This is a genomic window from Bacillus haynesii, assembly GCF_001969855.1.
GTDB lineage: Bacteria > Bacillota > Bacilli > Bacillales > Bacillaceae > Bacillus > Bacillus haynesii.
In genome coordinates, this window is record NZ_MRBL01000003.1 from 344,151 (window position 1) to 401,821 (window position 57,671).

Here is a 57,671-nt window from a genome sequence, read left to right on the forward strand (position 1 = left end):
CAGAAGAGCCGCCGAAAATGATCGTCTTAAAATATCAGGGAAAAGAAACATGGGATGATGTCATCGGTTTAGTCGGCAAAGGGATCACGTTTGATACCGGCGGCTATTCGATTAAGACGAAGAGCGGGATTGTCGGCATGAAGTCCGATATGGGCGGAGCCGCCAGCGTTTTGGGAGCGATGGAAGCGATCGGCGAATTGAGACCGGAACAAAACGTGCTTGCCGTGATCCCGTCGACTGATAACATGATTTCGGGAAGCGCAATGAAGCCGGACGACGTCATCGTTTCCTTGAGCGGCAAGACGATTGAGATCTTGAATACAGACGCCGAAGGAAGATTGGCCCTCGCTGACGGACTGACATATGCGAAGCACCACGGAGCTTCCGTGTTGATCGATGTCGCGACACTGACCGGAGGTGTTGTCGTAGCTCTGGGAACGGAAACGACGGGAGCGATGACAAATCTTGATCCGCTTTATCAGCAGGTGAGACAGGCGGCTGAAGAAGCGGGAGAAGCGATTTGGCAGCTTCCGATTACAGAAAAAGATAAAAAAAGAGTGAAAAACAGCCAAATGGCCGATCTTAACAACTCGCCGGGCAGGGAAGGCCATGCGATTATGGCCGGAACGTTCCTCGGCGAATTCGCCGAGCAGACGCCATGGGTTCACCTTGACATCGCCGGAACGGCAACGACAGCTCAAAGCTCATGCTTTGGACCGAAAGGCGGAACGGGCGTGATGGTGAGAACGCTTGTCACGTTTGTCGAGCGGTTTTCGGGAAATTTGTAGGCTTTCATCCCCTTTGCTAGAAGGGGATTTTTTTATGGAGAAAACGCAGATGTTTCATTGACGCATTCACAAAACATGTGGTAATATACGTTCATTACTTTAATTATCTACTACATTAGCAAACTAAAGTGTTTGTTCGGAGGTTTCAAATATGAATGCAGTTGTGATTGCTGTTATTGTCATGCTTATATTAAGCCTGCTGCGGGTCAATGTTGTTCTTGCCTTGATTGTGGGCGCTCTTGCCGGCGGTCTGACGGGCGGGCTCGGTCTCGGCCAGACGGTCAACGTATTTACGGAAGGACTAGGAGGCAACGCAACCGTCGCCGTCAGCTACGCGCTCCTTGGTGCATTTGCGGTCGCTTTAACGAAAACGGGTCTTCCGGATGCCATGGTTGAAGCTGCTGTCAAGCTGATCGGCAAAGAAGGCGATACAAGGCGCAAAACCCTTTCAAAAGCGCTGATCGTCTTCGTGATTTTAATCATTTCTTGTATGTCTCAAAATGTCGTTCCGGTTCATATCGCATTTATTCCTGTTTTAATTCCGCCTTTATTGAAAATTTTGAATGAGCTGCAAGTGGATCGCCGTCTGATTGCGTGTGCGATGACATTCGGATTGACAGCTCCGTATGTTCTGCTTCCCGTCGGCTTCGGCCAGATTTTCCAGGGGATTTTGAAAGATAATATGAAAGACGCCGGTCTTTCGGTCACATTGGCTGATATTCCAATCGCCATGATCATCCCGATCGCGGGAATGATGGCCGGTTTGGCTGTTGCTGCTTTTGTGTACCGCAAACCGCGCACGTACGAAATGAAGGAAATCGCCGGTCAAAAATCGGCGGCCTATACGAAGAAAAGCCTTTCGATTGCCGTTTTGGCCATCGCTGTCTCATTAAGCGTACAGCTTTATTTGTCTCAGAGTTTGGATGTCGACGGAATGATCTTCGGCGCGCTCAGCGGTTTGGCGGTCTTGTTTTTAAGCGGAGCGATGAAACGCGGCGAAGCGGACGAATTGATCACGAACGGCATGAACATGATGGCGTTTATCGGATTTGTGATGCTGGCCGCAGCCGGTTTTGCCAATGTGCTTGAAAAAACGGGCGATGTCAAAGCGCTTGTTGAAGCGTCAACAGGTTTCATCAGCAATAATCAGGTGATCGGCGCATTGCTGATGCTGGTTGTCGGCTTATTGATCACAATGGGGATCGGTTCATCATTTGCGACGATTCCGATTATCGCAACGATATTTGTTCCGCTTTGCATGCAGCTTGGCTTCAGCCCGATGGCGACAATCGCCATTATCGGGACGGCGGCGGCTCTCGGAGACGCCGGTTCACCTGCGAGCGACAGTACGCTTGGCCCGACATCCGGCTTAAATGCAGACGGACAGCACCACCACATTTGGGACACCTGTGTTCCGACATTCATCTTCTATAATATTCCGCTGATTTTGTTCGGCTGGATCGCGGCGATTGTTCTTTAAAAAAATTCCCCTCGTTTTGAGGGGAATTTTTTTCTATGTTTGTTAAAATAAAAAGAGAACCGTACCACCTGCTCTCTTGATTAAAAAGTCGGGTTTCTTCTGAAGCCGGCGCCTTTTTGAACCGCCCGGAAAACCTTTGAGGCGAGCGCGGCGAGCAGAACGGAGAATGCCAAGTCTTTCACGAAGAACCAGGCCATCATCTTCCAAACGGCTGAATATGACAACGGTGTATTGAGCCAAGTGGAAAAAGCGAAATACGTATAGTTGACGCCGATCAGATAAATGATCAGCGTACCGATCAATGAAGCTGTGAAAAAGTGGCCTGTTTTCGGTTTTGATATTTTGTCCGTGATCCAGCCCGCGGCATAGGCGGCAGGAATATAGGATAGAATAAAGCCGGCGCTTCCTTTGAAAAGAACGGAAATACCGCCAGAAAAAGAAGCGAACACAGGAGCGCCTATAAAGCCGACTAACGCATAGACGATCATGGACAGCGCACCTAATTTGCGGCCGAGCAGAAGCCCGGCAAGCAGACAGAAGAAAGGCTGCATCGTAAGCGGAATACCGCCGATTTGCAGAAACGGGGCAAACGAAGTGATATTAGCGCCGATCCCCATCAGGGCGGCAAACATTCCGACAAGCGCCATATCAGCGGCGCGAAGTTTCTTTTTATTCATGAGCTTTGTTCCTCCTCGGTGATTCAACACAACTTTATCGTAAGAGATCACAAAATAGTTTGTCAACCACTTTTTAATAAAAGTTAACAAAGGGGGGTTCTTTCGTGTTTTTTGGAAAAACAAAAGCGCACAAGTCCGACAGAGTGCCTCCAAACCAAAATGTCACGACATCTTTTCCTGTTCTTCATGCAGGCGATGTTCCGGAATACGAAGACTTGTCAAAATGGAATTTGCAAATTTACGGACTTGTCGAACAGCCGCTCCTGCTGACATTGAATGATCTGCATGAAATGCCGCAAAGCGAAGTGTCCAATGACATTCATTGTGTAACAGGCTGGTCCAGGCTCGATAATGTCTGGGAAGGGATCAAGACAAGGGAGATCGCTGAAAGAGTAAAGCCGCTTCCTGAAGCCAAATTTGTCATCTTGCATGCAGAGAAAGGCTGGACGACGAATGTTCCGCTCGAAGACTTTTTGAAGGATTCGTCTCTTTTGGCCCATTCCCACAACGACGTCCCGCTCACGCCGGAGCACGGCTTTCCGCTCAGAGCGGTGATGCCTCATCTGTATTTTTGGAAAAGCGCCAAATGGCTGAGAGGCATCCAGTTTACAAAGGAAAACCATCCGGGCTTTTGGGAGAAAAACGGATACCATATGAGGGGAAACCCTTGGAAAGAAGAAAGGTACAGCTTTGATTAGCGGGGGAGGGTGAAATGTTTATCGTACAGCTGTTCATCTTTTTAATGCTGACCGTCTGTTTTTGGCTTCTCATTGCATCATTCAAGAAAAAGGCTTTTGCTGTTTTATTATTGCTGACGGCTGCGGCGGTTCTGTCGCTGTTTGCCGCAGCCGGCGATGTCTCAGACCGGACGCTGTGGGGAATTGTCCTGTTTGCGGCGATCCCTGTTTCTGCAATCGCGGCAAAGTTGTTTCAGGATCGGCGGAAAACGGAATCATAAAAAAAGACAGAGTCTCGGAGATATTTCCTGAGGCTCTGTCTTTTTGATGCTATGCGCCGGCGGCTGACGACGAATTTTCGATCGCAAGCTCTGCCGGAACGTAATCATAGTTTAAGTCTCTGGCTACGGCTTCATAAGTGATATGGCCGTTTGCTGTGTTTACGCCGGCTTTTAACGCATGGTTTTCAAGAATCGCTTTTTCCGCGCCCTTGTTTGCGATTTCAAGCGCGTACGGTACCGTGACATTCGTCAGTGCAACTGTAGATGTCCGCGGAACGGCGCCCGGCATGTTGGCAACGGCGTAATGGACGATTCCGTGTTTGACATAGGTCGGATTGTCGTGGGTTGTGATGTGATCCACCGTCTCGACGATGCCGCCTTGATCGATTGCGACGTCAACGATCACAGAGCCCGGTTTCATCTGTTTGACCATCTCTTCCGTCACTAAAGTCGGCGCTTTGGCACCCGGGATCAGAACCGCGCAGATGAGGAGATCGGCTTCAGCTACGGCATCGGCGATGTTGACCGGATTGGACATCAATGTTTTGATTTGGTTGCCGAATTGATCATCAAGCTGGCGCAGACGTTCTGCGCTTAAATCGATCATCGTCACGTCGGCTCCGAGGCCAGTCGCGATTTTTGCCGCATTTGTGCCGACAACGCCTCCGCCGATGATCGTCACTTTTCCGCGCGCGACTCCGGGTACACCGGCCAATAATATGCCTTTTCCGCCTTTCGGCTTCTCAAGGAACTGCGCGCCGATTTGGGCGGCCATCCGCCCGGCTACCTCTGACATCGGCGTCAGCAAAGGAAGAGAACGGCCGTCGCTGACCGTTTCATAGGCGATGGCTGTCACGCCTTTTTGCTTTAATGCCTCAGCCAAGGAAGGCTCTGCGGCCAGGTGCAGGTAGGTGAACAAGATGAGACCTTCTCTAAAATACGGATATTCTTCAGGGAGCGGCTCTTTGACTTTCATCACCATATCGGCCGCTTCCCAGACGGCTTTCGCCTGTTCTGAGATCTCCGCTCCCACTGAGACGTAATCCTCGTTTTCAAACCCGCTTCCAGTCCCCGCGTCTTTTTCCACGATGACGCGGTGTCCGTCCGCGATCAATTGAGAAGCTGCACCGGGAGTTAATGCTACACGGTTTTCATTGTTTTTGATTTCTTTCGGTACGCCGATGATCATCCCGTCATTCCTCCTTTTTCTGTAAAAATGCTATTGTTTTAGTTTATACTGACTTTTTAGAATTTTCTTTGTTTGAATCGAAAAATAAAAAAACATGCATTTGTGGAATTTCACAAATGCATGTTGCGAAGCTTGATTTCAAGATAAATCGTAAATTTTTCATTGATGTTTTTTAAATCGATTTCGGCGATTTTACTGATGCGCTTCAGCCTGTAGTTCAGCGTGTTGACGTGAATGTTCAGCTTTTTGGCGGCGGTGTTGACGTTGCTGTCGCATTCGATGAACTGTTCAAGCGTCTCGACAAGATTGGAGTGGTGCTCTTTATCATATGCTTCAAGCTGCATTAAAGAATAGTTTGGATAGCTTGCGTGTTTCCGTTTTTCGCTGAGCACGTCGAGATACTGATAGATGCCGAGCTCTGAAAAGCTGACGAGATGCCTTGTCTCATCGGGAAAACGCTCCTTGACCTTCAGCGCTGAGAGCGCTTCCTGATAGGACTGGTGTACAAGGGTGATCAAGCTGTACATTCCGCCGATCGCAATCGTGCAGTTATTCAGTTTATAGCGCTCTTCAAGCTGCTTTTGTATATTCGCGGCAAATTGCTTTAAATCATTGAACGGCTGCCCCTTTTGCCCCGTTTTTGGCGAAGCGAGGACAATCAGTTCATTATAGTCGATTGTAGCCAGAAGGATTTGCAACTGCTGCGTCGTCTCCAGCAAGTAATGGAGCTGTTTTTCGGTTTTTTCCTCGATTTCGTCTTTCAGCCGGATGATGATGACCGAATAAGTTGAAGGAACTCCGATACCAAGCTGATGAAAGCCGTCGGAGATCTCCTGATCTTCCGAAATATGCCCGGTTAAAAGCTTCCAGAAAAACTCCTGGCTGCGCTGTTCATTTTTTCTTTTTCGGACTTGATAAGGCAACAGCTTGTTTTTGACGGAATCCGCGGCCAGCTTCAAAAGGTGGAGCTCGTCTTCCGACAGCGTTTTTTGGCTTTCCAGCGCCCAGATAAAACCGATGACCTCACTGTTTTTCCAGATTGAAATCGCCACGCGGCTCGACAGGCCGACTTCATCGATTTGCTCGACCCTGATCGGTTCGTCGGTTTTCATCAAGGCGGGAATCGTTCCATCTTTCCAAAGCTTGTTGATGACCTTTTCCGGCACACGCCTTCCGATGATCGTTGACGTTCTCGCCGGGTCCGTGTAGTCGCTATGTGTGCTGTAAGCAAGGAGGCGGTGGTTGACGTCTTCTATCGTAATCGGACAGTCCAGCACCTCGCTGATATGATCTGCCACTTCTTCTAAACGGTCATATTGATATTTAAAAGGATTGTTTCGATTGTTCATAAAAAAACCCCTACTTTTATGTTTGCATGAAAAAATTTTGACATATACCCATCTTACTTTTATTATGAATATAGTTGTTTGTTAAAATCAACAAAAAAGTCGCTGGCGATTTATTATTTTTCATAAATACGGCGATGTATTACACCGAATTTAATTATTCTGAAATAAGAGGAGTAGGAAACATTGGCGATTCTAGAGAAAATCAACGGCTTTTTATGGGGAGTCCCGGGCATCATTCTGCTTGTGGGAACCGGTTTATTTCTGACGTTCATCCTCCGGGGGCTTCAATTTAAAAGATTGATATATGCATTCAAACTTGCATTCGGAAAAGAAAAAGAATCAGCCGGAGCAGACGGTGATGTCAGCAATTTCAAGGCGCTGATGACGACGCTTGCCGGAACGATCGGAAACGGGAATATTGCCGGTGTAGCCACGGCGATTACGGTTGGAGGTCCGGGGGCTTTGTTTTGGATGTGGCTCGTCGGTCTTTTAGGGATGGCTACGAAATACAGCGAAGCATTGCTCGCCACGAAATACCGCGTCAAAAATGAGCGGGGCGAATATTCGGGCGGGCCGATGTACTATGTCGAAAAAGGGCTCGGGAAGAAGTGGAAGCCGCTTGCCGTTTTATTTGCATTGTCAGGTGTGCTTGCCTCTTTTGGAATCGGGGATTCCGTCCAGTCCAACACGATTTCGGAAGTCGTCACACACAGCTTCGGGATTCCCGGCTGGATCATCGGCCTTGTGCTTGCGGTATTGACGGCTGCGATCATCTTTGGCGGTTTTCAGCGTGTCAGCACGGTTGCGAGCATTTTTGTGCCGGTCATGGCGATTCTTTATATCAGCGGATCACTGATCATTATTTTCCTTCATTATGATCAAATCATTCCGGCGTTCCAGCTGATTTTTTATCACGCCTTCAACCCGGTGTCAGCCGCGGGGGGCTTTACGGGTGTGGTTGTGTCTGAGGCAATCAGAAACGGAATGTCGAAAGGAATCTTTTCAAATGAAGCGGGTCTTGGTACCGCTGCTTTGATCGCAGGAAACGCGAAATCCGATCATCCCGTCAAGGCCGCTTTGGTTGCGATGACGGGAACTTTCATCGTCACATTGATCGTTTGTACAATGACGGGGCTCGTCCTTATTATCACGGGATTCTGGGATCCTTCCGGCGGTCTGCTTTCTGGTGTTGCCCACGATACATCGCTTGACGCCGGCGCGCTGACAAACGCCGCGTTTGCTTCTTCACTGGGAGCCGCGGGCAAATACATCGTGACGTTTTCGGTGATTTTCTTTGGCTACTCAACCATTGTCGGTTGGTATGTATATGGAGAAAAATGTCTGGAATATTTAGTTGGTTTAAAATGGGTGCCGGTTTACCGTGTCGTTTATGTCATTGCTGCATATTACGGTGCAGTCGCAAGCCTGAATACTGTATGGGCTTTTGCCGACATGGCGAACGCATTAATGATGATCCCGAACTTGATCGCTCTTGTGCTCTTATGGAAAGTCATTCGAGCGGAAACTGACGATTTCTTTTTGCACCACTATAATAAGGAAAAACAAAAATCAGCCGGCTTGAAAGCGGGCTGATCGAGACAAGCCTGCCTCTAAGAGAGGCGGGCTTTTTTGCGCTTGTGCAATCCTTCCTTTATCCTATGGAAACGCTTCAGCCTCGAATAGGCATATCAGACCACGCCTTTTGATGCAAATGTTACGAATGAAGAAAATTGAGATATTTTTACTAGATTTCTATAATTTTTGCTGGGTGGAAATAGAGGAATGATAAACCTTTAGACTCATTTTGTAAAATAACAACAGATTTGTTTGACTGTGCCTCAATCTTGTTTTTATAATAAAAACGTTCAAAAAAATAAGTTATTTAGCCCATATCTAGGGCGAATAGCGCAGGAGGTATAAGGAATATGTCAGGAATCATTCGTGTTACGCCGGCTGAACTGCGGCAAATGGCTGACAGATATCAAAAAGAAAGCGGAGATGTGACTGAGCAGGTCAATCAGCGCCTTGATCAAATGATCAACCAGCTTCAAGATATGTGGGAAGGTGAATCTAGCCGTGCGTTCGCAGAACAATATCAAGAGCTAAGACCTTCTTTTGTTAAAATGGCTGAACTTCTAAGCGACGTTTCTAAACAGCTTCATCAGACTGCTAACACTCTTGAAAGCACTGACCAAGACATCGCTAGCCAAATCCGCGGCTAATTTACAGATTAGAAGAATGAGAGAAGCGCCTAATTCAAAAGAAGATGACGGCGCTTTTTCTATTGAGAGGTGATGAACTGGTGTATGTTGACATTACCATCGATTTAAAACATTACGACGGCAGCGCCTTTGACCTCAGGCTGTCGGATTACCATTCTGTTAAAAAGGTAATCGACATCGCGTGGCAAGCCAAAAGCATACCGGTGCCTCCCCGGGAAGGCTACTGGGTAAGGGTGACAAATAAAGATGCCGTTTTTTCAGGCGAATATACATTATCGCAATGCGGAATTACGACAGGTGACCGCCTGGAAATATTATGAAAGGATCTGGATGAATGGCAGAGAAAAAGAAAACGTATCTCGAAGACCAATTAGAGGCCGTCATGACGAAAGAAGACGGTACATATATCTTTCGTTTTCAAAGAGAAAAGATCAATCTTGTGAACGGCTTGGAAGCAAACGTCATTAAAGAGGTCGATCCTTCCTTTAATAAAGAAACCGTCATGACCGATGATGAAGTCCAAATTTTGATTCAGCCTCCTTCCGAATATAAAGAATTTCGTTATATAAAAGGGAAAAATAAAAAAAGCAAATGGCTTTTCGCGTACCAGCTCGTGAAAGCCGTTGAAGAACATTCAATTAAAAGGCTGCACCTGATCGCTGCGCCTGAAAACATTGTTTTTGACAAAGGATTAACGCCTAAATTTTTACATTATGGAGTGCAAGAAAGCATTCCGCCATATGAACACGACGAAGAAAGACTTTTCAATGAAGTGAAAGCCGCCGCTGCGCTTGCTGTCGACGGGCAATTTACTTTTGAAGAGTATTTAAAATACAGCGAAACGATCAAGTTTTCAGATCAGGTAAAAGACATCATCACAAGCGGGACGTACGGCGATTTGAAAGCCGTCATTCAAAAGAGGATCGATGAACTGGATGCCGAAGAAAAAACGCTTGTCCATCTTCCGAAGAAGAAATGGAAGATTCAAAGGTACATAGGGTTAGGACTTATTTTATGCTTAATACCGGCTGTTTTATTTTCCTTCTACTCATTATTCTTCGCACAGCCGAAACAGCAGGCGTTTATCGAAAGCAACCGCTACTTCTTAAATAAACAGTACAGCAAAGTCATCAGTACGCTCGATAAATATGATGCCGGCGAGATGCCTGATTCTGTTCAATATCAGCTGGCTTATTCGTATATCATCGTTGACAATGTACTGAAGGAAGCAGATTTACAGGAAGATGCCATGAAGAGTCTGACGCTTCAAGTCGATCCGAATAACTTCCTTTACTGGATTCAGATCGGGCGCGGCGCCAATAAAGAAGCGCTTGAGACGGCTCGTAAGCTGGAAAACAATGCACAGATCATGTTGGCACTTATGAAATATACAGATGACATTAAAGCCGATGATAAATTGTCCAGTGATGAGAGGCAGAAACAGCTGGACCCGCTCGAAAAAGAACTTGAAGAATTGAAGCGGACAGCAGATGAACAGAAGGCTAAAACTGAAGAAAACCAGCAGGCGAACACCGAGCAAAACCAGGCGGACGCAGAGGCGGCAAAGGCTGAAACGGAGAAGGCCGAGCAAGAGCAGGCGAAAAAAGAAAATAAAGAAAAGGAAGACAAAAAGAAAAAAGATGATAAATAAAAGCGAAAACACCTGTTGTTGGCAGGAGGCGGAGAAATGAGTCTGTTATGGATTTTTTATCATAAAAACTATCAAAAAATAAAACTGGATGATCAGAACAGCCGCACGCTCACAATCGGGCCGGATTTGAAACATTCTGTCACGATCAAGCATTTTTCGTTTGAAAAAGGCCCGGTGATACTGGAAAAGCAGAAGGACTCAGACGCTTTCAACGTGCAGCTGGGAGGGGAGGCTGTCTCTTCTTTAAAGCTTGGCGGAAAGGCGTCCGTCCAAAGCGGCGCTGAACAGCTGACGCTCTTTTTAGCCGAAGAATCCGACAGCGTTCCCGCCTACTATTTGGGGGAGAGACAGGAAGTCGTCATTTCTTCCCTCGATCAAGAAGCGGATGTTAATTTCAATGAAACGGATTCATTCTTTGGAGAAAAAGGTACGTTCTCCTTCATCCGCCTCGACGGGCGATGGAATGTCCTGCCGAACGGCGCCAAAATTTATTTGAACGGAGAAGAAGTGTCCGACCCGGTCTCTGTGCAAAATGGAGACGAAATCGCATTTGGACTGAATATTCTTCGCATCGTTGAAGATGATCTCTTGGAAATCGAAGGGTTCGGGCAGTATGATACGTCTTTGGAGAACATTCTCAAGCCGAGCTCCGAGACAAAAAATAAATATCCGCAATACCGTAGGCCGCCGAGAATGATTTACGATCTGCCGGATGAAAAGATATCTTTCAGCTTCCCGGCACAGGAAAGCGACGGAGACAACAGAGGCTTATGGCTGATGATTCTGCCTCCGCTCGTCATGCTGCTCGTCATGGGGATCGTGGCGCTCATTCAGCCGCGGGGGATCTTTATCATCGTCTCCCTTGCGATGTTTATGATGACGCTGATTACGTCAACTGTGCAGTACTTCCGCGACAAAAATCAGCGTAAAAAAAGAGAAGAAAAAAGAGAGCGGGTCTACACCCTTTACCTTGAAAACAAAAAGAAAGAGCTGCATGAACTTGCGGAAAGACAAAAGTTCGTCCTTGATTTCCATTTTCCTACATTTGAGAGAATGAAATATTTAACAAAGGAGATCAGCGGACGAATTTGGGAAAAATCGATTGAAAGCGCCGATTTTCTGCAAATCCGCCTTGGAACGGGAAACGTTGCATCTTCGTACCAAATCAATTTGAACGGCGGAGATTTGGCCAACCGTGATACAGACCATCTCCTCGAACAGACGCAAAAAATGGAAGAGGTCTACAGAGAGCTGAAAAATGCGCCGATCACCGTGAATCTCGCCGAAGGCCCGATGGGCGTCGTCGGAAAATTGTCCGTCGTCAAAAATGAAATTCATCAGCTTGTCGGCCAGCTCGCATTTTTCCACAGCTATCATGATTTGCGCTTTGTCTTCATTTTTGACGAAGCCGAGTATCAAGAATGGGAATGGATGAAGTGGCTCCCGCATTTTCAAATGCCTCATATTTATGCGAAAGGGTTTATTTACAACGAACAGACGAGAGATCAGCTCCTTTCAAGCATATATGAAATTTTGAGAGAACGGGATTTAGATGAAAACAAAAAGAAAACATTGTATAAGCCGCACTTTGTGTTTATCATCACAAATCAGCAGCTCATCGCAGAACACGTCATTTTAGAATATTTGGAAGGCAAGCAGAAAAACCTCGGAGTGTCGACAATCGTGGCGGCAGAGACGAAAGAAAGCCTGTCCGAAAACATTCATACCCTTGTTCGTTATATTACTGAACAAGAAGGCGACATTCTGATCAAGCAAAAGAAAGCCGTCCAGATCCCGTTTGAGCTGGATCACCACAACAGGGAAGACAACGAACTGTTTTCCCGGACGCTGAGAACGCTTGACCATCAGACTGGCATGACGAATTCAATTCCTGATACTGTATCGTTTCTCGAACTGTTCCAAGTGAAGGAAGTCGATGACATCGGAATCGGTCAAAAATGGACGACAAGCGAATCAGCCAAATCTTTGGCCGTGCCGATCGGCTATAAAGGAAAAGACGACATCGTTTATTTAAATCTTCACGAAAAAGCGCACGGCCCCCACGGGCTGCTTGCCGGAACGACCGGTTCGGGTAAAAGTGAATTTTTGCAGACTTATATTTTGTCTTTGGCCGTTCACTTCCACCCGCATGAAGTCGCATTTTTGTTAATCGACTATAAAGGGGGCGGAATGGCGCAGCCGTTCCGGAACATTCCGCATTTGCTCGGAACGATTACTAACATTGAAGGCAGCAAGAACTTCAGCAACCGGGCGCTTGCGTCCATTAAGAGCGAGCTGAAGAAAAGGCAGCGGCTCTTTGATCAGTACAAAGTCAACCATATCAATGACTATACAAAGCTTTACAAACAGAAAAAAGCGAAAACGGCGATGCCGCACCTGTTCTTAATTTCAGACGAATTTGCCGAGCTGAAAAGCGAAGAACCGGAATTTATCCGCGAGCTTGTCAGCGCGGCAAGGATCGGCCGAAGCCTCGGGGTGCACTTAATCTTGGCGACGCAAAAACCGGGCGGCATCATCGATGACCAGATTTGGAGCAACTCCAGATTCAAGGTTGCCTTGAAGGTGCAGGATGCGAATGACAGTAAGGAAATCCTTAAAAACGGGGATGCGGCTACCATCACGGTAACGGGCCGCGGTTATTTGCAAGTCGGCAACAATGAGGTGTATGAACTGTTCCAGTCTGCATGGAGCGGCGCCCCTTACATGGAGGACGGCTACGGCACAGAGGATGAAGTGGCGATCGTCACAGACACCGGATTAATTCCTTTGTCAGACGTTGATGCCGATCATACTGCGAAAAAAGAGGCCGTGACGGAAATTTCCGCCGTCGTCGAACAAATTGAACGGATTCAAGCGGAAATGGGAATCGAGAAGCTTCCGAGCCCTTGGCTGCCGCCGCTTGAAGAGCGCATACCGAAAACGCGCTACCCGTCGGAGGAAGCGGATGCCTTTAACTTTGCCTATATCGACGAACCTGAAAAGCAAAGCCAGGAGCCGATCAGCTATCGCATGATGGAAGACGGCAATATCGGCATCGTCGGCTCGTCAGGCTACGGAAAATCCCTGACCGCCACGACGTTCATGATGAGCTTTGCCGAACAATATACGCCGGAAGAATTGCACTACTACATTTTCGACTTTGGCAACGGAACGCTGCTTCCGCTTGCAAGGCTTCCGCACACCGCGGATTATTTCCTGATGGACCAAACGAGAAAAATCGAGAAATTTATGGTCCGGATCAAGGCGGAAATCGAGCACCGGAAAAATCTCTTCCGTGCAAAAGAAATCAGCCATATCAAGATGTACAATGCGCTGGATGAGGAAAAGCTGCCGTTTATTTTCATAACGGTGGATAACTTTGACATCATTAAAGACGAAATGCATGAACTCGAAAGCGAATTTATCCAGTTTTCACGGGACGGCCAGTCGCTTGGAATTTATTTAATCCTGACCGCGACAAGGGTCAATGCGATCAGACAGTCGCTCCTGAACAACCTGAAAACGAGGGTTGTCCACTATCTGATGGATCAGTCTGAAGCATATTCGATTATCGGAAGGCCGGAATTCAGCCTTGAACCGATCCCTGGACGCGTCATTATCAATAAAGAAAACCAATACTTCGCACAAATGTTTATGCCTGTGGAAGCCGACAACGATATCGAGCTGTTTGAAGGGATCAAAGCCGACATTCAGGCGATCGCAGAACGCTCGGAAGGCATGAGAAAGCCGGCGCCTGTGCCGATGCTGCCGCTCGAGCTTTCCGTCACACAGTTTGTGAGAGATTATCCGCTTCAGCCTGAAAGAGGCCTTATTCCAATGGGGCTCGATGAAGAATCTGTCGAACCTGTATACTTTAACCTTGAGAAAAACAAGCACTGCCTCATCATGGGGCAGACACAGCGCGGAAAAACAAACGTCATCAAGATCATGCTCGAGCATCTGCTTGACCATGATACGAAAAAAATTGCCGTGTTTGATTCGATAGACAGAGGGCTTTCTCAGTATGCGACAGAGGATCAAATCAGCTATCTTGAAACAAAAGACGACATTATGCTCTGGCTGGCTGAGACGGAAGAAATTTGCCGGACAAGGGAAGCGATGTATTTGGAAGCCGTTAAACAAGGCGAAATCGCCAACCTTGATTTTTCACCGATGGTCTTTATCGTCGACGGACTTTCACGCTTCCAGCAGACGATCGACGCATCGATTCAAGACAAAATGGCGATGTTCATGAAGTCTTACGCTCATTTAGGTTTCCACTTTATACCTGCCGGCAACCACAGCGAGTTCACAAAAGGCTATGATTCGCTGACAAGCGAAGTCAAGCAGGTCAGACACGCGATGCTATTAATGAAAAAATCCGAGCAGAACTTGATTCAGCTCCCATATGAACGTCAGGAGCCGGAAATTCTGCCGGGCTTTGGCTATATCGTTGAAAACGGCAAAGAGAGGAAAATTCAAATTCCTTTATGTGCTGTAGAAAGGAAGAAAACGAAATGACGGAACAACAAAAAAGCACGCTGAAAATTATCAGCGCCATCGTCACGATCATCTTGCTGCCCGTCTTGTTCTTTCATTTCATCGGTGAGAACCCGACGAAAAAGGTATCGAACGCGACAAGGGAAATCGCCGTTGTCAATGAGGATACCGGGATTTTGAAAGATGACGGAACCATTGATCAAGAGGCGCTGCTGGGGAACGAAATCTCGGCTTCCCTAGTTGACCGTCCGGACTATAAATGGACGGTCGTCAACCGGAGCGCAGCAGAAAGCGGACTTTCGGAGAAGCAATACGATGCAATTGTCTACATTCCGTCGGACTTTTCGCAAAACATTTTAAGCTACAACCATGAGCGTCCGCAAAAAGCGGAGCTGGAATTTAAAATTCAGGACCAGCTTGACGCCGTCAACAAGGAAAAAGTCCAGCGCGAGCTTCAGGACGCGCAAAAAACGGTGAGCAAAAAAATGTCTTCCCTGTACTGGCGCTTTGTCAAACAGGGAGTCAAAAAGGTCAGAAAAGAGTTTGACAGCATCGTAAACAAAGAATCAGAGTTCCAAAACGCGATGTACAATTTCTACAAGCCGAGCTCCAACAATTTAGCGGGCGAAGTAGAGAGACAAAAAGAGATGATCGACAGACTGAAAGAGTCGATCAATGAAACAGAAGGCACATCAAAAGAGCGCAACGCAAGCGTCGAAGAATCCAAAAAACAACTGGACAGCTTCGTCGACAACGTCAATCAGTACAAACAGTATCAAGAGAAGCAGTCGGAACTGCTCCAGGCTGCACAAGCGGACAGTGAAGGCCAGATCCAAGACGGCCTTACGGTGATTAAGGAAAAGCAGTCCATCGCGACGAGCCGTTTCAACGAACAAATGAGCGGCATGGCCGCTTCGTTCAACGGTTTGCAAAATCAATTCAGCCTGACTGCGAACTCTTTTCAAAACCTGCAAACGACGCGGGAGGATCAGGTACCTTTACAATTTAATGGGATTGACAGGATTCAGAATGAGTTGATCGATGATTATCAGGCCCAAACGAGAAGCTATAATCTGAGCCAGCTGCAACCTATATTGATAGATAAACGTTCAAAATTAACCGTTACATCAGAAGATCCAGGCACTACAGATCCTGGTGATGATCAAGATAACGATGATGAAGATCAAAATGACGACGAAGAACAGCCGAAAGATTTAAAAATCGATCTTCAAGAACAGCAAGATGAATTGAAGAGCATTGCGGCTGATCTTAAAGAATTATCGGACGGGCTAAAGGATTCCTCAGGGAATGATGGCGACAATTCAGGAGATAAAGACCCATCTGCCGGAGAGCCGAATCAGGATCAAAATCAAGACCCATCTGCTGAAGAGCCGAATCCAGATCAGAGTCAAGGTGAAACCGGGGAAAACGGTCAGCAGGACGGTTCAACTTCTGCAGATGAGACAGGTGACCAGGTAACGGGCGAAGACGGTCAAACGGAGAATCCGGGAGATGAGCCTGAAGACGAAATTGCCAAGTTAAAAGCACAGCTCAATGAAGCCGCCGCTAGAATTGAAAAGGTGGAAGCAGATCTTCGTGAAAAACAGGAAACGCATAATGAAGAGCTGAAAAAACAGCTGGAAAAGTTTGATGATAAAGTCGCTGAATTAACGAATACGATTCAAGACTTAAATCAAAATGTCGACAAGCTGAACAAGAGGATTACAAAGCTTGAAGAGAGCCAGAATGAAGATTTTAAGACCATTTACAGTCAAATCGAAACGCTTGAAAACGAGATATTAAGCTACCCGATGGGTGCTGAGAGAAAAGAAAAATTAAAAGAGGCTTTTGCTTCTGAAATCAATACAAGAGATGTCCGAGATCTTCTCAGGTATCATAATACGTTGTCAGTATATAGAACAACGCTATACGGATCAGTAGATTATTCAATTAAGAGCAATGTCATCTCCGCGAAAAGAGACAGCGTGGATACCGTCCTTAAAATCGGTGAAACCGAAGCGGAAAAATGGAGCAATTTAAAAAATAACATGCTGTCTACAAACGAAGACATTGAAAATTACACAACAGACATGACCGATTTCGTCAAAAGCTACGGCGATTTCATTAATGAGAAGCAGACTGACGTGCTAAATGAGCTCAGCACGATTTCAGAACGAGCAAATGCCGTATCTGAACAGCTGCGCAATCCGGAAGGCGCCGGAACAGCGGTCATGCAAGGAGACGCGACTGATGGAACGATGGTTATCAGCATGCAGGATACGCTTGGAAATGACATTTTGCAGCTGTCTAACATGCTCGGTTCCTTGTCGGAAACGCAATCAGGCGTCATCGAGTACACAGGCAATATTCAGGAAAGTGTAAACGATGTTCAGAAAAAAGCGGATACCCTGAATTCAAACTGGGGCCAAAATGTCGCGACGACAAAGCTTATCCGCGGAGACGTGTACGGCATTCTCGGAAATGCGTTCGGTGGAAACGACGGATATGTATACGATCATCTGGCAAGTCCGGTGAAAATCAGCGGGGATGTTCCAGAGTCAAAAGCGCAGAACGTACCGCCGGTCGTCATTCTCGTAATTGTGATGCTTTCCAGCTTGCTGATCGGATATTTCAGCCACCATTATCAAAATGCTCCGCTCTTAGTCAGGGGCGCACTGTTCGGCATTTTGAATATCATTGTCGGACTGATGATCAGCCTGTTCGGTTTGAACATTTACTCACTCGCAGACGATCAAGCCGTCATGTGGTCGGTCTTTACGATCTTGCTGCTGGTCGCAAGTTCAGCCATTATCCGGACGGCGTTTATGCTGGGGTCGATCGCAGGCGGAATCGCAACAGCCGCTATGGTGCTGTTCTATGTAGCGCCGCTGCTTGACTTGGCGATGCCGAACTTCAGCTTTAACAATCCGGTATCAACCGTATATATGTCGATTCAGTACGGAACTGGAAGCCAGTTTGCACTCGGAATCGGAGCATTAATTTTAATCACGATCATCGCAATTGCTGTTCCTTTTATTGTCGATTTTGCAAAATCAAGAGCAGAAGAAAGCGAGACTGACCATGATGCTTAATGCGAAATGGGGAAAGAAGGGGATCATGGCAGTCATGCTCTCCTTCTTTCTTTTCACTCCAATCGTGAAGGCGGACGAAACTGATAAAGTCGATGTAAAGCCAAACGAGTATGAAAAGCAGGATATTAAAATCGAGACGGACTACCTACAGGAAGAAGAGACGGAATACAAAGAGGAAATATCAATTCCAGAAGAACTGAAGGAATTCTCATTTACAGATTCGAAAAAAGAAGATGCCATCGAAAAGCTGAAAAGCCTGTCCGGAAGCTTCACGAATGAAAGCAATTCCGTGGCGTCAAAGCTGAAACAGCTTGACCTGTCATTCTCGGCAAATCTGTCCTTATCGGGACGGGAAGATGACTCTGCGGAAAGCCGGCAATCCATCTTCCTGCCCATCTTGTACGGTCTGCTGATCCTCCTTTGCATCGCCGGTCTGTTCTTTTTGATTCCAAAAGTCAGCGGCCAGCAGAAGAAATAGGAGCGCTCAACAATGAAAAGTCCGCGGTTCTATAAGGTGCTGTCCGCATGGTTAGCTTTTGCATTGACGGTGATTTGGTTATTAATACTTGTAGCAGTACACGGGCTGCTCATATTAGAATCCATTTTCTATTACATTGTGGTCATCGGTACATTAGGCATCATTTTACTGATAAACCCATCGTTGAGGGAGGAACACGATCAGGCAATGGCGGACTTTGTCCACTACGGTTATGGCTTGCTAGGATCGGGTGTGGCACTCGCCATTATGATCTTTGCTTTGATTCGCGTTTTAAAAGGGAAATGCGGTCTATGGACGCAAGGTCTGCTTGTTTTGGGGGCCGCTCTTCAGCTTATTGTCTTCGAATGGTTCAGTTTACTGACGGCGATGTTTTACGTGCTCGCCGCGTTTCTTCCGGAACAGAAAACCGCAGCACTTGAGAAGCGGGCTGATGAATCAGTACAATAATGGATAAGGAGGGACGCCGTATGCATTTATCCATTGTTACCGGAGCGTCAAAAGGGCTTGGCGCCGCGATTGCCGAAGGGCTTTTGCAAAAAGGCTATATAGTTCATGCTGTCTCAAGGACCAAGTCTGAAGTCAGTCATGACAGGCTGATCCAGCATGAGGCTGATCTGACGCAGCTCGCCGAAACAGAAAAGTGGTTTCGGCAATTCACAGAATCTGTCCAAGCCCGCGATTTTGCTTCGATCACCTTGATCAACAATGCGGGAATGGTAACGCCGATCAAGCGCGCCGGTGAAGCTGAATTGGAAGAACTGAGGCTGCATTATGACTTGAATTTGTTAGCGCCGGTGATTCTCAGCCAGATGTTTACCAAATGGCTCAAGCCATACAAAGGCAAAAAATCGATTGTCAATATATCATCGGGGGCGGCCAAAAACCCTTATAAAGGATGGAGCGCCTACTGCAGTTCAAAAGCGGGGCTCGATATGTTCACGAAAACATTCGGCTTTGAACAGGAAGATGAGTCTGATCCGGTGAAGATGATTTCTTTCTCACCGGGGATCATGGATACCGGCATGCAAGAGGTTATCCGTTCATCATCGAAAAAAGACTTTCATGAAATTGAACGATTCAAAACTTATCAAACAGAAGGAAAGCTGAGAAGCACGCCTTATGTGGCCGGCGTTCTGCTCGACCTGCTTGAGACCGACTTTGAAAACGGCAGAGTGTATGATATTAAAGAGTTTTTGTGAAAAATAAAAAAAACAAGCACATCAAATCGATTGTGCTTGTTTTTATTTTATCATTGCGTCAGCTCATATAGCGGAATTTTGAATATGATGTGTCAGATCAATTGAGATTTGCATGAAAATATGTTAGGATTCTAAAAATATATAAAGGAGGGGTTTACATGAGAAACGTAACATTAGTGGATGTATTCACCCATCCAATCGCACAAAAATATTTAACACGTTCCGGTGTAGCTCATGCCGTAGCCTGCGCTTACCACGCATACCGCCTGGCGGTGCGAGCTGGAGTAGATCCCGATATTGCGACAAAAGCGGCTTTGCTGCACGATATCGGCCATTATGAATGGTATACCGACGGAGAATGGGATTATGAAAAATACAAGCAAAACGACATTCACGCGATAAAGGGAGCCGAGCGCGCCCACAAGCTTCTGATCCGTCTCGGCGAAGATCGGAAAGCGGCAAAAGAGATTGCTTTGGCGATTTTGCTTCATACGGATTCCTATTTGCCAGAAGGGGACCTCGATAAAAACAAGCTACAGCAAATCGTCAAAAAAGCGGATGAGCTGGACGAAGAGCCGGGCGGAAACCACCATTACCGCAAAATCGATCATAAGCTGGCGCTTGAGAAAATCAGGAAGCTTGACCGCATGGTCGATGAATTCTTATCTCCCATGAAAAGAACGGTTTAATCGGACAAAGGGCTGTTTTCAAACCTCTCCCCTTTGTCATTTACATAAATAGAGCGGATGATCGTCCTGTTAAACGGCGAGTTGTCTGCTGTTTTTCCTGAAAGGTCGATCGTCACCGAATACATGCCCGCTTTTTTGAATGACAGGCTGTTTTGCAGCGCATTGATGGAAGCAGGTTTCAGCGACTTTTTCTCGGTTTGTTTTCCGTTTTCATAGCGGATCGAGCGGACGGACGCCTTTACATTCGCAAGGTTTGACGATTCTCTGGTGACTGCGTTTTTAATTTGCTGGTTCAAAGAAGAATCGAACGTCACAATGAACAAAAACGCCTCTTTTTGTTTGACGGATGATGCGATCTTCCATGTGCCTGCTGCAGGATTTTTGATGGCAGCGGAATGGACGAATCCCCCTTCAAAAACATCTGCCGTCTTTGCCATTGAAAAATCTTTGACCGGCTTGCCGCGTGGATCTGTCAATTTGATATTTCCCGAGGAATGATTGCTCAGCCAGTGAACGGTGATTTCCTTGACGCCTTTTTCAACGGCGAACTCCTCTTCTCTCAACCCATGATTTTCTCCCCCTCTGATGAAAGGGTACGATAATTTTTCATTGATGGCCGCTGTTTCATTTGCATATGCCTGAACAGTCAATAAAGGCATAAATACAGGAAATGTGAGGTTTCCTTTAATAATCGAGAAGTGGTCCCACTTTCCTGTATCCAGGTTTGTGGCGTAAGGGAGTCTCGCATTTTTTTCGGTGACGGCTCCGTCATTTTCGCCAAACATGTTTAAATAGACGCCCCCAAAAAATAAAACGCTGCCGAACCCGCCGATTTTATTGCCTGCCAGGGTGAAATATTTGGTTTTCGATCGATTGGGATGATTGTCGGTCTGGTCGCGGAACGATTTCATAAACCCTGTCTGGAGTGAATAAACGGCGTCATTTTTCTGGCCTAAAATACCGGCGAGCCATCCTGCCCAGCTGCTGTAGGCAAGGTCTGCCAGCTGTGAGCCATGATGAGGGGTTCCGAGCGTAATTACGCGCTCGACATAATGGTATGCGTTGTGATGAATCAGCGCCGACTGACTGTCAATTCCGCCTTTGCTGTAGGAAACGAGAATCACCTTGCGGCCGAAATGCTGGTAGATTTCACGCAGTTTGGCGGCCAGCATCGCTCCATTATCCTGCATGTCTTTATCGGGGTGGAGATCGATAAAAGCCGCATTATATCCGTTTTTCCACGCCTGTTCAGCCATGTCATTTTCGTCAAACCACGCGCTTGAAGAGCCGTTTAATCCATGGACAAATACAATCGGCGGTTTTGCGGGATCGGGATGTTCAACAGGGTCTCCCACGAACCAGTAGCCCGGATCGCCTCCTCCTCCTTTAAATCCTCCAGCTTTCGATACATGCGGATACACGAGCAGCAAAACAAGCATGAGCAGCACCAGTTTTTTCATCGTTGTTCACCTCATGGTTTTGTTGTAAGCGTTTTCATCATATTTTCTTGAGGTGAACTTTATACCAATGGACTGAAAAAATTTAGAAAATCTTCATAAACGGGAGGAATATTTACAGTGAAGACCGAAACCGGTATTCAATATGAGGGTATATTCCAACCTTCGACATACCAATATCGAGCGACTGAACCGCCGCGTTTTTTCACGATTTTTAAAGGAAATGAAACTCTTTTCCCCGCCGTCCGTATTGATGATGTAAAAACAGTTGACAGACGATGGTGTCAATAGTAGTTTTTAGAGTAATGAAAACAACCGGGAGGAAACAAAGCTTGTTAAAATCAAAAACCCATTTTTGGACGCTGCAAATTTTATTGGTTCTTCTTATTATTTATGTGTCGACAAAAGTGTCTTTTCTTTTCGAACCGATCATTGTATTTGCATCGACTTTATTTACTCCGATTTTAATTGCGGGAATCTTGTATTTTATATTCAATCCGATCGTGCGGCTTCTTGAGAAAAAGCTGCCGCGAACGCTGTCCATTCTGCTGATCTATTTGGTGTTTGTGGCATTCATCGGGTTTGTATTGTCAGCTGTCGGTCCTGTATTTACAAAGCAGGTTACCGATCTGTTCAACAGCATCCCATCCTATGTGAAACAGATCCAGATTTTCATTAAGCAAATGTCGAATTCGCAGTGGTTCACTTGGATAATGAATCAGGACTTCGTATCGGTTGCCAAAATCGAAAGCTCAATCGGCGAATATTTGACGAGCCTGCCTGAGAATATTACAGGGAGCCTGACTTCTGTATTCGGCGTTGTGACCAACATTGCGCTCACGGCTGTTACCGTGCCGTTCATCCTGTTTTATATGCTGAAGGACGGCCACCGTTTCCCGAATTTGGCTGTCAAGATTCTGCCTGACAAGTACAAAAATGAAGGGCTGAAGATTTTTAAGGATTTGTACGAGACGCTGGCGGCTTACATTCAAGGACAGCTCATCGTTTGTCTGTTCGTCGGAACGGCGTGCTTCATCGGTTTTTGGATCGCCGGTGTGAAATACGCGCTGATTCTCGGCTTGATCATTGCCGTGACGAATATTATTCCATATGTCGGACCGTTTCTTGGAGCGGCACCGGCCGTCATTATCGCTTTTCTCGACTCGCCGACAAAAGCATTGATCGCGCTGATCATCGTTGTTGCCGTTCAGCAGACAGACGGAAATCTGCTGTCGCCGCTGATAATCGGCAGACGCTTGAATACGCATCCGCTGACGATCATCCTTTTATTAATCGGCGCCGGAAGCTTCGGAGGCATTCTCGGCATGATCCTGGCCGTTCCGGCTTATGCCCTGCTCAAGGCTTTTACATTGAATATCATCCGCCTTGTCCGTTTAAGGCAGAGGTATAAAAAAGAAACGGCGGAAAATCCTGAAGTCTGAACGTTTTGCCCATTTTCACATATGATGCTAATAAATTGAATGGCGGAGGTGTGAAGATGCCGGCGATCGTTGGACCGATTTTTATCAGGCAAGTCGTTGATGACAGCGCAGCCTTCTTTGGAGATGTGTTTGCGATTTCCCCGAAGTGCACGGATACTTCCGGAAGCGGAGCGGGTGCATTTTTAACAGGGGACTACGGATTGACTCAAAACGATATCAATAAAACGACCTTCATAGATGCAGATGTGATAGACGGTTCCAAGTCATTGAACCTGTGACAGCCTCTTTTAAAGAGGCTGTTTCTTTTTTATAGTATAATGGGAAAAAAGATAGATAAGGCAGGTGACAAAGATGAAAATCAGGAAGGCAAACATCTTAAACAAAGATCAGATGATCACAGACGTTTACCTCCATGAAAATAAAAAGGAATTTCATACACTTGTGGCTGTGCCGCAACTGGAGTGGAGCACGTTGATTTTCTATGAGGAAGAAAAAACAGAACTCGCCGAAAAGCTTGACCGGTCATTGTCGAAAGTGGCTGAAGCAGGTGCGGCCGAGGAGCTGTCCAAAAAGATCGTACAATGGGTGACGGAAATGTAGCCCGGACTCATGCCCGCTGTTTTCATGGGTATACTGATAAAAAAATGCAGCTTAAAAAAACGCTGCCAGCAGGATAAAACTGGAGGGTCTAAGACGTGAGCGACCAATCAATGGATCAATATTTACAGCAGGGAATGTACGGACCACGCGAAACAAAGCCGGATGAACGCAGACTGTTTTTAGGCTCGCTGAGGGAAAGGGTCATCATCGCACTGACTAAAGGACAAGTTTTGCGTCCGCAGGCATACCGCGAAGTCATCAATGCGCTTGGCTCAAAAGCGGATGCGACATTATTGCTGAACGGTGAAATCGACTATTCACATTTATCTCCTTACATCAAGGAGTCCAATAAACAAGGCATCCCTTTTTCGATCGTGTCCGATCAGCAATCGGATACGCCCCTTGGACTTGTTCTCGCGGCGCGTGAGGCCGTAGAGAAAGAATCGATTTATGTTCAGGACGATATCTTTGAGCAGTCGGTTTTAAACAAGAAATGAGGCACGAGGTTTCGCACGTGCCTTCCACAGGGCGTGCGAACCTGTGGTTTTTGTTTTTTTCTGAAAAAGAAAAAGCCGTTGCTGGCGCGGCTTGACAGCCATATCCGATTGATTCGCCATTCACTTGTCCGTTTAGATAAGTTATAATGTTACCTATCATACAAAAGGCGGGGAGGGCGGCAATGAAAAAAGCTCTTATATGTATAGATTATACGAATGACTTTGTCGCAGCTGACGGAAAGCTGACGTGCGGAGAACCAGGCCGGAAAATCGAAGACGCCGTGACGCGTCTCGCGGAAGCGTTTATTCAAAACGGCGATTATGTCGTATTTGCAGTCGATTCACACGAGACCGGCGATACGCATCATCCGGAGACCCGTTTGTTTCCTCCACACAATATAAAAGGTACATCAGGACAGGATTTATACGGAAGGCTTGAAGCGCTTTATCGAAAACACGAACATGATCAGAATGTCTATTACATGGAAAAAACAAGGTACTCTGCTTTTGCCGGGACAAACCTCGAGCTGAAGCTCCGTGAAAGGGATATTAAAGAACTGCACCTCGTTGGCGTATGCACAGATATATGCGTGCTCCATACCGCAGTAGATGCTTATAATAAAGGGTTTAATCTTGTCATTCATCAAAACGCAGTGGCTAGCTTTAACCCGGACGGACACGACTGGGCTCTTTCTCATTTTGCAAACACCCTGGGAGCCTCAGTGTCAGATTGAGGAAGGAGAAATGAAGGTTGGAACACCGTTTTACAGACGACAGTCTAGCACTACACACAGACCTATATCAAATTAATATGGCGGAAACGTATTGGCGCGACGGCATTGATCAAAAGAAAGCCGTATTTGAACTGTTTTTCAGAAAGCTCCCTTTTGACAGCGGTTTTGCCGTTTTTGCCGGTCTTGAAAAAGCGATTGAATTTTTGCGGGATTTCAGATTTACTGAAAGCGATTTAGTTTATTTGAAAGAAGAGCTGGGCTTTAAAGATGACTTTCTCAGCTTTTTAAAAGATATGAGATTCACCGGTTCGCTTTATTCCATGCAGGAAGGCGAAATCGTGTTTGGCAACGAACCGATCATGAGGATCGAAGCGCCTTTGGCTGAAGCGCAGCTGATTGAGACGGCTCTGCTCAACATTGTGAATTACCAAACATTGATTGCCACAAAAGCGGCGAGAATCAAAAGTGTGATCGGAGAAGAGACGGCGCTCGAATTTGGAACAAGGCGCGCGCATGAAATGGACGCCGCGATGTGGGGAGCAAGGGCCGCGATTATCGGCGGGTTCGACGCGACAAGCAATGTCCGCGCCGGCAAGCGGTTTGACATTCCGGTATCAGGCACGCACGCCCATGCGCTTGTACAAGCCTATCGCGACGAATACACGGCATTTAAAAAATATGCGGAAACCCATAAAAAATGTGTCTTTTTGGTCGATACATATGATACGGTGCGTTCCGGCATTCCAAATGCAATTAAAGTAGCAAAGGAATTCGGTGATCAAATTGAATTTTCGGGAATCCGCCTTGACAGCGGAGACCTCGCCTATTTGTCGAAGAAAGCGAGAGCCATGCTGGATGAAGCCGGATTTACAGATACAAAAGTCGTCGCATCAAGCGATCTTGATGAGTATACGATTATGAATCTGAAAGCCCAGGGAGCAAAAATCGACGTCTGGGGCGTGGGCACAAAGCTGATTACCGCTTATGATCAGCCGGCTCTCGGCGCGGTTTACAAACTCGTTTCCATCGAAGAAGACGGAAAGATGGCAGACACGATTAAAATTTCTTCGAATCCGGAAAAAGTGACGACCCCAGGCTTGAAAAAGGTGTACAGAATCATCAATCAGCTGAACCATCATTCAGAAGGTGATTATATCGCTTTGGACTATGAGAAGGTCAATGAACAGGAGCGGCTGAAGATGTTTCACCCCGTTCATACGTTTATCAGCAAGTTTGTGACGAATTTTGATGCAAAAGATCTTCACCAGCCGATCTTTGAAAAAGGCGAGCTTGTTTATGAGAATCCGAGCATTCAGGATATTAAGCGGTATGTTCAAGAAAACCTTAGTTTGCTTTGGGAAGAGTATAAGCGGATCAGCAAGCCGGAAGAATATCCTGTCGATTTAAGCGAAGCTTGCTGGAACAACAAGATGCAGCAAATTCACGAAGCGAAAATCAAGGCGAAAAAAGGTCTGGATCAAGGTTGACTCTGTAAACGATAGTTTTTAACATAACTGGGGATTGAAACAGATAATTTCTTCGGGGATTATCTGTTTTTCAATATTAAGTTCAATATTTGGGTGAATTTTTTTATAGCAGACGGGATTTGCTCATTTATTTGATATACTTAAAAGCGAAGGCACCTCAGTCGCTAGGGGGAAGAAGAATGAGGGTATTCGTTGCCAGACAGCCAATATTCAACAGAAAAGAACAAGTTGTCGCATACGAGCTTTTATACAGGGAAAGCGAGAAAAACTTTTTTTCCGGTATTGACGGTGATCAAGCGACAACAGAATTAATGATTAACAGCTTTTTAAACATTGGAATCGATAAATTGACAGAAGGCAAAAGGTATTACGTGAATTTTACCGAAGGTCTATTGACATCAGGGCTGCCGACGTATTTTGACCCGGACCAGCTCGTTGTAGAAATCCTTGAAGATGTGCCGATCACCCCTGAGCTTATCGAAAGGTGCAGGCATTTGAAAAGCCTCGGCTACACGATTGCCCTTGATGATTTTTGTTTAAAGCATCGCGTGAAGAGGGACTTGCTCCATCAGCTTTTGGCATCCATTGATATTTTGAAGATCGATTTTTTCAAAACGACGCGGCAGGAAAGACAGAGCATCCTACGATCATGCCGGAACCACCGCCTGACGTTCCTCGCTGAAAAAGTGGAGACGCGAAAGGATTATGAGCAGGCTGCAAAAGACGGATTTCATCTGTTCCAAGGCTATTTCTTCAGCGAGCCCGTTGTGATTGACGGTCAGGACATTACATATCATTTCCATGCTTATTATGAGCTGCTGCATGAATTAAGCGAAGATCAGCCTGATATTGAAAACGTCACAAATATTATAGAACGCGATTTGTCGCTTTCTTACCAGCTGCTGAAGCTGTTGAATTCTCCAGCCAACCGGCCGATCCAAAAGATTAAAAGCATCCGCCAGGCGATCGTGCTTCTCGGATTTAAAGAAATCAAGAGGTGGATTTTCATCCTCTCATTTAAGGATTTAACGAAAAAGCAGAACTCCAGCAAGAACGAAGTCGTCAAGATTTCGCTGATCCGCGCGAAGCTTTGCGAATTGCTGGCGAAAAAAACGAACCGCCCTCAGCCGGCTTCTTATATGCTGACAGGCATGTTTTCATTTATCGATACACTGCTGCACAAAGAACTAACGGAAGTCATCAGCGAACTGCCGCTGACAGACGAAGTAGGTCAGGCGCTGCTCGGCAAAGAAAACGATTACCGAAAAATCTTGCGGCTTGCAAAATCGATCGAACGAAACGAATGGGAAGACACCGCCGAAACAGAAGGCTTAACAAAAGATGAAGCGTATCAATGCTATCTTGAAGCTGTTGATTGGTGTCAAAAGCTTTTATAAAAAATTCCGGCTCCTTTTTAGGGGCCGGAATTTTTTTTTGCGCTAAGACCAACGCAATAGCAGGAATATTCTGCTGCGGGGGCTGATGAGTATGATGCGGATGCCGTCGGGATCGAAAGAGGCATCAAGCTGTCTGCGGACGCCGGTTTGCCTGAGCAGGGCAAGCACGGTATTTTTTTGGTTGCTTTGGGCAGCCGTCATGATTTGGTGAGCTAAAGCATGCGAGGCTGAAAGCCGGCTTAAAATTCTCTGTCCGTCAGCCATCAAGCCCTCTGCTTCTTTTGCGGAACGCGAAAAGGCGCTGGCTTCAACTTCGGGATAGACCTGCCGGCAGTGGACATGTTGATATGGATACATCCAAAAGCAATAAGGAGGAATCAATATGAACACCTCTTTTCAATTTTTACGGGTCAAATTGCGGTTTTTGCGGTGTAAGGCGAAGGGATGGTTTTTTTAAGGGCCGAAATGCGTGTCGGTCTATTGCGTGTTTTTCGGTGGCGCATACACGACCTGCGTTCCGTGAACACTCAAGTTTTTCTATTCCCGGCTAGTTATTACTTTAGACTCAAGGTTGCAAAACGAACAAAAAACAACTGAACTTGTGATGTTAAAGGGATTTATAAGCGATCTTTATTTGACTCCTTAAAAAACAAACAAAAATTTTATGTTTCATTAGGATTTGAGAACTAATCGCAAGTCGTGTAAAATGGGTGTTATGGTCTATTTGAAGTTTGCGGTGTAACGCATGAATTTATATGCAACTTTTCGGTGAAAAAGAGACCAAATCCATTTAAACTTGTATTAACAGATCAAATACCTATGACTCGTTCACTATACACAAATTGATTGATCTTCCAAAAGGAGTGTGGAACCGGTGGAAAAGCAACAAATTGAAGAATTAAAACAACTGCTTTGGCGGCTAGAGAATGAAATCAGAGAAACAAAGGACTCCTTGCGCAAGATTAACAAAAGCATTGATCAATACGATAAGTACACATATCTAAAAACCTCGTAAAAAGACTTGTTTCAGACAAGTCTTTTTTTTTGTGTAAATGAATCCAAAAAAAGGATAAATTATTATATAATTGTTAAATAAAAAAATTGCTCTGTCAATCGGGAATTTGATTTAGTAAAATAATAAGAAAGGAGGGAGCACCATCTCTAAGCTTTTTTGTCTAGATCACAGTAAAATCAAGCAAAGAATGAATCATTTTATAGACATTGAGATTCCCAACGCGGACTTAAATCGGACGCTGCACGATTTTCTAGATGCAAAGGACCAGTTGCATTTCAGCGAGCTTGCTTTTTATCATTACCAAAGTTTCGGCGGCACGGACACTGATGCGGCAGAAACCCTTGGAGCAGGCATAGAACTCTTGATTCTTGCGTTTGATATATTCGATGATTTAGAGGATGAAGACAGCCCCGATGAACCTTGGATGAAAATAAACCGTTCAGTCGCAATGAATGTGGCGACTGCGCTTTATACAATAAGCATTAAAGTGATCGGTTCGGTGTCGAAAGAACCGGTGTTTTTTGAAAAACTGATGGAATATACACTTCAATCGATGCAGGGACAGCATGACGATCTCAGCAACCGCCCTGCCACTGAAGATGAGTGCCTTGACATGATCAAGCGTAAATCCGGAGCGCTTACGGCTTTGCCATGCGTGCTGGGAGCGATGCTTGCCACCGGTAAATTTGACCCGGCGGTTGAAAAGTACGCCTACCAGCTGGGCATTGCTTCACAAATCGAAAATGATTATAAAGCACTTTTTTATGATTCAAAAAGCGATATCGCCAAGAAAAAGCGCACGCTTGCGTACTTATATTTGTCAAGAAAATTTAACCAGCCGTCGATTGATTTATTAAAAACATTTGAAACTGAGGATAAAATTGCCGATAAAGAAATAAAATGCTATAAAGAGAAATTGAAAGCAGCAGGCGTCACTCAGTATATGTATGTTATGAATCAGCTCGCTATTCAGAAATTTAAAAAGGGAATCGGGGAGCTGGAGTTGGGGGATATGGAGAAAGAACGTTTGATGTCTGCGCTTTTAAACGAGTCTATACGAGGAGAGTCTTATGCAGGAGATCGTGAGTTTTTTGGTTGAACACCCGGAAGTGTTGGAACAGGTTATCGCTGGCAAAGCCAGTCTTATAGGTGTTGATAAAGACCAAGTTTTCAGTTTAATTGAAGGTTTTAAAAGAATTGAAGCAGGTTGGGGTCCTTACCCTAATTTATGGTTCAAATAATGAATAGTAGGGATTTCTAAATGAAGTCATATTATAACAAGGTTTCACTAGTTCTCATATTGTTAAGTTTTATTTATGTTCTCTATGTTTGCTATCTTAGTTTTAATAATAATCTAGTTGGGTTAAAGGTGAAAAACCTTGATGAACACACCCTGGAAGTTGTGGAAGTGAAAAAACACACTTTAGCCGCTGATTATGTAGAATTAAAAGAAGGAGATATCATTCATAGAATAAATGGGCAGCAGGTTCCATTTAAAAAAGATAAGGAATATACATTGTCAAACGTTTTAAGGTTAACAATTGAAAGAAATGGGAAAGTGTTTGAGAATGATTCTTTGATATATTTGGATTTAGTCAGTTATGACAGTTTTTTTATATTTATCATTCCGTTGATCTTTTACTTTTTATGTTTGATTTGTGTGTATTTTATTTTTAAAGTAAACAAATCTAAAAATCTCTTTTCAGCATTTTTATTAGTCCTATTTCTACTTATTACTTCTATAGCTTATGTCAGTGCAGGTGCTGTTGCAAGAGGTGACACTTTTAGTAGATTTGTAAATATACTTACTTTTTTAGCTGTTCCAACTAGCTACTTACATTTTATATATCAATACTTTAAAGAGATAGGGAAAACATTTTTCAGTAATAAAGTTTTTTTACTTTATGTAATACCATTTATAAACCTCATACTTGAAGCTGGTTTATACTTATTTGAATTTGAGGGAAGTATTCTAAAAAGCATAAATTTACTGTCGTTCTTTATTTCGACGGTTATTGTTTTTATTCTGATTACATATGCCTTAATTAAATTCAAGTATTCTCAACAGTCCTACTTATTGAAAATATTAATGTTGATGAACTTCATTGCATTGGTACCGTTTTTGTTTTTCTATGTACTTCCTATGCTGGTCTTTGGCGATTATATTTTTTCGGCCATTGTTGTATCCCCGTTTCTGTTGCTGATTCCTTTATCTTTGGTATATCAATTTATGTCTAATAAAATATATGATATTGAATTTTTAATCGGTCGATTGAAATATTATAGTTTTTTAGCTATAATTCCAACTTCTCTAATTATTACTATTTTAGCCATTGTTAAGCATCAAGAAGGAGAATTTTTCACAGTACAGGTTACAATCTTTACATATCTCATCATGGTAGGCGTTTTCTATTTAAAAGAAATTATTGATTTCCGCTTTCGCCTAAAGCGCTTTTCTGAGAAATTTAACTACCAGGATAGCATTTTTAAGTTTACTCAAACCATTCGAACATTTACGTCTTTAAATCAAGTTTTAATGGAGTTAAAACAAATCGTTTTGGACGTACTTCTTGTTAATAATATTTATATGCTCAAAGTAAAAAACGATGGATCTGTATCATTGCTAGAGAATGATACAGAAGAAAAACCGTGGATCCCCTACGAACAAGAAGTAACCAAGGTCATCACCGACATCGGCAAAATCGTCGAAGTCGACCGCGGATTTTTGATTAAGATCGGTGAACGGGGCGGGACGTCTTATGTCATGCTGTGTTTGTCGGTTTTAAATACGCCTAGGCTGACGCGCGATGAGATTTCATGGCTTGAGACGCTGGCGTTTTATACGAGCGTTTCCCTGGAAAACGTGTTGAAAATCGGCGAGCTGATGGAGCATCTGGAACATGTGAAAAAAGAAGGGCCGAATCCGGCGTGGCTGAATAAATTGATGTTTGCGATTGAAGAGAAGCAGAGATCTGATTTAGCCCGCGATCTCCACGATTCTGTGCTGCAGGACATGATTTCCTTGAAGCATCAAAGCGAGATGTTTCTGGCTGATTTTGAAAAAGATAAAGTCTGTACGAATCAAATCCGGCAAAGGCTCATCAATATGAATGAGCAAATGTCCACCGTCATTCAGACGACAAGGGAAACGTGTCAGGAGCTGAGGCCGCAGCTGTTGTATGATCTCGGACTTGTCAAAGCCCTTTCGAAACTGGCGGCGCAGCATCAGGAATCCTCATCGATCGATAAGATTCGCCTCAATACGGAAAGGTTCTCAAAGGTGCTAGACTTGGACACGCAGTTGAATTTGTACAGAATTGTGCAGGAACTTTTAAGCAATGCGGCAAAACACTCGAAAGCTAATGAGGTTTTGATTATGCTTGTCTGCATAAAAGAAAAAGTTGTTCTTCATTACGAAGATGACGGCATCGGGGTTGACCCGGACAAGCTTTATCAAAACAGCGCAAGCATGGGGCTGTCGGGCATTCGCGAGCGCGTTCGCGCGCTGAACGGCAGTCTGGATATACAGACAGCAGAAGGGAAAGGCTTCAGGGTCGCCATTGAAATGGAATTGTAATGTTTAGTTAACATTTTTGCTTGGCATCCGCCAAGTTTTTTCTATAAAATGGTGATAGGGCAAGGTTACGCAAAAGGGAGGAAATTATGAGAAGATTACTTGTGATCGATGATCATCCGGCTGTCATGGAGGGGACGAAGGCAATTCTTGAAACGAACCAGGACTTTGTTGTCGATTGCCTCAGCCCTGAAGCCAGCGAACAATTTCTCAAGAAACATGATTTTTCTGCGTATGACCTGATCTTAATGGATTTAAATTTGGGTGAAATCAACGGCATGGACCTATCTAAGAAAATCCTTGAGACGTGTTCATCATGCAAAATTATCGTTTACACAGGGTATGAAGTCGAAGATTATTTTGAAGAGGCGATTCGTTCCGGCATGCATGGCGCCATCAGCAAAACGGAATCGAAGGAAAAGATTATAGAGTACATATATCAGGTGCTGGATAATAAAATTGTCGTCGATTATGATTATTTCAAGCAGCTGATTACACAGCAAAAATCGAAGTCAAACGGCCAGCAGACCCAGCACGATCTTTTGACTGAAAGGGAATGCCTGATTTTAAAAGAAGTCGAAAAAGGCTACACAAATCAGGAAATTGCTGATGCGCTTCATTTAAGCAAACGGTCGATCGAATACAGTCTGACTTCCGTATTCAGCAAACTGAATGTAGGATCACGGACAGAGGCTGTTTTAATCGCGAAATCTGAAGGTGTACTTTGATGAGAGGACGATTGTGATGGAAACGAAACATACACTTCTTGAAGCGTTGGGAATCGAGTTGAAGGAGTGCAGCAAAGAACGGTGTGTTGCCGTCATGCCTGTCGATGAAAGAACGCGTCAGCCTTTCGGCTATCTGCACGGAGGCGCGTCCGTTGCGCTTGCTGAAACGGTGGCAAGCATCGGGGCATATCAGCATATCGATCCAAAAGAGCAGGCATGCTTCGGGCTTGAGATCAACGCCAACCATATAAAGTCGGTAAAAGACGGGACGGTTAAAGCGGTTGCAACGCCTCTGCATGTGGGTAAATCAACAATGGTGTTTCAAATTGAAATACGCGATGAGCAAGACAGCCTGATTTGCACGTCCAGGTGCACGATGGCGGTCATCGGCCGTCCTTCATCGTAAACAAAAAGAAAACTCGCCTTTTAGGGCGAGTTTTCTTTTTATAAATAGGAATCTTCCTTCTTTTTAATCAGAAAATTTCTGTAGCCTTCATAATCGTCCTGTACGCTTTTCTTTTCCATTTTAACGCCTGTATTATAGGCGGCCCTTGCGATCAGGTGCGCGCCTACAGGAGACGTCAGAAATACAAAGACGATACCGAGCAGCACTTTGGCCGTAATGAAGCCGTGCAGAAACCAGAAGTAAAAGAATACGCCGAGCAGCACGCTGATGATCCCCAATGTCGCTCCTTTTGAAGCGGCGTGGATTCTTGAGTATACGTCAGGCAGCCTTAGCGTTCCAAAGGAAGCGGCTAACGATATCAGTGCGCCAAGAAGGACCAAAACGGCGATAAGCAATTTAGCGGCTTCGATCATTTTCGATAATCTCTCCTTTCTCAAGGAATTTAGAAAATGCGACGGTGCCGATAAAGGCCAGAATACCGATCAAGAGGATGACTTCCAAATATGCTGTCGTATTTAACAGGATGGACACGAGAGCCGTAATTCCGATCAGGTTGATGCCGATCGCATCAAGCGCCACCACTCTGTCCGGGATGCTCGGCCCTTTAATGACCCTCAGGACATACAGAAAAGTGGAGACCGCCAAAATGCCGAGTGACAATTGCAAAATAAATTCAAACATCAGCGGCTTACCTCCTTAATGGCCTCTTCAAACGAAATGCGGATATCACTGATGGCTTTCTCGGCATCATCGATATCGACCGCATGAATATAAAGAATCGAACGGTCGTCGGAGACATCAACGACCAATGTGCCCGGTGTCAGCGAAATCAGGTTTGCCAACGTCGTGATTTCCCAGTCCGCTTTAAGATCTGTCTTGAAGGCGAATATGCCGGGCTTATTTTTTAACCGTGGGGACAAGATCGTCTTTAATACGCTGACATTTGCCAGAACGAGCTCTTTCATAAAAATAAACAGCAGTCTGACGATCGCCCAAATGTTAATCAAGTAAAAGCGGCGGCGGAAAAAGCGCCTCATCAGAAAGAGCGAGAATAATCCGATCACATAACCGATGACAAACCCGGCAGCGGTGTAGTCATTGTTCAGAAACATCCAGCACAACGCAAGAATAAAGTTCAACAATATTTGTAATGCCATGCGATCTACTCCTTCAAAACGGCTTCAATATATTTTTCGGGATTGACGAGCGTATCAGCCGCCTGATGAAAATACGGCGCGATAAGCTCGGTTCCGAGTCCGATGGCAAGCGACAGAAAGAGCAGTACCGCTGCCGGATACATATAGCCTTTTAGCTGCCTTTTGGCCGGTGCATCTTCCTGTTCATCCCCCCAGAAGCCGTTGATAAATATTTTCATGACGGAATACAAGACAAGCAGGCTGGAGAAAAGCATCAGCAGCGTAATCACGAATTCACCGCTTAAAAAGCCGCCTTCTGCAATTTTCAGCTTGCCGATGAATCCGCTGAAAGGAGGCACCCCTGCCAATGAAACGGCTGAAATCATAAACATCCAGCCAAGTACGGGATGGTTTTTGATCAGGCCGCTCATTTTTTTCAGGTTGTTTGTCCCTGTCAGGGCAAAAAGCGCCCCGCCAAGCATAAACAGCGCTCCTTTAATGATCATGTCATGAATCAGATAGTAGACAGATCCTTCGATCGAAGCCGGCGTATTAGCGGCGATACCGAACAAGATTACACCGACTGCAGTCACAATATTGTAGATGATGATTTTTTGAACATCCCAGTAGGCGATCGAGCCGATGACACCGAAGATGATCGTAAGGGCCGCAAGCCAGACCATTAATTGATGAGTAAAAGCCGCGTCTTGGGTGAAAATTAATGTAAACACCCTTGTGATCGCATACAGGCCGACTTTGGTCAGAAGTGCGCCAAACAGTGCGGACACAGCGGCAGGCGGCGCATAATAAGAACCAGGCATCCAGAAATACAGCGGGAAGATGCCGCCTTTTAAACCGAAGACGATCAAAAATAAAACAGCGATGACCGTGATCAGCCCGGTTTGCCCCGATTCGCTGATCCGAACGCTCAGATCCGCCATGTTTAATGTGCCCGTAACCGCATATAAATAAGCGACTCCGATGACAAAGAGGGCGGAAGAAATAATGTTAAAGACGATGTACTTCAGAGATTCCCGCAGCTGAATCTTCGTGCCGCCAATGACAATCAGCACATACGAAGCCATCAGGAGAACCTCAAAGAATACGAACAGGTTAAACAAGTCCCCGGTCAAGAAAGCGCCGCTAACTCCGGCAAGCAGGAACTGGACGGCTGGGTAATAAAAGAAACGCTCGCGTTTTTCGCCGATGGAGCGAAACGAATAAAGAACCGTCAGAAATCCGATAATAGCTGTCGTTAACGCCAGAAGGCTGGCGAATTGATCAGCGACAAGGCTGATTCCGAACGGCGGCTTCCACCCGCCGAGATACAAGGTCTGGATTCCGTCCGTATAGACGGTCTGCACAAGAACGACGGCCGCCGCGATCGCCGCAATGGAAGATATGGCGCTGAATGCACGCATCAGCACGATCGACTTGTTCATAAAGATAAGCAAAATTGCGGCCATTAAAGGAATCAGTATTGGCAGAATTACAAGATTATTCATGTTGATCATTTCCCCTCATTTGATCCATATCATCCATTTTCAGCTCTTGATAGGCGCGGAAAGCCATGACCAGGAGAAAAGAGGTGACCCCGAAAGCAATGACGATCGCCGTTAAAATCAACGCCTGAGGGAGAGGATCGACATAAGATGACGACTCTTCATTTAAAATAGGGGGCGCTCCCTTTTTTAACCCTCCCATTGTCAGCAAAAGCAGATGGACGCCATGGCTGAGAACGGCGGTTCCGATAATCACCCTCAGAAGGCTTTTTGAAAGCAGCAGATAAGTCGCCGCCATGAACAAAATTCCTACAATAAAAGACATTAAAATCTCCATTATTCTCTCTCCCCAATCGTCTGAATAATGGTCATGGTCACGCCGACCACTACGAGATAAACCCCGATATCAAACAATACCGCGGTGGCAAGCTCCGTTTTTCCCAAGAGCGGAAGGTTAAAGTAATCAAACGCGTGGGAAAGAAACTGAGCTCCGAATAAAAATGAGCCGATTCCGGTTGAAACGGAAATGAATAAGCCGATGGCCGCCACATAAATAAAGTTGACGGGCAAAATGTTCTGCACCGTTTTTAAATCATAGGCAAGCAGCAGAAGGACGAGCGAAGACGCCGTCATCAATCCGCCGATAAAACCGCCGCCAGGATTATTATGGCCGGCAAAAAACAGATGGAAAGAAAAGAGCAGAATGATAAAGGATGCAATCTTTGTAACGGTTTGCAGGATCACATCATTCGTCTGAACCTTTTTCAATGCTCTTCCCCTCCTTTCCCCAATCTGAGCCTGATCATGCCGTATATTCCTAAAGCGGCAATGACAAGTACGGTAATTTCAAACAATGTATCAAATCCCCTGAAGTCGACCAATATCACGTTGACGATATTGTGGCCGCCTGCGAGTTTATAGCTGTTTTCAATAAAATACGATGCAATGCTTTCAAGTGAGCGCTGGCTGTTTGCAGAAAGTGCGAGCAGCGTCACAATGGTTCCGACTCCGACCGATACAAGCGCATTTGTGACCCTGAACTTAGCCGATTTCGGCTTGAATCTGAGCTTCGGCAAATGATAGAAGCAAAGCAGGAACAATGCGACTGAAATCGTTTCGATGATCAGCTGCGTCAGCGCGAGATCCGGCGCTCTGAAAATGACAAAGAACAGCGCGAGCGTGTAGCCGATGACACCGAGCCCGATAATCGCCGTCAGTCTTGATCTTGCGAAAACGGTGGTAAATGTTGCGGCAATCATAACGGCTGACAGAACGAGCTCATAGATGCCGATTGAAGCATTGCCTTTCACATCGTATGAAAAACCCCCGGTAACAGCGAGCGATCCGCCGATGATCACGATAAAGAAGACAAAAACATAGATGAGATAATCGCGGAGAAACCCGGTCATATACGTTCTTGTAATCTTGTTGGAGCCTTTTTCAAGCCCTGACAGCGAGCTGTCGTACAGTTTGTTGAGCGTCAGTTTTTCCGGGAAGAGGCCGTAGACCTTCCGCCATTTTGACAAGGTCAAATAGGCGAGAACACCGAGAGCAACGACGCCGATCGTCATGTAGAGTTCAGGTGAAAAGCCGTGCCACATGTAAATATGAACCTTGAATTTTTCGTCTCCATCCAAAAGGGTCGGCATAATCGACGATGCAGCAGGTTCAATGATGCTGTATGACAGAATGTTCGGGAAAAAGAAAAAAATCACCACGAGAGATACGAGGACAATCGGCGAAATCAGCATGCCGAGTGGAGCCTCATGCGCTTGTTTTTCAAGCTTTTCAGGCTGATATTTTCCCCCGAAGGTTTTAAACAGCAGAACCATGCAGTAAATGAACGTAAACACGCTTCCGATCCAAGCCAGCACAGGAAAGAGAAAACCCCATGTGTCAGCGTTATACAAGTTAAAGTTCGTAATCCTGAGCATGCTGGTGAAAAACATTTCCTTGCTCAAAAAGCCGTTGAACGGAGGCAGTCCGGCCATTGAAAATGCGCCGATGAGCGTAATCGTAAACGTAATCGGCATGATCGTCATCAGACCGCCGAGCTTGCGGATATCCCTCGTTCCCGTTTCATGGTCGATGATTCCGACGGCCATGAATAAGCTGCCTTTGAAAGTCGCATGGTTAATCAAGTGAAAGACGGCGGCAATGACCGCAACCATATAATATTCAAAGTTTTGATAGTGCAGGGCGGCCGCTCCGACGCCGAGCATTGACATGATCATTCCGAGCTGGCTGACCGTAGAAAATGCAAGTATCGATTTCAGATCCGTCTGCTTGACCGCGTTGAACGAACCCCAGAAAAGCGTGACAATCCCTGTGAGGGACACGATCCAAAACCATTCCCCGGAAAAAGCGAACACAGGGGTGAATCTTGCAACGATATAAATCCCCGCTTTTACCATCGTGGCGGAGTGCAGGTAAGCACTTACAGGCGTTGGTGCTTCCATTGCGTCCGGAAGCCAGATGTAAAAAGGGAACTGCGCAGATTTAGTAAAGGCTCCGATTAACACCAGCACGAGAGCCGGGATGAAAAAGCCGTGCCCCGAAATTAAATCAACCTGGTTGATCATTTCTCTGATTGAGAATGAACCGGTGATCGTGTAAAGAAGAATGAAGCCTCCAAGCATGGAAAGACCGCCGAAAATGGTGATAAGCATCGATTTTGTCGCGCCGTATCTTGATTTCTCCCGCTTGTACCAATAGCCGATGAGCAGAAAAGACGATATGCTGGTCAATTCCCAAAATAAATAAAGTACAATGACGTTATCAACGAGAACAACGCCGAGCATTGCCCCCATGAACATGAGCAGATAAACGTAAAACGGTCCGAGCTGCTCTCTTTCTTTAGACAGATAATAGATGCTGTAAAGGACAACCAAAGACCCTATCCCTGTAATCAGAAGGGCGAATAGCAATCCGAGTCCGTCAACGTACGCAGTAAAGTTAATGCCAAAGGACGGAATCCACTCCAGTACAGCCTTTAATGTTCCGCCATCCGCCGTCATTTTGATCATGCGGAAAAAATAAATAAATAATAGAACAGGAAGAAACAGGACAAACCAGCCTGTATGAATCTTTCTGACGTTTTTCGCCAATAGCGGAATCAAGAAGGCGAGTGCAAAAGGCGATAAAATAGCAATATGTAAAGACGTCATATTAACCTCCCTTAAGGTAGCATGTATAAATACATTCTGTTCCATACTAAAATTTTCAAACGTTATGTACTTTTTTAGAACTGGTGACCTAGACAAATTATAACTCAAATTTTAATCGGCTGCATGATCTCATGGTAACCACGGTTTATGCGGTCTTATGAACCTGAAAACAATTTTAACAAAAAATGCGGCATTTGTATAATGGAAAGTTTTTTTGAACAAGATGAATTTGAGGTGATGAAAGATGAGAAGGAAAGCTTTTGTCAGCTTAAGTTTATTTTGTTCGCTTTTTGCGGGAGCGTTTATGATCAACAGGGAAATGACGCGTGAACAGACTCCGGGGATAGGGACGGACGAAGGCCCTCAATATCGCGGGGATTACACGCCGCTCCAGACGGGAGCGGAAGATCAATCCTTAACGGGAAAAGAAAGAGCTCCCTTTAAACCGAGAGAATATATCAGAGTTGAGAAACGCTGAAAACAAAAAAGGAATCCGATCGTATAGATCAGACTCCTTTTTGTTTTTTTATGCGGACCTTACGAGGTGAAGAACCTCAGTAAAACGGTCGCCATAATGACGGTTGCTGCCCCGCCGAGACGCGTTGAGATTTGCGCAAACGGCATCAGACCCATCCGGCCTGAAGCCGAAAGAATGGCCACGTCCCCTGTACCGCCGAGACCGCTGTGACAGCCTGTGACAATCGCTGATTCAACAGGGTACATGTTCATTAATTTTCCGACAAAGTAGCCTGATGTCACCATGGCAATGACGACTGAAGCGCAGACGGCGATGAAGCGCAGGGAAATAACAGACGCCACATCATCAAGCGGGATATAAAGAATGCCGAGCCCGACCATCAGCGGCCAAGTGAAGCTTGATGACATGAATTTGTAAAGCTGGTGTGCGCCTTTTTCCATGCTTGCAGGCAGAAGCTTTGCATATTTTACGGCAGCCGCCGCGATGATCATCAGGATCGCTCCCGGAATCGCGATGAACTTGGAGACCAAACCGCCGAAAATGAAGAAGGAACATGCGATTAAAACGCCGGCACCCATTAATTTTAAGTCGATTTTCGGCTCCTCTTCTTTTTGGTTGAAAATTTCATCGTCTTTTTTCGATTTGACGAGCCTGCCGTTACCGTTCAGTTCAGGACGCTTTTCGCCAAGCTTTTTCATCAGTCCGGCTGAGATGATGGCAACGACGTTTCCGATAATAGCGGCCGGAATGAGCTGTGAAACGAATACATCGGTGGATTGTCCCAAAATTTGCGAGTAAGCGAGTGACAGCGGCAGGATTCCTTCGCCGATGCCTCCGGCAATAATCGGTACAATAATAAAGAAGAAAGCTTCATAAGGGCTGTAGCCAAATAACAGACCGACGAGAATACCGGCGGCAACCGCTGCGATCGTCCCGGCCAACAACGGAACGAACATTCTCATAAAACCTTGAATCAGAACCGTGCGATGCATCCCTAAAATGCTTCCCGCGACTAAACATGCAATGTAGAAATACAGAAAATTTGACGTTTTCATCAAAGTCGTAACCGCTTCCATTGATGCAGGGTTAAGCACTTTGAAAAAGACTAAAAATGAAGGGACAAACAGTGATAGAATAGCTGGTCCGCCGATATCTTTTAAAATCGGAATGCGCTGTCCGACATCTCCGAGAAAAATACCGAGAATCATAATGACCGCAAAACCGCCAAGCATGTCATTCGGCAATTCATTAAAGTAAGCTGCCAGAAAAATAATCAGCGCAAGCGCAATATAGAGCGGAAACGGAATCACGCCGATTTTCCAGCTTATCAACTTCTGGAAAATATTTTTATTTTCTTTATGACCGTGATTTGTAATCGGTTTCAAATCTTTTGCTGCTTCCATAAAAAACACCCCCATGTTTGTATGTGTTCAATTGTAGAAGAAAAGTGTCAATTCTGTGCGTTTTTTAAATTAAAATAATCGATTGATAATTAAATTAAAACGAAAAAAGGCGGGAAAAGAGGAGGAATCTGCTTGATTTTGATCATTTTATAGGTCTTTTGGTGCATTAGGGAGCCGTATCCAGGCGAAAAAAGGGGTTTTCCTGTCCAGGGAGAAAGCTTTTTTAAGCGGCAATTAAAAAACCCCCGAAGCGGTTTTCGGGGGCGGTGCATTATGATTTTCTTTTGGCCAGAGATCCTAACACTTCCCCCATGTTGACTTGAAGAGAGGGGTGAAGGCGTTCATCAGGAATAAAGGTGTCTTTTTCAAACAGCAGAATAACGGTCGAGCCGAAAGAGAAATATGCAATTTCGTCGCCTTGGCGCCATTCTTTTGACTCCTGGAGCATCACGATCGAGTTAATATACATCGCCCCGACCTTCACAAGCAGGGCGGACCCATATTGATGCTTAAATTCGGAAATCATCCGGTAGTTTTTTGTCAGCGGCGATTTCCCGTATGTCAAACCGATTTTATTCACCGGGTAAGACGTGCTTCCCAGCGAGTATTGTGTTTCAAGTGTACCGTAAGCAGGGCTGTGAATTCTGTGGTAGTCCCTCGGACTTAAATAGATAATGATATAGGTTCCGCCGACATAGCGGTTCACGATCTCGGATCGTCCGATCATTTCTTCTACAGAATAGGGCTTTTGTTTGACGGTAAATTGCTTGTCGCGGGTGATGGTGCCCATTTCTTCGATGACTCCGTCGACAGGGCTGACCAGACTGTTTGGATCAGCGGGAAGGGGGCGTGCACCGCTCTTTAATTTTCTGATGAACAGCTCGTGCAGGCTGTTAAAAGAGCGGACATCTTCCTGCATCTCTTCTGTATTAATATGAAAGGTTTTGATATAGGAGGGAATGAGAGGTTTGCTGAGCTTTGACTGAGCAAACCTTTTCAGCATCCGGGACACGCCCCTTTTATTCGTCAACTCAATCAAAAACCGGTAAAGCCGCTTTTTCAAACTGTTCACTCCTTTACTGATCATCCGGGATGCAAGCGGTATTTAAATCACGCCGATTGTGTATCCGATCGTAATAAAAACGAGACACCAAATAAAAGCTCCTGATCCGGCATAAATCAGGAACCTTTTCATATCCATCTCATTCATGCCGGACAGATAGCATGTCACATGGCGGATTCCGGGAACAAAGTAGCCGAAAAGAATCGTCCACGGGCCGTATTTTTCAAACCAGCGGTGCACGGTGTCCAGTCTTTTCGGCGTCAGACCGATCCATTTCCCGAACTTATCGAGCAGCGGTTTACCGATTTTCTTCCCTAGAAAATAACTGATGAGCATCCCTGATACCGCACCTGAAAAACTGATTAAAAGAGACAGCTCATAGTTTAATATATGAATAGAAGACAGATAACCGACAAATGTCATCATGACCTCATCGGGTATCGGCAGGCCTACAATTCCGAGGACAAGCATCCCGAATATCGCAAAATACCCGTATTGGGAAATCAATTCTTTTGCCAACTCCATTAAAAACTAGCTCACTTTCTTCAATAGTTTTTTCCCCTTCAAGCTGATGACTTTGATTTTGCTGACCATGAGAAAGGACAGGAACAGCATGATCAAAATGAACGGCTTTTTGCCCAGGATCTCTGATAAAAGGTTTAAGCATACCAGAATCGTTCCGGCTGCGGTGATTGGAAGGCCTGTAAAATAATCCTGGTTCTCGGATTGAATATTAAATCGCGCCAGCCGAAGCGCTCCGCAAACAGGGAATAACAATGTCGAAGGAAGGCCTAAGATCGGAGCATCATAAAAAACGATTGAATAGGTGATGATGGCCGGGGCGACTCCGAAAGTGATAATATCAGACAAAGAATCTAATTCTTTTCCAAACGGGCTGACGGCATTTAATCTGCGCGCGGCCATGCCGTCAAGGCTGTCCAAGATAGCGCCGATCAGAACAAATATAATGGCTAAGAATAAATACCCTCTGAATGCAAGCAGTATTGAAGAGATGCCTGAAACAAAGTTTCCAACCGTAATTAAAGAAGGTATGACTGATTTATTCAATGTTTTCGCATCCTTTAAATAAAAACGTTTTATATAGAAATTAGAAATTAAACAATATTAAATTGTATACGATTTGCTTCCTGTCTGCAATAAAATTCCTGTAATGATTGATAACCAGACTTTTTCATCATACCATAAAAGTGGTAAAGACAATGGCGGCGTCAAAAAATTTTATCTTTTGTTAAGGTAACAAAAAAAGAATAAGAGAGCAGGCCGCTCTCTTATTCTATCGTTCGGTCATCGTTTTCCTTTAATATAAGGGATACCGTTTGCCTTTGGCGCATCGGCTCTGCCGCTAAATCCGGCCAGCGCTAGAATCGTCAATACGTAAGGCGCAATCAGCATATAGACGTTTGGTATTTCTTTGAAGAAGGGAAGCATGGACCCGATGATGCTTAAGCTTTGAGCGAAGCTGAAGAACAGGGCGGCGCCGAGGGCTCCGATCGGCTGCCATTTACCGAACACAAGCGCGGCGAGCGCGATAAATCCTAGTCCGGTAATGGTGGCATTCGAGAAGTTCAAGCGTGACCGTTACAAAAAAACCGCCCGCTGTCTTTAGGAAGCAGCGGACGGTGAGAAGGAAATGTTATAAATATTGGTTAATCACGTTCAAGTCATTTGTATTTAATTTATATTGGAAAACCGGTCTGCCGATCGTCCCGTAGGCCATCTCTACGTTGAGAACTTCGATTTCCTCCAGAAACTTCAAGTATTTGCGAATTGAAACTTGAGAGATTTCCGTATGATTGGCCAAATCTTCCGTTGTGAACGTCAGGCTGTCAAACGATCTGATGCTTGACCAAATGAGCTTCAGCGTGCTTTTGGTCAGCCCTTTTGGCAAATGTACCTTTTCGGGCGCGCGTTTTTTTTGAAAAAGTTCAAAATCCAGCTCTTTTTGGCTGATATTCCGGTTGCTTGAATAAAGCTGCTGTTTCCGTTTGTAATCGGTGAGGGCGCTTTGAAACCGCTCAAATTCGAACGGTTTGATTAAGTAATCGACGGCCCCGAACCGCAGCGTTTTTTGAACAACATCCATTTCACTGGCCGCTGAGATGACGATCACGTCGACAGCTTGATTCTGGCGTCTGATCTCAGTGAGCAGCTCGACGCCGTTCCTGCCCGGCATATAAATATCGAGCAGGATCAGATCGATGTGCTCTTCCCGGAGGAAGGTGAGAGCTTCTTGAAAAGAAGCGGCAATTCCCTTCAGCTGAAATCCGTCTACCTGGCTGAGGTAACGTTTATTCAGCTCTCTTACCATCGGGTCATCTTCAACAATTAATACATCAATCATGGTCATCCTCCTTTGGTTCATACGGAATGCGGAGACTGAATGTCGTTCCTTCATTCTTTTCGCTCGTCACGATGATATGTCCATTTAAATTTTCAAGGCTTTGTTCGACGAAATAAAGACCGAACCCCCGATTGGAGCCCTTTGTTGAAAAGCCCTGGTCAAACATTTTCTGCTGTTCCTCCTTGGATATGCCGACTCCCGTATCCGTGACTTCAATATCAAGCTGTCCGTCATGGTGGCGGAATGAAATCGAAATATTTTTCTTATCAGTTGCGGAAACGGCATCAAGGGCATTGTTGAGAAGGTTCCCGATAACGGTGATCAAATCGTGAATCACCGCTGTGTTGGCTGTATCCGGAATCCTCGTGCTGCAATGAACCTCCAACGAGGCCCCCTGTTCCCGGATATAGCTCTGCTTGCCGAGCAAAAAGCCGGCGAGTACCGAGTTTTTAATATGGTTGATAATTTCGCTCGCTTCAGACTGCTGATAGATCGCAATGTCTTTTATATAGTTTCCAAGCTCGTCGTAGTTCTTTAATTGAACAAGACCGAGAATGACGTGGAGCTTGTTCATAAACTCGTGCGACTGCGCCCTGAGCGCATTTGCGTACATTTTAACACCGGACAGCTGCTCAGCTAAGTGCTTCACTTCGGTTTTGTCGCGGAATGTCGCAATCGCTCCGACGATGTTTCCCTTTTTTAAGTGGATCGGAACTTCATTAAAGACAAGTTCAAGGCCATTGATTCTGACATCGCGGTCCTGAACGGGTTTCTGTGTTTCGATCACTTGTTTCAAGCGGCTGTTTGGCAAGATGTCGGTGACATCCCGGTCTATCGGATTTTCTTCGATCCCCATTTTTTGAAACAGGCGCTTCGCTTCCGCATTGGCGAGCTTGATTTTTCCTGTTCGATCAACAGCGAGAATCCCTTCTTTTGTCGACTCAAGCATTGCGCTTCGTTCGTTCAATAGCGTTGCAATTTCATACGGTTCCATGCCGAACATAATCGTTTTTACTTTCCTTGCCACAATGACAGCCCCGATGATTCCGGCGAAGATGCTGAGCACGATGACCGTATATAAAGGGCGGAGATTTTGCTGGGTGATCTGCTCAATTTCGTTAAGGGTGATCCCGACCGCTACCGCTCCGACCTGGCTGCCCGTTTTATTATAGATGGGAACGAAAGCCCTCAGTGATTCACCGAGCGTGCCTTTTGCCGTACTAATGTGGCGGCGGCCCTTCAGCACTTCTTTTTCGTCCCCGCCGGCAAATTTCTTTCCGATTTTATTCGGGTCGGGGTGGGTTTTACGGATGCTGTTCATATCCATGACAACGACGAATTCAGTCTGGGTGATTTTTTGAACGCGGGCGGTGTATGTTCGGAGCTCATCGTATTCACCGCTTTCCAGCGATTGTGCCGTAATCGGAGCCTCGGCGACCATCTCTGCTGTCTGCAGGGCAATCTGCTGTTCCTGCTCCCGAATGTTCCTTGCGGTCTCAGAGCCGACCATGAAAAACGCGATCAATAAAGAAATCAAAACGACGACGCAGACAAATATCGTTAACCGTGTCTGCAGTTTTAATGTTTTTTTCAACGGCGATTCCTCGCGATCTATTGATTAGTCAACACATAATACTTTACAAGTAAATGGCGAATTTGTGAAGAATCCTGCACCTTTCTGCCGCAATAGCAGAAATTAAAAATATGGAAAATATTCTTGTCAACAGGTCATAAGTCGTACATAATGAATGAGGAACATATCAGAAAGGGACTTTTTTTATGAAAAATACGTATGTAACAGGCTTTTTTCCTTTTATCGCAATTCTTCTTTTCAGTTCATCTCTTGCGATTTCTTCCGTTATCTATGCCATGGAGATGCTGTCTTCTCTCGGCATTTACAAAGGGATGCTCGAATTTTTCTCTGAGAGCGGCATCCGGATGGCTTTGTTTGCGGTGTTTACGCTGATTTTTTTCATGGTATTTTCCGCTTTGAAGCTGATTGCCAATACAGTGACAGAGCTTGCCTTTTTATTTTTCGCCAAGGATCCTGAAGGAACGAACCTGAGGAAAATCAGGATCGGTTCTGCCGTGTATCTAGGGGCAAGCCTTTTATCCTTTATTTTTGTCCAATATGCCGCTGGAATTGCAGCGCTTTTTTTACTGGCAACACTCGTATATTTTATTTTTATCGTTTATGCGATCCACAGCACGCTTTCATTCATGTCATTAATCGGTTTCATTATGTTTGAGCTGCTGTTTTGGTTTACCTTTGTAATCGGGACGGTGTATATCATCATTAAGCTTTATAACAGCGTTATGGCGAGCCTGCCCGTTTGAACCATGCAAAAAACCGGAGCGCGGACGTTTGTCCGGCGGCTCCGGTTTTTTTATGACAAAAATCGTTTTCTGATCTCAGGACCGGGAACGGTGCACTCGCTTTTTTGCCCAAACCATTTGTAACGGTTTTTCGCAATCACACTGTAGACGGCGTCCCGGAGCGGACGGGGAATGATCAAGAAGGCGGAAGCAGCCCGCCACAGGCCCGGGAGGCTTTTCACCACGTGCAAGGCTGCCGTTGATTTCTGATATACCCGTCCGTTTTCGATCAAAATAAAGCTGTCAAAATGTTCGGAGGGGAGCTGATATTTCTTAAGCAGCTTCCCTCCGGCGTCAGATTGCAGGGAAGCGAATGAAAATAAGCCTTCAGGATCATGTTTGATAATGAATTGTACGGCTCCGTCGCAAAAGTTGCACACGCCGTCAAACAGAACGATTCGATCTGGCATATCCGCCACTTTCATCCACCCCTTTTTTGATTTAAGATGCGTATTGCAGCGTTCCTCTCCAGATTAAAAGCTGAGGTCCCGCGTGATGCAGGTACTCGACAGTGCCTTTTGCCTCTTTTCCGACCCATACACTCATTGTGTACGTATCCGTCAATCCGACAAACCAAAGGTCTCTGTACCCGTTGGATGTTCCGGTTTTTCCTCCTACATATCCGCCGCTGAAATTCGCTTTTTTTCCGGTTCCTTCTTTGACAACCGCTGCTAAGAGCTCGCGCATTTGGCTGTTTGTCCGCATGCTGAATACTTGCTGCGGTTTGTCTTTCCATTTGTATAGCGTTTTGCCATTTAAGTCCGTCACCTTTGTGATTGCATGGCTGGACGTGTAGCTTCCGTTATTGCCGAAGATCGTATAGGCATCAGCCATCTCCAGCGGTGAGAAGCCCCATGTAAATCCGCCCAGCGCAGCAGGAAGACGGTAGTCGGTTTGAACGATTTTATCGAATCCGAACGGTTTTAAATAGCTGAATCCTTTTTGCACGCCGACCCGGTTCAGCATACGTACGGCCGGTGTATTATACGAATATTTAAAGGCTGTCTTGATCGACACGGTTCCGTATGTTCTTTCGTTGAAGTTGTTCGGACAGTATTCCTTGCTGCAAAATTTGCTTGCGTCAATCATGCTGCCTGCCGTCGCACCCGTTTCTTCAATGTACGGCCCGTAGTCAAGGAGCGGTTTAATCGATGACCCCGGCTGCCTGTATGCTTGGAATGCCAGGTTATAATCGTACTTTTTATAGTTTTTCCCGCCGGACATGGCGACGATTTGATGGGTTTGGTGGTTGATCACCACTGCTCCGCCTTGTACGCCTTCATAAGGGAGGCGGTTCTTCACTTGCTGGACGACCCGGTTTTGCATGCCGGTATCGAGCGCCGTATAAATTTTGATTCCGCTTGTCGTGAGGGAACTGATTCGGTTGGACAGTTCTTTTTCGATTTTTTTCTTTTCTTCTTTTGTTTTTGCCTTTTTCAGCCGTTCGTCAAACCCTTCCGAAGCGGACACCAATTTGGTGAATTCCTCGTTGACATAGGTCGTATAGTCTGGATAGTCGTCTTTCTTTTCTTTCACGTTAAGCGTAATTTTTTGCTTAACGGCTTTGCTGTATTCTTTTTCCGTGATCACGCCCGCTTTTTTCAGCCCTTCAAGCAGCCGCTTTTGGCGGGTTTTTGTGTAGTCAAAATGTTTCAAAGGATCATATAATGTAGGGTTATTAGGGATCGCGCAAATAAACGCCGTTTCGGCAAGGCTGAGAGATTTCAAAGGCTTGCTGAAATAGAAAGAAGACGCGGATCCAATTCCGTAGACCCCATGATTAAAATAGATGGTGTTTAAGTATTTCTCGAAAATTTCTTCTTTTGAAAGCTTTTTTTCCAGCTGATAGGAATACAGGAGCTCTGTGAACTTGCGGTCGAAGGTTCGTTCATGGTTTAAATACAAGTTTCTCGAAAGCTGCTGTGTAATCGTGCTGGCCCCCTGATCAATGCCGCCTTTTTTGACATTGGCCGCGGCGGCCCGGGCCATCCCGATAAAATCAAAGCCTTTATGCTGAAAGAAATGACGGTCCTCCGAAGTCAGAAACAGCTGCTTCACATGTTCAGGGATGTCTTTATAGGGGACAAATACCCGGTTTTGGTGATCTGAAACGATTTCGGAAATCAGAGCGCCGTCCCTGTCATACATGTAGCTGTTTTGTACAAGGCCGATATCTTTTATATTGATCTTCTCATCGAGCACCTGATCGAGAGGCTTCATATTCTGAGCTTCACGGCCGGAGGCCATTAAGGTAAAGACAAATATAGGTATTAACATCAACAGAAAAATCCATCCAAAAAATGAACGCAACTTTGTCACTCTCTTTTCGCTAAATTCTAGCCATATCGTACCATTCTTTTTGGATATCGAGAAGGATAATTTGATAGATTGGCAGTTTTTTTATCCGATTTCAGCTTGCTTTTGCCTCTGATTTTTTTTGCTGGGACCTTTGGAACATCAGAAGGCATGCTCCGCCAAAAAAGAGGACGGCAGTTGCATAAAAGGCGGAAGAAATACCGAAAAAGCTGGAAAGAATGCCGCCGAGCACCGGGCCGATGACATTGCCCAAAAATCTGAAACTGACATTATAGCCAAGCACTTCCCCTTGTATAGATCCCGGAGATTCAACTCGGATTAAAGCGGTGATGCAGGGAATCATCCCGCCAAGTGCGATTCCGAACAGAAAGCGGAAGAACACAAGCATTTCATAATGAGATGTAAGTCCTTGCGGGATAACGCAAACCGCGGCAGTCAGCGCGAGAATCATCAATATTTTTCCGTGGCCGAACCGGTCGCCTAAGGCACCCCATTTTCTAGCAGCGAGAAGGCTTCCAAGGCCGGTTGCAGAAAAAGCCACCCCTGAGAAAAATGCGAGATTCTCTGTTCCGTGCAGCTCGCTGACATATAAGGCGAGCAGCGGTTGAACACTGAAGTTTCCCACTTGAATCACAGCGGTGAGGATCATCGCCGTGATCAGCGGACGCTTATGCAGAATCGTCTGCAGCACCTGCTTTCTCGTGTACCCGGCAGAAGCATCGCGCTTCTGCTTCAGGGGCCGTTCACGCACTCCGGCAAACACGAGGAAAACGGCGCTGTAAATGGCAAATGACGTAATGAAAAACGTATATGTAAAACCGACGCGATCGGCGAGCAGACCGCCGAGCAAGGGGCCGAACAATCCTCCCGAGACCGTGCCCATCTGCAGCGTGCCGAGCACTTTGCCAGCCGTTTTTTTCGGCGTCTGAGCCGAAATCATGGCGAGGGAAGTCGGAATAAACCCGGTGACGAGCCCCATCGCCATTCTCAAAAAAAACAGTTCGTATACTGACGAGACAAGGGACATGAGAAGAATGCAAGTGCCGATGCCGGTACCCGTGATCAAGAGGATTTTTTTATAGCCGTGTTTATCGCCGAACCTTCCCCAAAAAGGAGAAACCAAAAAAGCCATCAAAAATGTGACGCCGAAAACGTATCCGCTCCATTTTGCCGTAAATCCGTCCGAATAGCTGCCGAGCGTCTCAATATAGAGGGAAAGAAACGGCAGAACCATTGTGGAGCTTGCGGCCACGAAAAAATTCGCAAACCACATGATCACAAGGTTTTTCTTATAAACAGATATGCGAATCACCTTCTTAAAAAATTTGAATTCCCTTTCATTATAAATGAAATGTGGAAGCTGTATGGAATCGCTGCTCTTTGAAATGACGAAAATTAGGTATTTGAAGGAATTTTCAACATTTTCAGAAAATATAACCTTAAATATAGAAATATAATGATATAATAAGAGAAATATGAACGTACTTTGGAAAACATTCAGAAGACCTTAGGCTTGGACGATTTAAATCCGCTGCGTTACTTCCATAAGTTTTTTATATTGAGATAGAAAGGCAGGTGTGAAAGTTGGAAGGTAGCACCTTACTGATTATTGATTTTGAATTTACAATGCCTGAGGGAAGGTATCACCCGCAAAATTTTTTCCCGGAAATCATAGAAGCAGGGATTGTAAAGGCGGTTCATGATGAGGTGGTTGAGACATTTTCAAGCTACATTAAGCCGAAGAAGTTCCCTAAATTAACGAGGCGCTGCAAAAATTTTCTCAGCATTACGCAGGAACAGGTTGACCAAGGCATCACGTTTAATGCGCTGATAGAAAAGCTGCGGGAGCTTGATCCTGACCAAAACAGCGTCATCATTACATGGGGAAACATGGATATGAAAGTGCTGAAGCAAAATTGCATGTTCAACCATGTTCCGTTTCCGTTTAAAGGAGAGATGAGGGATCTTTCCATGGAGTACAAGGAATTCTTTGGCGACAAAACATTGACGAATTTGTGGAAAGCAGCGGAAGAGTACGGCGATTCAGGAACGGGAAAACAGCATAAAGCGCTTGACGACGCGATGACAACGTATAAGTTATTTCGGCTCGTAGAACGGGATAAGAAGTATTTGGAAAATCCGAAACCGACGACGATCGGCGAACGGGTTGACCTTTCAAAAGTCTTTCCGCACGCCACATAAACAACCCAATCTGACAAACAGATTGGGTTATTTGTGCGGGAAATATTCTTTTTCAAGCGCATGAATAAGCTCAAGCGATTTTGCCGCGTATTCGGACGAATCGCTTTGCAGATCCGTTTTTAAGCGGCTCAAAGCTGAGCGGAGCGAATCCGCATAATCCGGTACAGCTTCATCGAACGGCTTCACCATGCGGTGCGGGATATTTGTCTGTTCACCGTAAGCGAGCGCTTTTCGTTCATGAAAAAAAGGGACGTCTGCCTTATTGGGATGATGAAGATCGCCTTGCTTCGGGTGGGTCAGCACGGCGAGGATTTTGACCAGGTAGTGCATCAGTTTAACATCCGTAATTTCGCCGATGTAGACGCCTGTCTTATAAAAGCCTTTTACGCGATCTCCGACTTGAAATTGGTTGTTCACTGTATCTGCCTCCTAATGGTATCATAATAAATAAATGGTAAAAAAATCATTTCAGGGAGGAAGAAAAATGGCGCCGTTTCTGATTCAGTTTATGCTCTATTTTCCTGAAGACAAAAGAGAATATATCCCTTCTTTTATTACGCTGGCCGTTTTCTTTGTCATCGCGATTGTTGTATTCCGGCTGATCATCAAGCATTCCAAAAAAGAAGCTGAAAAAGCGGAAAAGCTGGAAAGAGAATTAAATGAAACCATCCATAAACGCTCTTAGAAGCGCCCGGCTTTCAGCCGGAACGCTTATGAAAAAGCGGTCTTCAGACGTCTCAGTCCGTCTTTTACAACCGGGAGTGAACATCCGACATTCATTCTGACGAATCCTTCTCCGCCCGGTCCGTACTTCGGTCCCGGCTCAAGAATCAGCTTTCCTTTATGAAGGAGAAGCCGTTTGATGTCCTGATCCGTCAATCCGAGCTTGCGGCAGTCAAGCCATGCCAAGTAAGAGGCGTCAGGCTCCATCATGCGGATCTCGGGCAGATCCTCTGCCAAAAAGCGGCGGACTTCTTCCATATTTCGTTCAATGTAAGGGATAAGCTGATTGAGCCACGGTTCGCCTTTTGAATAGGCCGCCTCGATTGCTGCAACTGCAAATGTATTTAAAGAATGCAGTCCCTGACGCTGCATGACCTTTGCAAAGGCGGTTCTTTTCGCCTTGTCGGGTATGATGATGGCTGAGGCCTGCAATCCGGCCAAGTTAAACGTTTTGCTCGGTGCAATGCATGTGATCGAAATATCCGCGAATGCCGGAGACAAGGAGGCGAACGGCGTATGCTTCAGTCCGTTCAGCATCAGGTCCGAATGGATTTCGTCGGAAACAACTGTGACACCGTGTTTATGGCAGAGTTCCCCAAGCGTTGTCAGCTCTTCTTTCGACCATGAACGTCCGGAAGGGTTATGTGGATTGCAAAGAATAAACAGCTTCACATCCGGTTCCCCAAGCTTTTTTTCAAGGTCGGAAAAATCCATTTCATAGCGGCCGTCTTTTTCGATTAATGGATTATGTAAAACAACCCGTCCGTTTTTTTCAATGATATCAAAGAACGGCGTATATACAGGTGGCTGTACGACCACCCGCTCGCCTGGCTCTGTGTACGCCTGCACCGCTTGGGCGAGCGCTGTTACAATGCCAGGGCTGAAGGTGATAAACGCCGGTTCAGTATCCCATCCATGCCGGCGGCTGAGCCAATCGGTGACAGCTTCCTTCGTGCCCGCGTTTGCAGATGTATAGCCGAAAACCCCGTGCTCCAGGCGTTGCTGAAGGGCGTCAATAACAGGCTGAGGGGCACGGAAATCCATATCAGCCACCCACATTGGAAGCGCGTCATTTACGCCGAATAATTCCTGTGTTAAGTCCCACTTCACAGACTGGGTCCCGCGTCTGTTATGCTCTTTATTAAAATCCATGATTTCACCTCATGTCTTTTTCATATGTTATACATTAACTGTGATAAGGACAGATTGCAATGTTTTAACCAGTAAAGCTTTTATAAAATAAAGGGAGTGGTAGCTGGTGGAATGGAGCAGCATGCTTGAGTGGGCTTTTCAGCGTCATCTCAACCCTATGAGCTGGTATATTCGCCCGGTCTTTCTGGTGGCGCTTGCGTACTTTTGCTATAGGCGGACTTGGAAAGGCGTCATCACTACTTTTTTGCTGATGACGAGCAGCATGGTTTGGTTTCCCGTCCCCGAGCGGATCAATCCGGAGATGAAGGCCGTTTTGGATGACGAGCTGATGCTTTTGTCCAACCCGCTTTCAGCCGTGGTCACGCTCGCTTTCATGATGGGGTTTCTCGTGTTGATTGGTGCGGCATTTTGGAAGCGCTCCTTAGGGTGGGGGCTTGCGGTATTGAATGTGACGCTGATCGGAAAGGTCGTGCTGTCAGTGATGCTGACGGGAGAAAACGGCTGGGCGCCCCTCGGAAATACCGTCTTTGGATTAATTCTCGTCAATAGCATCGGGCTGCTGCTGATCGCCTGGCGGAGGAAGCGGAGATAAGCCGGCCGGTAGCTCGCGGCTTTCTTTATCGACAAGCCGGTGTGTTGTGATACAATAGCCTTTGAAACATTACAATGAAGCGGTGATCATGATGAAAGAAAGTCAGGCAGCAGCACAAATCATACACATCATTAAGGAATGGGATCCGTTCCAAGCCGGGCCCGATTTTTATGAAACGGAAGCGGCCGAAATCGTTCAGGCCGTCTACACGGAAGACGATGCAGAGCGGCTTGGCGAAGCGATCCAGACCGTCTTTGAAATATCATTTGATCAGACGCTGCCGCTGTCAGAATGCAAACAGCTGGCTGAACGGCTCCTTGTGATCAAAGATAGCAGTTCGTGCTGATTAGAATCTAAAAAACCGCCAATCGGCGGTTTTTTTATGTTCATGTCAAAATGAAATTGGCAATTTTGTCTGATACATAATCCGGATTTTCTTCAGGGACGAGGTGTCCGGTATCCCGTAGGGAATAGAAAATGGAATTGGGCAGATCCTGATGCAGCCTTTTTCCGATCTGTACCGGGACGACGCGGTCCTCTTCGCCCCAGATTAAGAGGGAAGGGGTCTCGATTTTCTTTAAATCGTCCGGTGATAAATCGCCTTCCCGGTGTCTGATGAGACGTGCGAGCGCCCTGAAAATTTGATCGTCGAGAAACGGTTTCAGGTAGCCGTTGATCATTTCCTGATCGATTAGAGAGCTGTCGTAGACAACATTCATGAGGTTTTTCAGGACGCCCTGTTTTGACAGCCAGCGCTTGATGTACAAATAAAAATAAGGAATATGGCTCCCGAAAATAAGCGAGCGGGGCGAACGCTTTAAATAGCCTGAGCTGCACAACAGGACGACTTTTTTGAACAGTTCAGGCCTTTCCTTTATCGCATAAAGTGAAATCTGGCCGCCCATCGAATGCCCGACAAGCACGGCGTCTTTAATCTTCAGCCTTTCGATCAGCTCGATGACCACCTTGGCCATGTTTTGATAGGTATACACAAAGGTGCTGGATTTTTCTGATTGGCCGAAGGGAGGCAGGTCAACGGCGACTAAATTAAACTCATCCTTCAGAAGAGGAATGATTTTTCTGTAGCAAAACGAGGAAGAAAGAAAACCGTGTATTAAAACGAGCGATGACTTGCCTGGATTCTCGTAATGCTCATAATATATATTGACCCCTTGAATGGTCTCGATAGAAGGTTTTGTTAACAGCATGATCCAAATCACTCCGAATGTTTTTCTTTCAAGTTCAAACAATCTGGCTGCATGTTGTCGCCTAAGTCCTGAGTATGTTATTTATCGTACCCGAAAAAAATTTTTTCACGCTGCGATTTCGCTTTTTTTACCGCCTTACATCTGTTCAAAAACGTGCTATAATATTCAGAAGATTTCTTGACATATAAAAGGTGTGATAACGAGATGAAGCTAACAGAAAAAGAAACAGAAATATTGGAAATATTAGAGGAAAACAGCCGCCTCGAACCTGAAACGATTGCTAAAATGGCGAACATTTCACAGGAAGAAACAAAAGCGATTATTGAAAAGCTTGAAAAAGAAAAGGTCATCATCGATTATTCTGCAATGATCGACTGGCGAAAAGTCGACGGCCATGAAGGCGTGACAGCGATGATTGATGTGAAAGTAACGCCGAAGCGCGGCGTCGGATTTGACGAAGTGGCCGAGCGGATTTATCGTTTTCAGGAAGTTGAATCCGTTTACTTGATGTCAGGCGTATATGATCTGTCTGTTGTCATCCGCGGCAGAACGATGTCGGATATTTCGCATTTCGTGTCCGAAAAATTATCGACGCTTGAATCGGTCGTGTCGACAACCACCCACTTTATTTTAAAGAAATACAAGCATGACGGTAAAGTTTTTGACTCCGGTGATGATGACAAAAGAATCGTGGTGTCTCCTTAAATGAGGACAACTTATATTTCGAAAGCAGCCCAGCAAATCAAACCGTCGGGCATCCGCAAATTTTTTGATCTTGCGTCCACAATGGAAGGCGTGATTTCATTGGGAGTCGGAGAGCCCGATTTTGTGACGGCATGGAATGTCAGGGAAGCGAGCATTCTTTCCCTTGAGCAGGGCTACACGTCTTATACGGCAAACGCGGGTCTTCTTTCCCTGCGGAAAGAGATCAGCGCTTATCTGAATAAACGCTTTCATCTGGATTATGCACCCGATGACGAGCTGATTGTCACAGTCGGAGCAAGCCAGGCGCTTGATATTGCGGTCAGGGCGATCCTTGATCCCGGAGAAGAAGTGTTGATTCCAGAGCCTTGTTTTGTCGCTTATGAAGCGCTTGTCTCTTTGGCGGGGGGGAAAGCGGTCCACATTCATACGAACGCAGAGCGCGGATTTAAAGCGAGCGCTGCGGATTTTGAAGCCGTTTTGACTGAGCGTACGAAGGCCATCATCCTTTGTACCCCGTCTAATCCGACAGGCTCTGTTTATTCAAAAAAAGAACTGGAAGAGATCGCGGCTTTTGCTGAAAAGCATGACCTGATTGTAATAGCGGATGAAATTTACGCCGAGCTGACATACGATGAAGCTTATACAAGCTTTGCGGAAATCGCCGGAATGAAAAAACGGACGATATTGATATCTGGTTTTTCAAAAGGGTTTGCCATGACAGGCTGGCGCCTTGGATATGTCGCAGCTCCTGCATATTTAAGAGACCCTATGCTGAAAATTCACCAGTACTCGATGATGTGCGCGCCAAGCATGGCTCAATTTGCGGCTGAGGAAGCCCTTAAAAACGGCCTCGAAGACGTCGAAAAGATGAAAAAAAGCTACCGCCGCCGAAGGAATGTGTTTGTGGATTCACTGAACGAAATCGGGCTTGACTGCCATCAGCCTGGGGGCGCTTTTTACGCGTTTCCGTCCGTTAAAAAAACGGGCATGAGCTCCGAAGAGTTTGCAGAGGAACTTCTCATCAGCGAAAAAGTCGCCGTCGTCCCAGGCAATGTTTTCGGTCCGAGCGGCGAAGGCTATATCAGGTGTTCCTATGCTTCCTCGCTTGAACAGCTTCAGGAAGCGCTCGTCAGAATGAAACGCTTTGTGCAGAAGGTCGGTGCAGTTCAATAAAAAAATGCGCACCTAAAAGGTCCGCATCAACATAAGGGGGGAATACTAGAAAGCCTTAGTTGTTCTTTAGTATTCCCCTTTCATCACGGTTTTAAACATACAATGCTAAAAAAAGTTTTTTTGCTTAATAAAGACTTGTATGATATAATTTTTTATTGCGTATAAAAAGAGATTTAAATTCATATGATTTAGGAGTTGTTAGTTATGACAGCAAAATTTGAAGTAGGCAGTGTTTACACTGGAAAAGTGACTGGATTACAGGCGTACGGAGCGTTTGTTGCATTAGATGAAGAAACACAAGGACTCGTGCATATTTCTGAAGTAACACACGGTTTCGTTAAAGATATTAATGAGCACTTGGCGATCGGTGATGAAGTGCAAGTGAAGGTTCTTTCTGTAGATGAGGAAAAAGGCAAAATCAGCCTTTCTATCCGCGCTACACAGGCAGCTCCTGAACGAAAAGAAAGCAAGCCTAGAAGACAA

General features: G+C 45.6%; 60 protein-coding genes and 1 pseudogene (2 of these 61 cut by a window edge). 36 read left to right on the forward strand and 25 right to left on the reverse strand.

The window, feature by feature from the left end:
• Positions 1–788, forward strand: partial view of a leucyl aminopeptidase gene (locus tag BTA31_RS03820; protein ID WP_076788936.1) — the 3' portion only. 703 nt of this gene lie to the left of the window's left edge; only the last 788 of its 1,491 coding nucleotides appear in the window; the start codon falls outside the window, past its left edge; the stop codon is at positions 786–788.
• Positions 789–939: 151 nt separating this feature from the next.
• Positions 940–2,268, forward strand: a complete 1,329-nt coding sequence (locus tag BTA31_RS03825) for a Na+/H+ antiporter family protein (protein WP_076788937.1) — start codon at positions 940–942, stop codon at positions 2,266–2,268.
• A gap of 80 nt (positions 2,269–2,348) precedes the next feature.
• Here BTA31_RS03825 and BTA31_RS03830 read toward each other — a convergent pair whose 3' ends face one another.
• Positions 2,349–2,945, reverse strand: a complete 597-nt coding sequence (locus BTA31_RS03830) for a biotin transporter BioY (protein WP_076788938.1) — start codon at positions 2,943–2,945, stop codon at positions 2,349–2,351.
• A 104-nt stretch (positions 2,946–3,049) separates the two neighbouring features.
• Here BTA31_RS03830 and BTA31_RS03835 point away from each other — a divergent pair, with 104 nt between their 5' ends.
• Positions 3,050–3,643 carry a sulfite oxidase-like oxidoreductase gene (locus BTA31_RS03835; RefSeq protein ID WP_076788939.1) on the forward strand — a complete coding sequence of 198 codons (594 nt, stop codon included), beginning with the start codon at positions 3,050–3,052 and terminating at the stop codon, positions 3,641–3,643.
• Between the two features lie 14 nt (positions 3,644–3,657).
• A complete protein-coding gene (locus tag BTA31_RS03840; protein ID WP_076788940.1) occupies positions 3,658–3,903 on the forward strand; it encodes a hypothetical protein in 246 nt (81 codons plus the stop codon).
• Positions 3,904–3,952: 49 nt separating this feature from the next.
• Here BTA31_RS03840 and ald read toward each other — a convergent pair whose 3' ends face one another.
• Both ald and BTA31_RS03850 read right to left on the reverse strand, forming a co-directional pair.
• Entirely contained in the window at positions 3,953–5,092 is a 1,140-nt protein-coding gene (gene ald / locus BTA31_RS03845; RefSeq protein ID WP_076788941.1) for an alanine dehydrogenase, read from the reverse strand.
• Positions 5,093–5,202: 110 nt separating this feature from the next.
• Complete coding sequence (locus BTA31_RS03850) at positions 5,203–6,441, reverse strand: PucR family transcriptional regulator (RefSeq protein ID WP_076788942.1); 1,239 nt, start codon at positions 6,439–6,441, stop codon at positions 5,203–5,205.
• 183 nt (positions 6,442–6,624) lie between these two features.
• Here BTA31_RS03850 and BTA31_RS03855 point away from each other — a divergent pair, with 183 nt between their 5' ends.
• The 10 genes from BTA31_RS03855 to BTA31_RS03900 all read left to right on the forward strand — a co-directional run bounded on the left by BTA31_RS03855 (position 6,625) and on the right by BTA31_RS03900 (position 20,293).
• Positions 6,625–8,034: an alanine/glycine:cation symporter family protein gene (locus BTA31_RS03855; protein WP_076788943.1), complete on the forward strand. Its 1,410-nt coding sequence runs from the start codon at positions 6,625–6,627 to the stop codon at positions 8,032–8,034.
• 332 nt (positions 8,035–8,366) lie between these two features.
• Positions 8,367–8,663, forward strand: a complete 297-nt coding sequence (locus tag BTA31_RS03860; protein WP_026588601.1) for a WXG100 family type VII secretion target — start codon at positions 8,367–8,369, stop codon at positions 8,661–8,663.
• Positions 8,664–8,743: 80 nt separating this feature from the next.
• Positions 8,744–8,983 carry an ESX secretion system protein YukD gene (gene yukD, locus BTA31_RS03865; protein WP_020452810.1) on the forward strand — a complete coding sequence of 80 codons (240 nt, stop codon included), beginning with the start codon at positions 8,744–8,746 and terminating at the stop codon, positions 8,981–8,983.
• Between the two features lie 14 nt (positions 8,984–8,997).
• Positions 8,998–10,314: a type VII secretion protein EssB gene (essB, locus tag BTA31_RS03870; RefSeq protein ID WP_076788944.1), complete on the forward strand. Its 1,317-nt coding sequence runs from the start codon at positions 8,998–9,000 to the stop codon at positions 10,312–10,314.
• A gap of 36 nt (positions 10,315–10,350) precedes the next feature.
• Entirely contained in the window at positions 10,351–14,835 is a 4,485-nt protein-coding gene (gene essC, locus BTA31_RS03875) for a type VII secretion protein EssC (RefSeq protein ID WP_076788945.1), read from the forward strand.
• Entirely contained in the window at positions 14,832–17,906 is a 3,075-nt protein-coding gene (gene esaA, locus BTA31_RS03880) for a type VII secretion protein EsaA (RefSeq protein WP_076788946.1), read from the forward strand. The genes essC and esaA overlap by 4 nt, the downstream gene beginning before the upstream one ends.
• A gap of 25 nt (positions 17,907–17,931) precedes the next feature.
• Entirely contained in the window at positions 17,932–18,384 is a 453-nt protein-coding gene (gene essA / locus BTA31_RS03885) for a type VII secretion protein EssA (RefSeq protein ID WP_239693125.1), read from the forward strand.
• A gap of 12 nt (positions 18,385–18,396) precedes the next feature.
• Positions 18,397–18,852 (forward strand): hypothetical protein, encoded by a 456-nt coding sequence (locus BTA31_RS03890; RefSeq protein WP_076788948.1) that lies wholly within the window; start codon positions 18,397–18,399, stop codon positions 18,850–18,852.
• A gap of 20 nt (positions 18,853–18,872) precedes the next feature.
• The gene (locus BTA31_RS03895; RefSeq protein ID WP_076788949.1) at positions 18,873–19,604 is read left to right on the forward strand and encodes a (S)-benzoin forming benzil reductase; all 732 of its coding nucleotides are present in this window, start codon (positions 18,873–18,875) and stop codon (positions 19,602–19,604) included.
• A gap of 158 nt (positions 19,605–19,762) precedes the next feature.
• The gene (locus BTA31_RS03900; RefSeq protein WP_076788950.1) at positions 19,763–20,293 is read left to right on the forward strand and encodes an HD domain-containing protein; all 531 of its coding nucleotides are present in this window, start codon (positions 19,763–19,765) and stop codon (positions 20,291–20,293) included.
• Here the strand turns inward: BTA31_RS03900 and BTA31_RS03905 are convergent.
• Positions 20,290–21,753, reverse strand: coding sequence for an esterase/lipase family protein (locus BTA31_RS03905; RefSeq protein WP_076788951.1), 1,464 nt, complete (start codon positions 21,751–21,753; stop codon positions 20,290–20,292). The genes BTA31_RS03900 and BTA31_RS03905 overlap by 4 nt on opposite strands.
• A gap of 329 nt (positions 21,754–22,082) precedes the next feature.
• On the opposite strand from BTA31_RS03905, the gene BTA31_RS03910 reads away from it, so the two are divergent.
• The 7 genes from BTA31_RS03910 to BTA31_RS03940 all read left to right on the forward strand — a co-directional run bounded on the left by BTA31_RS03910 (position 22,083) and on the right by BTA31_RS03940 (position 27,907).
• Positions 22,083–23,192 (forward strand): AI-2E family transporter, encoded by a 1,110-nt coding sequence (locus BTA31_RS03910; protein WP_076788952.1) that lies wholly within the window; start codon positions 22,083–22,085, stop codon positions 23,190–23,192.
• A gap of 56 nt (positions 23,193–23,248) precedes the next feature.
• A complete protein-coding gene (locus tag BTA31_RS03915; protein ID WP_043927988.1) occupies positions 23,249–23,470 on the forward strand; it encodes a spore germination protein in 222 nt (73 codons plus the stop codon).
• 73 nt (positions 23,471–23,543) lie between these two features.
• Entirely contained in the window at positions 23,544–23,792 is a 249-nt protein-coding gene (locus tag BTA31_RS03920; RefSeq protein WP_043927987.1) for a YueH family protein, read from the forward strand.
• Positions 23,793–23,887: 95 nt separating this feature from the next.
• Positions 23,888–24,289: a YueI family protein gene (locus BTA31_RS03925; protein ID WP_076788953.1), complete on the forward strand. Its 402-nt coding sequence runs from the start codon at positions 23,888–23,890 to the stop codon at positions 24,287–24,289.
• A 182-nt stretch (positions 24,290–24,471) separates the two neighbouring features.
• Positions 24,472–25,023, forward strand: coding sequence for a cysteine hydrolase family protein (locus BTA31_RS03930; RefSeq protein WP_076788954.1), 552 nt, complete (start codon positions 24,472–24,474; stop codon positions 25,021–25,023).
• A gap of 17 nt (positions 25,024–25,040) precedes the next feature.
• A complete protein-coding gene (locus BTA31_RS03935) occupies positions 25,041–26,510 on the forward strand; it encodes a nicotinate phosphoribosyltransferase (RefSeq protein WP_076788955.1) in 1,470 nt (489 codons plus the stop codon).
• A gap of 179 nt (positions 26,511–26,689) precedes the next feature.
• Entirely contained in the window at positions 26,690–27,907 is a 1,218-nt protein-coding gene (locus BTA31_RS03940) for an EAL and HDOD domain-containing protein (protein WP_043927982.1), read from the forward strand.
• Between the two features lie 42 nt (positions 27,908–27,949).
• On the opposite strand, the gene BTA31_RS03945 is transcribed toward BTA31_RS03940, so the two are convergent.
• Positions 27,950–28,297: a YuzC family spore coat inner layer protein gene (locus BTA31_RS03945; protein WP_239693126.1), complete on the reverse strand. Its 348-nt coding sequence runs from the start codon at positions 28,295–28,297 to the stop codon at positions 27,950–27,952.
• 484 nt (positions 28,298–28,781) lie between these two features.
• Here BTA31_RS03945 and degQ point away from each other — a divergent pair, with 484 nt between their 5' ends.
• The 6 genes from degQ (at position 28,782) to BTA31_RS03980 (ending at position 33,630) form a co-directional block, all read left to right on the forward strand.
• The gene (degQ, locus tag BTA31_RS03955) at positions 28,782–28,922 is read left to right on the forward strand and encodes a degradation enzyme regulation protein DegQ (RefSeq protein ID WP_003184860.1); all 141 of its coding nucleotides are present in this window, start codon (positions 28,782–28,784) and stop codon (positions 28,920–28,922) included.
• 187 nt (positions 28,923–29,109) lie between these two features.
• Positions 29,110–30,021, forward strand: coding sequence for a polyprenyl synthetase family protein (locus BTA31_RS03960; protein ID WP_076788957.1), 912 nt, complete (start codon positions 29,110–29,112; stop codon positions 30,019–30,021).
• Complete coding sequence (gene comX, locus BTA31_RS03965; protein ID WP_020452790.1) at positions 29,993–30,163, forward strand: competence pheromone ComX; 171 nt, start codon at positions 29,993–29,995, stop codon at positions 30,161–30,163. The genes BTA31_RS03960 and comX overlap by 29 nt, the downstream gene beginning before the upstream one ends.
• A 20-nt stretch (positions 30,164–30,183) precedes the next feature.
• Positions 30,184–32,499, forward strand: coding sequence for a sensor histidine kinase (locus tag BTA31_RS03970; protein ID WP_076788958.1), 2,316 nt, complete (start codon positions 30,184–30,186; stop codon positions 32,497–32,499).
• 86 nt (positions 32,500–32,585) lie between these two features.
• On the forward strand, positions 32,586–33,224 hold the full coding sequence (gene comA, locus BTA31_RS03975; RefSeq protein ID WP_043928767.1) for a two-component system response regulator ComA: 639 nt from the start codon (positions 32,586–32,588) through the stop codon (positions 33,222–33,224).
• A 16-nt stretch (positions 33,225–33,240) separates the two neighbouring features.
• Positions 33,241–33,630, forward strand: a complete 390-nt coding sequence (locus BTA31_RS03980) for a hotdog fold thioesterase (RefSeq protein WP_076788959.1) — start codon at positions 33,241–33,243, stop codon at positions 33,628–33,630.
• A 38-nt stretch (positions 33,631–33,668) separates the two neighbouring features.
• Here BTA31_RS03980 and mnhG read toward each other — a convergent pair whose 3' ends face one another.
• The 7 genes from mnhG to BTA31_RS04015 are packed head-to-tail and all read right to left on the reverse strand — an operon-like array spanning position 33,669 to position 39,435.
• A complete protein-coding gene (mnhG, locus tag BTA31_RS03985; RefSeq protein WP_075751277.1) occupies positions 33,669–34,043 on the reverse strand; it encodes a monovalent cation/H(+) antiporter subunit G in 375 nt (124 codons plus the stop codon).
• Complete coding sequence (locus BTA31_RS03990; RefSeq protein WP_003184842.1) at positions 34,027–34,311, reverse strand: Na(+)/H(+) antiporter subunit F1; 285 nt, start codon at positions 34,309–34,311, stop codon at positions 34,027–34,029. Before BTA31_RS03990 ends, mnhG begins: the two co-directional genes overlap by 17 nt.
• Complete coding sequence (locus BTA31_RS03995) at positions 34,311–34,787, reverse strand: Na+/H+ antiporter subunit E (RefSeq protein ID WP_043928771.1); 477 nt, start codon at positions 34,785–34,787, stop codon at positions 34,311–34,313. The genes BTA31_RS03990 and BTA31_RS03995 overlap by 1 nt, the downstream gene beginning before the upstream one ends.
• Positions 34,788–34,792: 5 nt before the next feature.
• Positions 34,793–36,271 (reverse strand): Na+/H+ antiporter subunit D, encoded by a 1,479-nt coding sequence (locus BTA31_RS04000; protein WP_076788960.1) that lies wholly within the window; start codon positions 36,269–36,271, stop codon positions 34,793–34,795.
• Entirely contained in the window at positions 36,264–36,605 is a 342-nt protein-coding gene (locus BTA31_RS04005; RefSeq protein WP_043929148.1) for a Na(+)/H(+) antiporter subunit C, read from the reverse strand. Before BTA31_RS04005 ends, BTA31_RS04000 begins: the two co-directional genes overlap by 8 nt.
• A complete protein-coding gene (locus BTA31_RS04010) occupies positions 36,605–37,036 on the reverse strand; it encodes a Na(+)/H(+) antiporter subunit B (RefSeq protein ID WP_043929147.1) in 432 nt (143 codons plus the stop codon). Before BTA31_RS04010 ends, BTA31_RS04005 begins: the two co-directional genes overlap by 1 nt.
• Positions 37,033–39,435, reverse strand: a complete 2,403-nt coding sequence (locus BTA31_RS04015; RefSeq protein ID WP_076788962.1) for a Na+/H+ antiporter subunit A — start codon at positions 39,433–39,435, stop codon at positions 37,033–37,035. Before BTA31_RS04015 ends, BTA31_RS04010 begins: the two co-directional genes overlap by 4 nt.
• A 244-nt stretch (positions 39,436–39,679) precedes the next feature.
• On the opposite strand from BTA31_RS04015, the gene BTA31_RS04020 reads away from it, so the two are divergent.
• Positions 39,680–39,913 (forward strand): hypothetical protein, encoded by a 234-nt coding sequence (locus BTA31_RS04020; RefSeq protein WP_043929145.1) that lies wholly within the window; start codon positions 39,680–39,682, stop codon positions 39,911–39,913.
• Positions 39,914–39,972: 59 nt separating this feature from the next.
• Here BTA31_RS04020 and BTA31_RS04025 read toward each other — a convergent pair whose 3' ends face one another.
• The 7 genes and pseudogenes from BTA31_RS04025 to malK all read right to left on the reverse strand — a co-directional run bounded on the left by BTA31_RS04025 (position 39,973) and on the right by malK (position 46,335).
• Complete coding sequence (locus tag BTA31_RS04025) at positions 39,973–41,316, reverse strand: 2-hydroxycarboxylate transporter family protein (RefSeq protein ID WP_043929144.1); 1,344 nt, start codon at positions 41,314–41,316, stop codon at positions 39,973–39,975.
• Positions 41,317–41,587: 271 nt separating this feature from the next.
• Entirely contained in the window at positions 41,588–42,379 is a 792-nt protein-coding gene (locus tag BTA31_RS04035) for a phosphatidylserine decarboxylase (RefSeq protein WP_076788966.1), read from the reverse strand.
• A gap of 42 nt (positions 42,380–42,421) precedes the next feature.
• Positions 42,422–42,904 carry a DedA family protein gene (locus tag BTA31_RS04040; RefSeq protein ID WP_076788967.1) on the reverse strand — a complete coding sequence of 161 codons (483 nt, stop codon included), beginning with the start codon at positions 42,902–42,904 and terminating at the stop codon, positions 42,422–42,424.
• 6 nt (positions 42,905–42,910) lie between these two features.
• Positions 42,911–43,447 (reverse strand): CDP-diacylglycerol--serine O-phosphatidyltransferase, encoded by a 537-nt coding sequence (gene pssA, locus BTA31_RS04045; RefSeq protein ID WP_239693127.1) that lies wholly within the window; start codon positions 43,445–43,447, stop codon positions 42,911–42,913.
• Between the two features lie 237 nt (positions 43,448–43,684).
• Positions 43,685–43,969, reverse strand: a pseudogene (locus BTA31_RS04050) (ABC transporter permease); the annotation flags it as partial.
• A 64-nt stretch (positions 43,970–44,033) separates the two neighbouring features.
• Positions 44,034–44,741: a response regulator gene (locus tag BTA31_RS04055; protein WP_043929140.1), complete on the reverse strand. Its 708-nt coding sequence runs from the start codon at positions 44,739–44,741 to the stop codon at positions 44,034–44,036.
• Positions 44,734–46,335 (reverse strand): malate sensor histidine kinase MalK, encoded by a 1,602-nt coding sequence (gene malK, locus BTA31_RS04060; RefSeq protein ID WP_076788974.1) that lies wholly within the window; start codon positions 46,333–46,335, stop codon positions 44,734–44,736. Before malK ends, BTA31_RS04055 begins: the two co-directional genes overlap by 8 nt.
• Positions 46,336–46,520: 185 nt before the next feature.
• Here malK and BTA31_RS04065 point away from each other — a divergent pair, with 185 nt between their 5' ends.
• Positions 46,521–47,078: a YufK family protein gene (locus tag BTA31_RS04065; RefSeq protein ID WP_043929137.1), complete on the forward strand. Its 558-nt coding sequence runs from the start codon at positions 46,521–46,523 to the stop codon at positions 47,076–47,078.
• 50 nt (positions 47,079–47,128) lie between these two features.
• On the opposite strand, the gene BTA31_RS04070 is transcribed toward BTA31_RS04065, so the two are convergent.
• The 3 genes from BTA31_RS04070 to BTA31_RS04080 all read right to left on the reverse strand — a co-directional run bounded on the left by BTA31_RS04070 (position 47,129) and on the right by BTA31_RS04080 (position 50,799).
• Positions 47,129–47,542, reverse strand: a complete 414-nt coding sequence (locus tag BTA31_RS04070) for a thiol-disulfide oxidoreductase DCC family protein (protein WP_076788977.1) — start codon at positions 47,540–47,542, stop codon at positions 47,129–47,131.
• A 16-nt stretch (positions 47,543–47,558) separates the two neighbouring features.
• Positions 47,559–49,394 (reverse strand): transglycosylase domain-containing protein, encoded by a 1,836-nt coding sequence (locus BTA31_RS04075; RefSeq protein ID WP_076789030.1) that lies wholly within the window; start codon positions 49,392–49,394, stop codon positions 47,559–47,561.
• 133 nt (positions 49,395–49,527) lie between these two features.
• The gene (locus tag BTA31_RS04080) at positions 49,528–50,799 is read right to left on the reverse strand and encodes an MFS transporter (RefSeq protein WP_076788980.1); all 1,272 of its coding nucleotides are present in this window, start codon (positions 50,797–50,799) and stop codon (positions 49,528–49,530) included.
• A 218-nt stretch (positions 50,800–51,017) separates the two neighbouring features.
• On the opposite strand from BTA31_RS04080, the gene kapD reads away from it, so the two are divergent.
• Complete coding sequence (kapD, locus tag BTA31_RS04085) at positions 51,018–51,635, forward strand: 3'-5' exonuclease KapD (protein ID WP_076788983.1); 618 nt, start codon at positions 51,018–51,020, stop codon at positions 51,633–51,635.
• Between the two features lie 27 nt (positions 51,636–51,662).
• On the opposite strand, the gene kapB is transcribed toward kapD, so the two are convergent.
• Positions 51,663–52,052 carry a kinase-associated lipoprotein KapB gene (kapB, locus tag BTA31_RS04090; protein ID WP_076788988.1) on the reverse strand — a complete coding sequence of 130 codons (390 nt, stop codon included), beginning with the start codon at positions 52,050–52,052 and terminating at the stop codon, positions 51,663–51,665.
• A 67-nt stretch (positions 52,053–52,119) separates the two neighbouring features.
• Between kapB and BTA31_RS04095 the strand changes: the two genes are divergently transcribed.
• Positions 52,120–52,320, forward strand: coding sequence for a hypothetical protein (locus tag BTA31_RS04095; protein WP_076788991.1), 201 nt, complete (start codon positions 52,120–52,122; stop codon positions 52,318–52,320).
• A gap of 26 nt (positions 52,321–52,346) precedes the next feature.
• Here the strand turns inward: BTA31_RS04095 and BTA31_RS04100 are convergent, their stop codons facing one another.
• A complete protein-coding gene (locus BTA31_RS04100; protein WP_076788996.1) occupies positions 52,347–53,510 on the reverse strand; it encodes a MalY/PatB family protein in 1,164 nt (387 codons plus the stop codon).
• 106 nt (positions 53,511–53,616) lie between these two features.
• Between BTA31_RS04100 and BTA31_RS04105 the strand changes: the two genes are divergently transcribed.
• On the forward strand, positions 53,617–54,102 hold the full coding sequence (locus BTA31_RS04105; RefSeq protein WP_076789000.1) for a hypothetical protein: 486 nt from the start codon (positions 53,617–53,619) through the stop codon (positions 54,100–54,102).
• Positions 54,103–54,193: 91 nt separating this feature from the next.
• On the forward strand, positions 54,194–54,448 hold the full coding sequence (locus BTA31_RS04110) for a DUF1871 family protein (RefSeq protein ID WP_076789005.1): 255 nt from the start codon (positions 54,194–54,196) through the stop codon (positions 54,446–54,448).
• A 40-nt stretch (positions 54,449–54,488) separates the two neighbouring features.
• On the opposite strand, the gene BTA31_RS04115 is transcribed toward BTA31_RS04110, so the two are convergent.
• Positions 54,489–55,310 (reverse strand): alpha/beta hydrolase, encoded by an 822-nt coding sequence (locus tag BTA31_RS04115; protein WP_043927769.1) that lies wholly within the window; start codon positions 55,308–55,310, stop codon positions 54,489–54,491.
• 204 nt (positions 55,311–55,514) lie between these two features.
• Here BTA31_RS04115 and BTA31_RS04120 point away from each other — a divergent pair, with 204 nt between their 5' ends.
• From BTA31_RS04120 to yugI, 3 genes are all read left to right on the forward strand, one after another.
• Positions 55,515–56,015, forward strand: a complete 501-nt coding sequence (locus tag BTA31_RS04120) for an Lrp/AsnC family transcriptional regulator (RefSeq protein WP_003184796.1) — start codon at positions 55,515–55,517, stop codon at positions 56,013–56,015.
• Positions 56,016–57,188: an aminotransferase gene (locus BTA31_RS04125; RefSeq protein ID WP_043927758.1), complete on the forward strand. Its 1,173-nt coding sequence runs from the start codon at positions 56,016–56,018 to the stop codon at positions 57,186–57,188.
• A gap of 204 nt (positions 57,189–57,392) precedes the next feature.
• Positions 57,393–57,671: the 5' portion of a S1 domain-containing post-transcriptional regulator GSP13 gene (gene yugI / locus BTA31_RS04130; protein WP_020452765.1), read on the forward strand. The gene runs 111 nt beyond the window's last position; only the first 279 of its 390 coding nucleotides appear in the window; its start codon is at positions 57,393–57,395; its stop codon lies off the right edge, out of view.

Bases quoted from the DNA above. Each gene is read 5' to 3' on its own strand.
- BTA31_RS04065 (WP_043929137.1), top strand. From the start codon at position 46,521: ATGAAAAATACGTATGTAACAGGCTTTTTTCCTTTTATCGCAATTCTT.
- BTA31_RS04020 (WP_043929145.1), top strand. From the start codon at position 39,680: ATGAGAAGGAAAGCTTTTGTCAGCTTAAGTTTATTTTGTTCGCTTTTT.
- BTA31_RS04120 (WP_003184796.1), top strand. From the start codon at position 55,515: ATGAAGCTAACAGAAAAAGAAACAGAAATATTGGAAATATTAGAGGAA.
- BTA31_RS03960 (WP_076788957.1), top strand. From the start codon at position 29,110: ATGAATCATTTTATAGACATTGAGATTCCCAACGCGGACTTAAATCGG.
- BTA31_RS04100 (WP_076788996.1), bottom strand. From the start codon at position 53,510: ATGGATTTTAATAAAGAGCATAACAGACGCGGGACCCAGTCTGTGAAG.
- BTA31_RS03970 (WP_076788958.1), top strand. From the start codon at position 30,184: ATGAAGTCATATTATAACAAGGTTTCACTAGTTCTCATATTGTTAAGT.
- essC (WP_076788945.1), top strand. From the start codon at position 10,351: ATGAGTCTGTTATGGATTTTTTATCATAAAAACTATCAAAAAATAAAA.
- BTA31_RS04070 (WP_076788977.1), bottom strand. From the start codon at position 47,542: ATGAAAGTGGCGGATATGCCAGATCGAATCGTTCTGTTTGACGGCGTG.
- BTA31_RS04110 (WP_076789005.1), top strand. From the start codon at position 54,194: ATGAAAGAAAGTCAGGCAGCAGCACAAATCATACACATCATTAAGGAA.
- BTA31_RS03900 (WP_076788950.1), top strand. From the start codon at position 19,763: ATGAGAAACGTAACATTAGTGGATGTATTCACCCATCCAATCGCACAA.
- BTA31_RS04000 (WP_076788960.1), bottom strand. From the start codon at position 36,271: ATGAATAATCTTGTAATTCTGCCAATACTGATTCCTTTAATGGCCGCA.
- BTA31_RS04025 (WP_043929144.1), bottom strand. From the start codon at position 41,316: ATGGAAGCAGCAAAAGATTTGAAACCGATTACAAATCACGGTCATAAA.
- BTA31_RS04115 (WP_043927769.1), bottom strand. From the start codon at position 55,310: ATGCTGTTAACAAAACCTTCTATCGAGACCATTCAAGGGGTCAATATA.
- BTA31_RS03930 (WP_076788954.1), top strand. From the start codon at position 24,472: ATGAAAAAAGCTCTTATATGTATAGATTATACGAATGACTTTGTCGCA.
- ald (WP_076788941.1), bottom strand. From the start codon at position 5,092: ATGATCATCGGCGTACCGAAAGAAATCAAAAACAATGAAAACCGTGTA.
- comA (WP_043928767.1), top strand. From the start codon at position 32,586: ATGAGAAGATTACTTGTGATCGATGATCATCCGGCTGTCATGGAGGGG.
- BTA31_RS04055 (WP_043929140.1), bottom strand. From the start codon at position 44,741: ATGATTGATGTATTAATTGTTGAAGATGACCCGATGGTAAGAGAGCTG.
- BTA31_RS04005 (WP_043929148.1), bottom strand. From the start codon at position 36,605: ATGGAGATTTTAATGTCTTTTATTGTAGGAATTTTGTTCATGGCGGCG.
- BTA31_RS03915 (WP_043927988.1), top strand. From the start codon at position 23,249: ATGCCGGCGATCGTTGGACCGATTTTTATCAGGCAAGTCGTTGATGAC.
- BTA31_RS03825 (WP_076788937.1), top strand. From the start codon at position 940: ATGAATGCAGTTGTGATTGCTGTTATTGTCATGCTTATATTAAGCCTG.
- BTA31_RS04040 (WP_076788967.1), bottom strand. From the start codon at position 42,904: ATGGAGTTGGCAAAAGAATTGATTTCCCAATACGGGTATTTTGCGATA.
- BTA31_RS04075 (WP_076789030.1), bottom strand. From the start codon at position 49,394: ATGTTAATACCTATATTTGTCTTTACCTTAATGGCCTCCGGCCGTGAA.
- BTA31_RS03890 (WP_076788948.1), top strand. From the start codon at position 18,397: ATGAAAAGTCCGCGGTTCTATAAGGTGCTGTCCGCATGGTTAGCTTTT.
- BTA31_RS04095 (WP_076788991.1), top strand. From the start codon at position 52,120: ATGGCGCCGTTTCTGATTCAGTTTATGCTCTATTTTCCTGAAGACAAA.
- BTA31_RS04125 (WP_043927758.1), top strand. From the start codon at position 56,016: ATGAGGACAACTTATATTTCGAAAGCAGCCCAGCAAATCAAACCGTCG.
- essA (WP_239693125.1), top strand. From the start codon at position 17,932: ATGGCAGTCATGCTCTCCTTCTTTCTTTTCACTCCAATCGTGAAGGCG.
- BTA31_RS03905 (WP_076788951.1), bottom strand. From the start codon at position 21,753: ATGAAAAAACTGGTGCTGCTCATGCTTGTTTTGCTGCTCGTGTATCCG.
- BTA31_RS03850 (WP_076788942.1), bottom strand. From the start codon at position 6,441: ATGAACAATCGAAACAATCCTTTTAAATATCAATATGACCGTTTAGAA.
- comX (WP_020452790.1), top strand. From the start codon at position 29,993: ATGCAGGAGATCGTGAGTTTTTTGGTTGAACACCCGGAAGTGTTGGAA.
- BTA31_RS03995 (WP_043928771.1), bottom strand. From the start codon at position 34,787: ATGGCATTACAAATATTGTTGAACTTTATTCTTGCGTTGTGCTGGATG.
- BTA31_RS03980 (WP_076788959.1), top strand. From the start codon at position 33,241: ATGGAAACGAAACATACACTTCTTGAAGCGTTGGGAATCGAGTTGAAG.
- essB (WP_076788944.1), top strand. From the start codon at position 8,998: ATGGCAGAGAAAAAGAAAACGTATCTCGAAGACCAATTAGAGGCCGTC.
- BTA31_RS03990 (WP_003184842.1), bottom strand. From the start codon at position 34,311: ATGTTTGAATTTATTTTGCAATTGTCACTCGGCATTTTGGCGGTCTCC.
- BTA31_RS03830 (WP_076788938.1), bottom strand. From the start codon at position 2,945: ATGAATAAAAAGAAACTTCGCGCCGCTGATATGGCGCTTGTCGGAATG.
- BTA31_RS03895 (WP_076788949.1), top strand. From the start codon at position 18,873: ATGCATTTATCCATTGTTACCGGAGCGTCAAAAGGGCTTGGCGCCGCG.
- BTA31_RS03860 (WP_026588601.1), top strand. From the start codon at position 8,367: ATGTCAGGAATCATTCGTGTTACGCCGGCTGAACTGCGGCAAATGGCT.
- BTA31_RS04015 (WP_076788962.1), bottom strand. From the start codon at position 39,435: ATGACGTCTTTACATATTGCTATTTTATCGCCTTTTGCACTCGCCTTC.
- BTA31_RS03920 (WP_043927987.1), top strand. From the start codon at position 23,544: ATGAAAATCAGGAAGGCAAACATCTTAAACAAAGATCAGATGATCACA.
- mnhG (WP_075751277.1), bottom strand. From the start codon at position 34,043: ATGATCGAAGCCGCTAAATTGCTTATCGCCGTTTTGGTCCTTCTTGGC.
- BTA31_RS03840 (WP_076788940.1), top strand. From the start codon at position 3,658: ATGTTTATCGTACAGCTGTTCATCTTTTTAATGCTGACCGTCTGTTTT.
- BTA31_RS03940 (WP_043927982.1), top strand. From the start codon at position 26,690: ATGAGGGTATTCGTTGCCAGACAGCCAATATTCAACAGAAAAGAACAA.
- esaA (WP_076788946.1), top strand. From the start codon at position 14,832: ATGACGGAACAACAAAAAAGCACGCTGAAAATTATCAGCGCCATCGTC.